Source organism: Periweissella fabaria, from assembly GCF_918814575.1.
In the GTDB taxonomy this organism is placed as follows: domain Bacteria; phylum Bacillota; class Bacilli; order Lactobacillales; family Lactobacillaceae; genus Periweissella; species Periweissella fabaria.
In genome coordinates this window covers 57,672-109,560 of sequence record NZ_CAKKNS010000008.1, presented here as the reverse complement: position 1 = coordinate 109,560, position 51,889 = coordinate 57,672, and the positions used below count along the sequence as shown (strand labels likewise).

49 protein-coding genes, 2 tRNA genes, 1 other RNA gene and 1 riboswitch (1 of these 53 running past the window's edge) are annotated in these 51,889 nt (G+C 38.1%); of the genes, 43 read left to right on the top strand and 9 right to left on the bottom strand.

Going from position 1 to position 51,889, the window contains the following annotated elements:
* Positions 1-26 precede the first annotated feature (26 nt).
* From LQZ75_RS08565 to LQZ75_RS08550, 4 genes are all read left to right on the top strand, one after another.
* Positions 27-110, top strand: a tRNA-Leu gene (locus LQZ75_RS08565).
* Positions 111-235: 125 nt separating this feature from the next.
* Positions 236-306, top strand: a tRNA-Cys gene (locus tag LQZ75_RS08560).
* 92 nt (positions 307-398) lie between these two features.
* Complete coding sequence (locus LQZ75_RS08555; RefSeq protein ID WP_230097407.1) at positions 399-1,214, top strand: Cof-type HAD-IIB family hydrolase; 816 nt, start codon at positions 399-401, stop codon at positions 1,212-1,214.
* Entirely contained in the window at positions 1,214-2,224 is a 1,011-nt protein-coding gene (locus tag LQZ75_RS08550; protein ID WP_230097406.1) for an LTA glycolipid anchor biosynthesis glycosyltransferase, IagA/BgsA family, read from the top strand. The genes LQZ75_RS08555 and LQZ75_RS08550 overlap by 1 nt, the downstream gene beginning before the upstream one ends.
* A gap of 61 nt (positions 2,225-2,285) precedes the next feature.
* On the opposite strand, the gene LQZ75_RS08545 is transcribed toward LQZ75_RS08550, so the two are convergent.
* Positions 2,286-3,077 (bottom strand): hypothetical protein, encoded by a 792-nt coding sequence (locus LQZ75_RS08545; RefSeq protein WP_230097405.1) that lies wholly within the window; start codon positions 3,075-3,077, stop codon positions 2,286-2,288.
* Positions 3,078-3,167: 90 nt separating this feature from the next.
* Positions 3,168-3,261: riboswitch (SAM riboswitch) on the top strand.
* Positions 3,262-3,335: 74 nt separating this feature from the next.
* Here LQZ75_RS08545 and metK point away from each other — a divergent pair.
* Positions 3,336-4,544, top strand: coding sequence for a methionine adenosyltransferase (gene metK, locus LQZ75_RS08540; protein ID WP_230097404.1), 1,209 nt, complete (start codon positions 3,336-3,338; stop codon positions 4,542-4,544).
* A gap of 103 nt (positions 4,545-4,647) precedes the next feature.
* On the opposite strand, the gene mnmM is transcribed toward metK, so the two are convergent.
* The gene (mnmM, locus tag LQZ75_RS08535; RefSeq protein ID WP_230097403.1) at positions 4,648-5,214 is read right to left on the bottom strand and encodes a tRNA 5-(aminomethyl)-2-thiouridylate-methyltransferase MnmM; all 567 of its coding nucleotides are present in this window, start codon (positions 5,212-5,214) and stop codon (positions 4,648-4,650) included.
* 361 nt (positions 5,215-5,575) lie between these two features.
* Here mnmM and leuS point away from each other — a divergent pair, with 361 nt between their 5' ends.
* The 4 genes from leuS to LQZ75_RS08515 all read left to right on the top strand — a co-directional run bounded on the left by leuS (position 5,576) and on the right by LQZ75_RS08515 (position 12,428).
* Positions 5,576-7,990: a leucine--tRNA ligase gene (leuS, locus tag LQZ75_RS08530; protein ID WP_230097402.1), complete on the top strand. Its 2,415-nt coding sequence runs from the start codon at positions 5,576-5,578 to the stop codon at positions 7,988-7,990.
* Positions 7,991-8,237: 247 nt separating this feature from the next.
* Positions 8,238-9,302, top strand: a complete 1,065-nt coding sequence (locus LQZ75_RS08525) for a lipid II:glycine glycyltransferase FemX (protein ID WP_230097401.1) — start codon at positions 8,238-8,240, stop codon at positions 9,300-9,302.
* A gap of 220 nt (positions 9,303-9,522) precedes the next feature.
* A complete protein-coding gene (locus LQZ75_RS08520; protein ID WP_230097400.1) occupies positions 9,523-11,181 on the top strand; it encodes a putative polysaccharide biosynthesis protein in 1,659 nt (552 codons plus the stop codon).
* 20 nt (positions 11,182-11,201) lie between these two features.
* Positions 11,202-12,428 carry a carboxylate--amine ligase gene (locus LQZ75_RS08515; RefSeq protein ID WP_230097399.1) on the top strand — a complete coding sequence of 409 codons (1,227 nt, stop codon included), beginning with the start codon at positions 11,202-11,204 and terminating at the stop codon, positions 12,426-12,428.
* Positions 12,429-12,466: 38 nt separating this feature from the next.
* On the opposite strand, the gene LQZ75_RS08510 is transcribed toward LQZ75_RS08515, so the two are convergent.
* Entirely contained in the window at positions 12,467-13,294 is an 828-nt protein-coding gene (locus tag LQZ75_RS08510) for an NAD(P)H-hydrate dehydratase (RefSeq protein ID WP_230097398.1), read from the bottom strand.
* A 109-nt stretch (positions 13,295-13,403) separates the two neighbouring features.
* On the opposite strand from LQZ75_RS08510, the gene pepV reads away from it, so the two are divergent.
* The 5 genes from pepV to LQZ75_RS08485 all read left to right on the top strand — a co-directional run bounded on the left by pepV (position 13,404) and on the right by LQZ75_RS08485 (position 19,992).
* On the top strand, positions 13,404-14,813 hold the full coding sequence (gene pepV / locus LQZ75_RS08505; protein WP_230097397.1) for a dipeptidase PepV: 1,410 nt from the start codon (positions 13,404-13,406) through the stop codon (positions 14,811-14,813).
* A gap of 371 nt (positions 14,814-15,184) precedes the next feature.
* Positions 15,185-15,922 carry an amino acid ABC transporter ATP-binding protein gene (locus tag LQZ75_RS08500; protein ID WP_230097396.1) on the top strand — a complete coding sequence of 246 codons (738 nt, stop codon included), beginning with the start codon at positions 15,185-15,187 and terminating at the stop codon, positions 15,920-15,922.
* A 20-nt stretch (positions 15,923-15,942) separates the two neighbouring features.
* On the top strand, positions 15,943-17,400 hold the full coding sequence (locus tag LQZ75_RS08495) for an ABC transporter substrate-binding protein/permease (RefSeq protein WP_432443451.1): 1,458 nt from the start codon (positions 15,943-15,945) through the stop codon (positions 17,398-17,400).
* A 376-nt stretch (positions 17,401-17,776) separates the two neighbouring features.
* A complete protein-coding gene (locus LQZ75_RS08490; protein ID WP_230097395.1) occupies positions 17,777-18,514 on the top strand; it encodes an amino acid ABC transporter ATP-binding protein in 738 nt (245 codons plus the stop codon).
* A 23-nt stretch (positions 18,515-18,537) separates the two neighbouring features.
* Positions 18,538-19,992 carry an ABC transporter substrate-binding protein/permease gene (locus tag LQZ75_RS08485; RefSeq protein WP_230097394.1) on the top strand — a complete coding sequence of 485 codons (1,455 nt, stop codon included), beginning with the start codon at positions 18,538-18,540 and terminating at the stop codon, positions 19,990-19,992.
* A gap of 118 nt (positions 19,993-20,110) precedes the next feature.
* Here the strand turns inward: LQZ75_RS08485 and LQZ75_RS08480 are convergent, their stop codons facing one another.
* Positions 20,111-20,662, bottom strand: a complete 552-nt coding sequence (locus LQZ75_RS08480) for an LURP-one-related/scramblase family protein (protein ID WP_230097393.1) — start codon at positions 20,660-20,662, stop codon at positions 20,111-20,113.
* 155 nt (positions 20,663-20,817) lie between these two features.
* Here LQZ75_RS08480 and LQZ75_RS08475 point away from each other — a divergent pair, with 155 nt between their 5' ends.
* From LQZ75_RS08475 to adhE, 3 genes are all read left to right on the top strand, one after another.
* Complete coding sequence (locus LQZ75_RS08475; RefSeq protein WP_230097392.1) at positions 20,818-21,492, top strand: uracil-DNA glycosylase; 675 nt, start codon at positions 20,818-20,820, stop codon at positions 21,490-21,492.
* Between the two features lie 34 nt (positions 21,493-21,526).
* Positions 21,527-22,501 (top strand): phosphate acetyltransferase, encoded by a 975-nt coding sequence (pta, locus tag LQZ75_RS08470; protein ID WP_230097391.1) that lies wholly within the window; start codon positions 21,527-21,529, stop codon positions 22,499-22,501.
* A gap of 269 nt (positions 22,502-22,770) precedes the next feature.
* A complete protein-coding gene (gene adhE, locus LQZ75_RS08465; RefSeq protein WP_230097390.1) occupies positions 22,771-25,461 on the top strand; it encodes a bifunctional acetaldehyde-CoA/alcohol dehydrogenase in 2,691 nt (896 codons plus the stop codon).
* 69 nt (positions 25,462-25,530) lie between these two features.
* On the opposite strand, the gene LQZ75_RS08460 is transcribed toward adhE, so the two are convergent.
* Positions 25,531-25,983 carry a GAF domain-containing protein gene (locus LQZ75_RS08460; RefSeq protein ID WP_432443450.1) on the bottom strand — a complete coding sequence of 151 codons (453 nt, stop codon included), beginning with the start codon at positions 25,981-25,983 and terminating at the stop codon, positions 25,531-25,533.
* Positions 25,984-26,157: 174 nt separating this feature from the next.
* On the opposite strand from LQZ75_RS08460, the gene LQZ75_RS08455 reads away from it, so the two are divergent.
* Genes LQZ75_RS08455 through htpX form a run of 4 tightly spaced genes read left to right on the top strand, consistent with a single transcriptional unit; the run spans position 26,158 to position 29,785 of the window.
* On the top strand, positions 26,158-27,516 hold the full coding sequence (locus LQZ75_RS08455; RefSeq protein WP_230097388.1) for a bifunctional folylpolyglutamate synthase/dihydrofolate synthase: 1,359 nt from the start codon (positions 26,158-26,160) through the stop codon (positions 27,514-27,516).
* Between the two features lie 44 nt (positions 27,517-27,560).
* Positions 27,561-28,253, top strand: a complete 693-nt coding sequence (locus LQZ75_RS08450) for a JAB domain-containing protein (RefSeq protein ID WP_230097387.1) — start codon at positions 27,561-27,563, stop codon at positions 28,251-28,253.
* 51 nt (positions 28,254-28,304) lie between these two features.
* Positions 28,305-28,874: a LemA family protein gene (locus LQZ75_RS08445; protein ID WP_230097386.1), complete on the top strand. Its 570-nt coding sequence runs from the start codon at positions 28,305-28,307 to the stop codon at positions 28,872-28,874.
* A 14-nt stretch (positions 28,875-28,888) separates the two neighbouring features.
* Positions 28,889-29,785: a zinc metalloprotease HtpX gene (gene htpX / locus LQZ75_RS08440; protein ID WP_230097385.1), complete on the top strand. Its 897-nt coding sequence runs from the start codon at positions 28,889-28,891 to the stop codon at positions 29,783-29,785.
* Positions 29,786-29,898: 113 nt separating this feature from the next.
* On the opposite strand, the gene LQZ75_RS08435 is transcribed toward htpX, so the two are convergent.
* A complete protein-coding gene (locus LQZ75_RS08435; RefSeq protein WP_230097384.1) occupies positions 29,899-30,612 on the bottom strand; it encodes a type 1 glutamine amidotransferase in 714 nt (237 codons plus the stop codon).
* Complete coding sequence (locus tag LQZ75_RS08430) at positions 30,612-31,961, bottom strand: Mur ligase family protein (protein ID WP_230097383.1); 1,350 nt, start codon at positions 31,959-31,961, stop codon at positions 30,612-30,614. The genes LQZ75_RS08435 and LQZ75_RS08430 overlap by 1 nt, the downstream gene beginning before the upstream one ends.
* 203 nt (positions 31,962-32,164) lie before the next feature.
* Between LQZ75_RS08430 and LQZ75_RS08425 the strand changes: the two genes are divergently transcribed.
* From LQZ75_RS08425 to LQZ75_RS08325, 21 genes are all read left to right on the top strand, one after another.
* Positions 32,165-32,755 carry a thymidine kinase gene (locus LQZ75_RS08425; protein ID WP_230097382.1) on the top strand — a complete coding sequence of 197 codons (591 nt, stop codon included), beginning with the start codon at positions 32,165-32,167 and terminating at the stop codon, positions 32,753-32,755.
* A gap of 57 nt (positions 32,756-32,812) precedes the next feature.
* Positions 32,813-33,898 (top strand): peptide chain release factor 1, encoded by a 1,086-nt coding sequence (gene prfA / locus LQZ75_RS08420; protein ID WP_230097381.1) that lies wholly within the window; start codon positions 32,813-32,815, stop codon positions 33,896-33,898.
* Positions 33,891-34,721 (top strand): peptide chain release factor N(5)-glutamine methyltransferase, encoded by an 831-nt coding sequence (gene prmC, locus LQZ75_RS08415; protein ID WP_230097380.1) that lies wholly within the window; start codon positions 33,891-33,893, stop codon positions 34,719-34,721. Before prfA ends, prmC begins: the two co-directional genes overlap by 8 nt.
* A gap of 2 nt (positions 34,722-34,723) precedes the next feature.
* Positions 34,724-35,749, top strand: a complete 1,026-nt coding sequence (locus tag LQZ75_RS08410) for an L-threonylcarbamoyladenylate synthase (protein WP_230097379.1) — start codon at positions 34,724-34,726, stop codon at positions 35,747-35,749.
* Between the two features lie 179 nt (positions 35,750-35,928).
* On the top strand, positions 35,929-37,161 hold the full coding sequence (gene glyA, locus LQZ75_RS08405; RefSeq protein ID WP_230097378.1) for a serine hydroxymethyltransferase: 1,233 nt from the start codon (positions 35,929-35,931) through the stop codon (positions 37,159-37,161).
* A gap of 120 nt (positions 37,162-37,281) precedes the next feature.
* Complete coding sequence (upp, locus tag LQZ75_RS08400) at positions 37,282-37,911, top strand: uracil phosphoribosyltransferase (protein ID WP_230097377.1); 630 nt, start codon at positions 37,282-37,284, stop codon at positions 37,909-37,911.
* A gap of 237 nt (positions 37,912-38,148) precedes the next feature.
* The gene (locus tag LQZ75_RS08395) at positions 38,149-39,426 is read left to right on the top strand and encodes a solute carrier family 23 protein (protein ID WP_230097409.1); all 1,278 of its coding nucleotides are present in this window, start codon (positions 38,149-38,151) and stop codon (positions 39,424-39,426) included.
* Between the two features lie 552 nt (positions 39,427-39,978).
* Positions 39,979-40,698, top strand: a complete 720-nt coding sequence (gene atpB / locus LQZ75_RS08390; RefSeq protein WP_230097376.1) for a F0F1 ATP synthase subunit A — start codon at positions 39,979-39,981, stop codon at positions 40,696-40,698.
* A 52-nt stretch (positions 40,699-40,750) separates the two neighbouring features.
* Positions 40,751-40,981, top strand: a complete 231-nt coding sequence (gene atpE, locus LQZ75_RS08385; protein ID WP_168722341.1) for a F0F1 ATP synthase subunit C — start codon at positions 40,751-40,753, stop codon at positions 40,979-40,981.
* 37 nt (positions 40,982-41,018) lie between these two features.
* The gene (gene atpF / locus LQZ75_RS08380; RefSeq protein ID WP_230097375.1) at positions 41,019-41,537 is read left to right on the top strand and encodes a F0F1 ATP synthase subunit B; all 519 of its coding nucleotides are present in this window, start codon (positions 41,019-41,021) and stop codon (positions 41,535-41,537) included.
* The gene (gene atpH / locus LQZ75_RS08375; RefSeq protein WP_230097374.1) at positions 41,527-42,069 is read left to right on the top strand and encodes an ATP synthase F1 subunit delta; all 543 of its coding nucleotides are present in this window, start codon (positions 41,527-41,529) and stop codon (positions 42,067-42,069) included. Before atpF ends, atpH begins: the two co-directional genes overlap by 11 nt.
* Before the next feature lie 21 nt (positions 42,070-42,090).
* Positions 42,091-43,605, top strand: coding sequence for a F0F1 ATP synthase subunit alpha (gene atpA, locus LQZ75_RS08370; RefSeq protein ID WP_230097373.1), 1,515 nt, complete (start codon positions 42,091-42,093; stop codon positions 43,603-43,605).
* A gap of 32 nt (positions 43,606-43,637) precedes the next feature.
* Positions 43,638-44,531: a F0F1 ATP synthase subunit gamma gene (locus LQZ75_RS08365; protein WP_230097372.1), complete on the top strand. Its 894-nt coding sequence runs from the start codon at positions 43,638-43,640 to the stop codon at positions 44,529-44,531.
* 36 nt (positions 44,532-44,567) lie between these two features.
* Positions 44,568-45,968 carry a F0F1 ATP synthase subunit beta gene (gene atpD / locus LQZ75_RS08360; RefSeq protein ID WP_230097371.1) on the top strand — a complete coding sequence of 467 codons (1,401 nt, stop codon included), beginning with the start codon at positions 44,568-44,570 and terminating at the stop codon, positions 45,966-45,968.
* A gap of 11 nt (positions 45,969-45,979) precedes the next feature.
* Positions 45,980-46,402, top strand: coding sequence for a F0F1 ATP synthase subunit epsilon (locus LQZ75_RS08355; protein ID WP_230097370.1), 423 nt, complete (start codon positions 45,980-45,982; stop codon positions 46,400-46,402).
* A 91-nt stretch (positions 46,403-46,493) separates the two neighbouring features.
* Complete coding sequence (locus tag LQZ75_RS08350; RefSeq protein WP_230097369.1) at positions 46,494-46,718, top strand: DUF1146 family protein; 225 nt, start codon at positions 46,494-46,496, stop codon at positions 46,716-46,718.
* 105 nt (positions 46,719-46,823) lie between these two features.
* Positions 46,824-47,819, top strand: coding sequence for a rod shape-determining protein (locus LQZ75_RS08345; protein ID WP_230097368.1), 996 nt, complete (start codon positions 46,824-46,826; stop codon positions 47,817-47,819).
* Complete coding sequence (yidD, locus tag LQZ75_RS08340; RefSeq protein ID WP_230097367.1) at positions 47,819-48,100, top strand: membrane protein insertion efficiency factor YidD; 282 nt, start codon at positions 47,819-47,821, stop codon at positions 48,098-48,100. Before LQZ75_RS08345 ends, yidD begins: the two co-directional genes overlap by 1 nt.
* A 20-nt stretch (positions 48,101-48,120) precedes the next feature.
* Positions 48,121-48,330: a DUF2969 family protein gene (locus tag LQZ75_RS08335; protein WP_230097366.1), complete on the top strand. Its 210-nt coding sequence runs from the start codon at positions 48,121-48,123 to the stop codon at positions 48,328-48,330.
* 50 nt (positions 48,331-48,380) lie between these two features.
* Positions 48,381-49,592, top strand: coding sequence for an FtsW/RodA/SpoVE family cell cycle protein (locus LQZ75_RS08330; protein ID WP_230097365.1), 1,212 nt, complete (start codon positions 48,381-48,383; stop codon positions 49,590-49,592).
* A gap of 9 nt (positions 49,593-49,601) precedes the next feature.
* Positions 49,602-49,898 (top strand): glycine cleavage system H family protein, encoded by a 297-nt coding sequence (locus LQZ75_RS08325; protein WP_230097364.1) that lies wholly within the window; start codon positions 49,602-49,604, stop codon positions 49,896-49,898.
* Positions 49,899-50,034: 136 nt separating this feature from the next.
* On the opposite strand, the gene ssrA is transcribed toward LQZ75_RS08325, so the two are convergent.
* Positions 50,035-50,399, bottom strand: a transfer-messenger RNA (tmRNA) gene (ssrA, locus tag LQZ75_RS08320).
* 402 nt (positions 50,400-50,801) lie between these two features.
* Between ssrA and LQZ75_RS08315 the strand changes: the two genes are divergently transcribed.
* The gene (locus LQZ75_RS08315; protein ID WP_230097363.1) at positions 50,802-51,740 is read left to right on the top strand and encodes a GRP family sugar transporter; all 939 of its coding nucleotides are present in this window, start codon (positions 50,802-50,804) and stop codon (positions 51,738-51,740) included.
* A 76-nt stretch (positions 51,741-51,816) separates the two neighbouring features.
* On the opposite strand, the gene LQZ75_RS08310 is transcribed toward LQZ75_RS08315, so the two are convergent.
* Positions 51,817-51,889: the 3' portion of an aminopeptidase gene (locus tag LQZ75_RS08310; protein ID WP_230097362.1), read on the bottom strand. The gene runs 1,163 nt beyond the window's last position; 73 of the gene's 1,236 nt are visible here — the last part of the coding sequence; the start codon falls outside the window, past its right edge; its stop codon occupies positions 51,817-51,819.

The window sequence follows — 51,889 nt, the reverse complement described above, 5'->3', positions numbered from 1 at the left end:
TTATTGCCGGATAGTTAAATAAGCATGCCGTTGTGGCGGAATTGGCAGACGCGCTGGACTCAAAATCCAGTTCCTTCACGGGAGTGTGGGTTCGACCCCCACCGACGGCATAATGTAAAAAAGATTGAAGCGCCCAAATGGATGGTTCAATCTTTTTTCTTTTAAAACTAGGTAATTGGTCAGTATTGACAGGCATAGAAGATGTGCTTTATAATAGTAAAGTTATTGATATTATGATGGTATAGCCAAGTGGTAAGGCATGGGTCTGCAACACCCTGATCGTCGGTTCGAATCCGATTACCATCTTTAAAATTGTTGAAAGGACTCAAGTTGATTAGTTAGATATACTAATCTATTGGGTCCTTTTTTAGTAAAATGAAATAAAAGGAGTGTAGCAAATGATTAAAATGATTGCAACAGATATGGATGGGACATTTTTACGTGATAACAAAGCATATGATGTCCAACGATTCCGGGAACAATTAAAATTCATGGAACAACAACAAATTCGATTTGTAGCGGCCAGTGGCAATCCATACCGACAACTAGCACGTTATTTCGAACCAGTCTTAGATGATTTTACAATTGATTTTGTCGCTGATAATGGTGCGCGAATCTATCAAGGTGAGTCAATGATTTTTGATGCGCCAATTAGCAATCAACAATTAGCGAAAGTTATTGATTGGAATGCTAATAATCCAGCAAGTATTGATAATATGATTATTCTATCAGGATTACGTGGTACTTACGTAAGTAATCACGCAACCGGGGCAACCTTAGCAGAGGTAAAAAGTTTTTATACTCCTTTATATCAAGTTGAAAAATTATTGGAAATTGATGATACTATTTTTAAAATTACGTTTGTTTGGCCAAGTAAGCAAGTTAGTCCTTACGTAGCTAGTTTACGCGCAATGTTTAGTGATGAACTACACGCAACCGGGTCTGGTTTTGGGAGTGTTGATATTTTAGCGCAAGGTGTTAACAAAGCGACCGGGTTACAAGTTTTACAGCGTAAATATAATATTGATCAAAGTGAAATTGTCGCATTTGGTGATAATGAAAATGATTTAGAGATGTTGAAATACGTTGGTAAAGGGATTTTAATGCCTAATGCGTATGATGCAATGCAACAGGAAATTTCATTAAAAGCAGTAACTGATAATAATCATGATGGAGTTTTGGCTACAATTGATAGTTTGTTGGAGAATTTATAATGAAAGTCTTATTGTACTTTGAAGGGCAAAAGTTAATTGCCAATTCTGGAATTGGTCATGCCATGCACCACCAAATGAAGGCATTAACAGCTAATAACGTTGAATATACTTTAGATCCTAACGATGATTATGATGTACTTCACATTAACACGTATGGAATCAAAAGTTGGCAGATTATTCGAGAAGCTAAGCGACACAATAAACCAGTCATCTATCATGCGCATTCAACAGAGGAAGATTTTCGAAACTCATTTATTGGATCAAATTTAATTGCACCGTTATATCGGCGTTACTTAATTAGTTTGTATCGACAAGCGGATGTTTTAATAACGCCAACACCATATTCTAAAAAATTAATTGCAGGATATGGATTAAAACAACCAATTTATCCAATTTCAAATGGAATTGAGTTAGCAAAATATGAGCCCAAACTTGATAAAGAACAAGCTTTTCGGACTCATTTTAAGTTAAATGATGATACTAAAGTTGTCATTAGTGTTGGATTGCTATTTGCTCGGAAAGGGATTGTTGATTTTGTTGAAATTGCCCGGTTAAATCCTGAAATTAAATTTATTTGGTTTGGGCATATTAACTTAGCAGCAATTCCAGCAAATATTCGCCGGATTGTCAAAGAAGAGCACCCTGATAACGTTATTTTTCCAGGATACATTACGGGTGATGTTATTGAAGGCGCTTATAGTGGTGCCAATGCCTTTTTATTTCCATCGTATGAAGAGACGGAAGGGATTGTCGTCCTTGAGGCACTTGCGTCACAACAAAATGTAATCGTGCGTGATATTCCGGTATATGATGGTTGGTTACATGATGGGCAAAATGTATTAAAGGCTAATGATGTTGCAAGCTTTAATCAGCAGCTCCACCATGCGTTAACGACTGATATGAGTGCAATTGTACATGCAGGCTATAAAACGGCCGTAGAGCGTGATTTAAAGGCTATCGGGGCACAATTAAAACAAGTCTATGAGCAAGTATTAAAACTGAATGCTTAATTAATCAATGCATGACTTTAGTAAAAAGGACCAAGAGAAAGTTCTCTTGGTCCTTTTTGAATTAATGTTGTTGTAAGAAAATAACCATCACAGTTAACGTTTGTAAGCAGAAATATAATGGTACTTGTAAACGAATATCCAGTTCAAGATTAAAAAGAATCAACCATGAACCAGCTACAATTACAATTGCCAGTAGTGTCCAAAAATTAAAGGGGAGTAACATAATATTAATTAAAAAAGCTAAGCCCAATATTAAACTACTAAGGGTGCGTAATTTCGAATACGGGATAAATAGGGGAATTAAGAAATATAAATAACTAAAAACGAGTGGAATTAGCGTGACAATAAATTTACTTGTTACATAGTTATTTTGTAAGTAAAAAATGGCTAGTGGAATTGTAAAGGCTGCTAGAATCGCTAAACCAACTAGGCCAATAATTGATTTCAAGCGAATCCATTTAATTTGTAAAATAATTAAATAACCTGTAAAGAGTAACAATAAGCAAAAAACTTCAAAGCTACCTTTAATTAAGCTTGAAAATGTGACGATACCACTTAATATGCACAATAGCATCGCCCAAAATGAATGAAAACGAGAGCTGAAAATAAAATGCATCGCCAAGGCTACTAATACCGAGTAGGCGACTAAAACAAAACTACCAGGTGGTAATTGACCATTAAGATGTTTGCTATAAATCAGTGGATAGGTCCACCAGATGATATTTTGACTTAGTACCGTAACTAAGGCTAAAAGTGAACTTTTTTGCCATGGTGATTGTTTAAATTTCTCGATGAGATTGACACCTTTTGGGGTACGTTGTAGTGGTTGTGAATTCAATGTAGGATTTTCCATTAATCAACCTCCAAAGTTAATACATTAAAGTTTATTCTATCAAGCATCTTTGCATTTAACAACATAAGTGATATACTGTTTAAGTATCATTCTTCATTGAGAGTGCGTGAGGGACTTGCCCGGTGATCGCACACCAACCTACAATTATCGTTGCAAGGTGGTAAAACAAGATTTCCGATGAAGATAGTTGATTATTGAATTCTTTCAATGCGGCTATCCGAATCAAGGATGGTCGCATTTTTTTTAAGGGAGAGAATCATGTCACAAGAATTGAACAAAGAACCACACTTATTTACATCAGAAGCCGTATCAGAAGGTCACCCAGATAAAATTGCAGATCAAATTAGTGATGCTATTTTGGATGCTGTTTTGACACAAGATAAAGATGCCCGTGTTGCTGTTGAAACCTCAGTAACAACTGGATTAGTATTAGTATTTGGTGAATTATCAACAACCGCATATGTCGATATTAACAAAGTTGTTCGTGATAAAATTAAAGAAATTGGTTACAACCATGCGGAATTTGGTTTCGATGGTGACAACACTGGGGTGATGATTGCTATTGATGAACAATCACCTGATATTGCTCAAGGGGTTGATACCGCTATTGAAAACCGTGAAGATGGTGGGGTTGATCCGCTCGATCAAATTGGTGCTGGGGATCAAGGTTTGATGTATGGTTATGCAACTAACGAAACGTCAACCTACATGCCATTAGCACACGCCCTTAGCCAACAATTAATGCTTAAACAAGCACAATTACGTAAATCAGAAGAATTGGCTTATCTCCGTCCAGATGCCAAGGCACAAGTAACGGTTGAATTAGACGATGCTGGTAAACCATTCCGAGTTGATGCAATTGTCCTTTCAACGCAACACGATGCGGATGTTTCGCTAGAACAAATTCGTAAAGACGTGAAGGAACAAATCATTGCTAAAGTTATCCCAGCTGAATTACTTGATGAACACACAAAATACTTCATTAACCCAACTGGTCGCTTTGTTATTGGTGGACCACAAGGAGATGCTGGTTTAACTGGTCGAAAAATTATTGTTGATACTTATGGTGGAGCTGCCCGCCACGGTGGTGGAGCCTTTTCTGGTAAGGATGCAACCAAAGTTGACCGTTCCGCATCTTATGCCGCTCGTTACATTGCTAAAAACATTGTTGCCGCTGGCTTAGCTGATAAGATTGAAATCCAATTAGCATATGCGATTGGGGTGGCGCAACCAGTTTCAATTGCGGTTGAAACTTTTGGGACTGGTAAGGTAGATGATCAATTACTAGTTGCCGCAATTCGTCAATTATTTGATTTACGTCCAGCCGGAATTATCCAAATGCTTGATTTACAACGCCCAATCTACGCTAAAACAGCCGCATATGGTCACTTTGGTCGGACTGATCTTGATTTACCATGGGAAAAATTGGATAAAGTTGACGCATTAAAAGCTTATTTTACTGAGTAATTTACTGTTAAAACGTGTTCGATATATTCGAAATATAATAATAACCGCCATGAAGAATTGCTTCGTGGCGGTTATTTAGTCTATTTTTTGATAGTGCTTGTATTTATACCCGTTTTTGAATGGCAATAATGTAAGGCGGTTGATTTACTTGATTAATAAATTGGTATTGTAAAACATGGTATTCTTTTTGGGGCAAGGCTTGAGCAAAGGTTAGCAACTGATTAACTTCATCTTGGCCACCAGGATGTCCGTAGTAGACCACAAGGACTAGTAAACCATTTCTTTTGAGGTGCGGTAAAATACCATTGATAGCAGCTAATGTTGTTGCCCCATGGGTAATCACATCTTTATCGGCACCAGGTAAATAACCAAGATTAAAAATTGCACCACCAACGGATTGATTTACTGGTAAATATTGCTCAACATTTTCATGCCCCGCTAAAATGAGTTCAGTATTATTAAGCTGCGCTTCGGCTAGTCGTTGGGCTGTTGCAGTAATTGCCGCTGCTTGTACGTCAAAGCCTAAAACATGACCTTTAGGTCCGACTAATTGGCTTAAAAATTCCGTATCATGACCATTACCGACGGTTGCATCAATCACATAGTTGCCACGTTCAACGGTTTGACTTAAAAGGGTATGACTATATGTTAGGGCATTTGCTAATTTCATGGTGTATTTTGATGATCTCCTTTAAGGGCATTGATTAATTTAATTGATGTTAATTATAGCACGGTAAAGACTTGTCCAAACGGTTATTAGTTGTTAAAATGAATTTATACAAATTTTGTACTTAGTTAAAGTAGTAGTTAAACAACATGCTCAGAGAGTGAATGGATGCTGTGAATTCACGTTATTGTTTAATGAACTTGTTAACATTATTAATAAGTACCGGTTTGTCCTCCGATATAGGACACACGAGATGCCAGTTTTGGCATGAATTTCGGGTGGTACCACGACTTTATCGTCCCGTAACGTAACTTAATGTTACGTTACGGGACTTTTTTATTTTATATATACGAAGGAGTACATTATGAGTTATCAACATAAAGATATCGAACAAAAATGGCAAGATTTCTGGGCCAAAAATGCCACTTTTAAAACCGGTGAAGATACTTCAAAGCCTAAGTTTTATGCTTTGGATATGTTCCCATTCCCATCTGGTCAAGGACTTCACGTTGGGCATCCCGAAGGGTATACTGCGACAGATATCGTTTCACGTATGAAGCGTTCACAAGGCTTTAATGTTTTACACCCAATGGGATTTGATGCTTTTGGTTTGCCAACTGAACAATATGCAATGAAGACAGGGCGTTTTCCAGCCGATATTACGAAAGAAAATGTTGCTAACTTCCGCAAGCAAATGCAAACCCTTGGGCTTTCATACGATTGGGATCGTGAAGTTAATACCACTGATCCTAAGTACTACAAGTGGACGCAATGGATCTTTGAACAACTCTACAAAAAAGGTTTAGCATACGAAGATAAGATTATGGTTAACTGGGCCCCTGATTTGATGGGCGGTACTGTAGTTGCTAACGAAGAAGTTATCGATGGTAAGACAGAACGGGGCGGTTTCCCTGTTTATCGTGTCCCAATGCGTCAATGGGTCCTTAAGATTACCGCTTATGCTGATCGTTTGATTGATGATTTAGAAGGATTAGATTGGCCAGAATCAATTAAAGAACAACAACGTAACTGGATTGGTCGTTCAATCGGAGCGAGTGTGTTCTTTGATGTTGAAAATGCTCAAGACAAGATTGAAGTCTTCACAACTCGTCCAGATACTTTATTTGGAGCAAGTTATGTCGTTCTTTCACCTGAACATGCATTAGTTGATCAAATTGCGACTGATGATAATAAAGATGCTATTGAAGCATATCGCAAAGAAATTGCATCTAAGTCTGATTTGGAACGGACAGATCTTAATAAAGATAAATCAGGAATCTTTACTGGTGCTTACGCAATCAATCCAGTTAATGGTGAAAAATTACCAATCTGGATTGCCGATTATGTCCTTGCTTCATATGGTACGGGTGCGATTATGGCTGTGCCAGCCCACGACACACGGGACTTTGAATTTGCTGAAAAATTTGATTTAACTATCAAACCAGTAATCGAAGGTGGTACTAATGAAGAAGCCTATACTGGTGATGGAACCCACATTAACTCAGGTTTCCTTGATGGTATGGATAAAGCAACGGCGATTGCCACAATGATTGATTGGTTAGAAGAACATGACCGTGGTCATAAGCAAGTTAACTTCCGACTACGTGACTGGATTTTCTCACGGCAACGTTACTGGGGTGAACCAATTCCCGTTATTCACTGGGAAGATGGCGAATCAACGCTAGTTCCTGAAGACCAATTGCCACTTGAACTACCATACATGGAAGATATTAAACCTTCTGGAAATGGTGAATCACCTTTAGCTAATGCAACGGAATGGCTTGCAGTTGAAGATGAAAATGGCCGTAAAGGGTTACGGGAAACAAATACGATGCCACAATGGGCTGGTTCATCATGGTATTTCTTACGTTACATTGACCCAACTAACGATGACGCCATCGCGGCACCAGAAAAATTAAACTACTGGGGCAATGTCGACTTATACATCGGTGGTCAAGAACACGCCGTCTTACACTTGTTGTACGCACGTTTCTGGCACAAGTTCTTGTATGATTTAGGTGTCGTACCAACTAGTGAACCATTCCAAAAGTTAGTTAACCAAGGGATGATTTTAGGTGAAAACCACGAAAAAATGTCTAAATCAAAGGGTAACGTGGTTAATCCTGATGATATCGTTAATGAATACGGGGCTGATACATTACGGATGTACGAAATGTTCATGGGACCATTGGAACAATCAATCGCGTGGTCTGAAGATGGCCTTTCAGGTTCACGGCGTTGGTTAGATCGTGTTTGGCGGATGATTGTTGACGAAGATGGTCACCTTAATGCTAATATCACGACTGAAAACGATGGCACGCTTACTAAGAGCTATCATCAAACAGTTAAGAAAGTGACTAATGATTTTGAAGGATTACGTTTTAACACGGCAATCTCACAATTAATGGTCTTTGTTAACGATGCTTATAAAGCCGAAAAATTACCACTTGAATATATTAAAGGCTTTGTCCAATTACTTGCACCCGTGGCACCACACATGGGAGAAGAATTGTGGCAAATCCTTGGTGGCACGGATACCATTGCCTTTGTTGCTTGGCCAACGTACGATGAAAGCCAATTAGTTGAAAATGAAGTTGAAGTAGTTCTTCAAGTTAACGGTAAGGTACGGAGTAAGATTACGGTTGCAGCTGATATTGCAGGGGATGAACTTGAAAAATTAGCTTTAGCTGATGAAGCTATTCAAAAGCAAGTAGCAGACTTAACAGTTCGCAAAGTAATTAACATTAAAGGCAAGCTTATTAACATTGTTGCCAATTAATGAAGTGACATTTTATCCAAAATAATAACAAATCAGTTATAATAAGGGCGACTAATTCATTAATTGAATTGGTCGCCCTTGCTAATTAAAAAAATATTTTAAGATGAATTTAATTTTTTATTATAATAAACTTAAATTCGATTAGCATTCTCGAAAAGTAGCAATTTTTTAGTAAAAAAGTTCACAGAATGCGGAGTTTAGGGCTTAAAAAGTGTATCATTAAAGAAGAAATTTAAAAGAAAGTTGGATGATAAAAGTGCCGATTTTAGATATTACCGATAAAAATGCAGTTTCACGGTTCCAAGATTTTGTACGTGGCTCAAAGTATGGTCAAATTACACAAGATTTAGGATGGGCAACCGTTAAAGATAATTGGGAACAATTCCATGCATATGTTGAGGAAGATGGCCAAATTATTGCGGCTATTTCAATTTTGATGACTAAGTTGGCTAATGGTTCACGCTTTGCCTATGCTTCAAAAGGACCAGTCATGGATCCTCATGATTTGGCATTGTTAGATCGACTCGTTGCGGAAGTTAAACCAACGTTGATTGAAAAAAATGTGTATGTGTTACGAATGGATCCCGAAGTAGCATACGATGAAGCTTTTGATGCCGAAATTAAGGAACATGGCTACGAAACACGTAATGTTAATGTAGAAGGCTTACATGGTACAATTCAACCCCGGATTAACGTCGTGGTTGATTTACAAGGGAAACAAACGCAAGATGAAATTTTAGCTGGCTTTTCAAGTAAAGTTCGTACTAAAATTCGTCGAGGTTGGCGTGATGGTGTAACGACACGGTACAGTAATGCCGAAGACGATTTAAAGATTTTCTACGGTATTTATGAAGAAATGGCACATCGTCACGACATCACATACCGCCCATATGATTACTTCCAACGGATGTTAACGACTTTTGGACCGGATGACATTATGCGGATTTACTTAGCGGAAAAAGATGGTGAAACTTTAGCGGTTGGTTTAGGCTTTGCCTTTGGGGATAAAGTCTGGTACATGTATGCTGGTTCAATTTCAGGACCAATCTTTGAAGCTCCACGGGTTATCCAAGTGGCAATGATGGAATGGGCAGTTGCTGCTGGTAAATCTGCTTATGATCTTGGTGGGGTTGGTGCTGCTGATGCTGAAGATAGCCTCTATCTTTTCAAGAGTGGCTTTTTAGGTAAAGAAGATGCCCCACGGGTCTACATTGGTGAAATTGATTGTGTCTTTGATGATGCCGTTTATGACCAGTTAGTCCGTCAAAAAGACGCTAAGCATTTAATTGATAGTGTTGGTAGTGCCGAGTAATCGGGTGATTGATTAATTTAAATAAAAACAGCTTGGAATTTTAAATTTCCAAGCTGTTTTTATTTTAGTTTTATTGAGTGACAATGCGTGCAGTTACTTTAAGCGCCCGAAAGTCCTTAATTTTGTGAAGCAAATAATTATTAATTAATGCTTTATTGTTATTCAGGCCAAAATTAGATAAAATGAAGGGATTGTATAGTAATGAAAGTAGGAAGTTAAAATGTCTGAAGAACCGCTTCAAGTGGAGCAAAAAAACATTCAAGATAATAAAAAGCAAATGCTACGAGGGTCATTTTGGTTAGTTGCCGGTACTATTATGTCGCGGATTATTGGGGCGTTGTATATTATTCCGTGGGCGGCCATGTTTGGCGAGATGCAATACCAAGGAAATGCGTTGTTCTCAAAAGGATATAATTTATATGCATTGGCGTTAATGGCTGCCACTGCAGGGGTACCATCAGCCGTGTCCAAGTTAGTGGCCCGCTATAATGCTGAAGGTGAATATAATTTAGCTTTAAAACTTTACCGAACATCGTTAGTTATTGGCTTAATTACAGGGTTAATTGCGGCCGGTGGAATATGGATTTTTGCCCCCGAATTATCAGGTGGGGATCCAAATGTAATTCCAGTCCTCCATTCGTTAGCCCCAGCAATTTTAATTATTCCAATTCTTAGTATGACACGTGGTTTTTTCCAAGGAAACAACCAAATGGCATCATCATCATTTTCTCAATTTATTGAACAAGTCTTACGTGTCATCTATATGCTGTTTATGACCTGGTTTATTTTAAGCGTTAACCATGGCAAGTGGCAAGATGCAGTCGTTCAATCAACCTTTGCCGCTTTTGTTGGTGCTTTAGGTGGAATCGCCGTACTTGTATGGGTCCTGTATCGGCAACGAACATATTTCCATGATTTAAGTTTACAAAGTAAAAATGAAACAACTATTTCTAATAAGCGAATTTTTGCGCAAGTTATTTTTCAAGCGATTCCGTTTGTTGTTGTTGGTTCAGCAATTCCAATTTTTCAAATTATTGATCAATATTCATATTTTGATATTATGCAACGCTTTACGAATTTTACGTATGCTGAGTTAAATAGCCAATATGCAATTTTTGATTTTAATGCCAATAAATTAATTATGATTGTTATTTCGTTAGCAGTTGCCATGGGAAGTACCGCCATTCCGTTATTAGCGGCTGCCCATACACGGAATGATAAAAAAGAAATCGCCTCACAAATTCGGTTTACCTTGGAATTGTTTGTGGTGGTGATGATTCCAGCTGCAATTGGAATGGCCGCGATTGCCCGGCCATTATATATTACCTTTTATGGTTTTGGTAATACTACAATTGCAACGATGGGAACTTTAATCTTACAATTCTCATCATATTTAGGAATTTTATTTGGGTTATTTACGATTTTATCAACCGTTACGCAAGGTTTATCAAATAATGCTCTTGCTTTAAAATCATTAGCAATTGGGATTATCATTAAATTGATTTTACAAGTACCAGCCACGGCTTCATTTGGAGCGATGGGGCCATTAGTAGCATCGTTTGTTGGCTTTGGGGTGGCTAGCATTGTTATTTTGCATAAGCTAAAATCAACTTATGAAATTAACTATAAAGCGATGATGCCCATGGTAATATACGTAATTATTAGTGCGATTATTATGGGACTAATTGCAAGTATTATGGTTAGTGGATTAGGAATTTTCTTGCCATCAACTGGCCGCCTAACACAATTTATTATTGCCATGTTTGGCATGATATTCGGTGGAGGGGTGTATACTTACCTTATCTTAAAATCTAAGTTTGCAGAACAACTATTTGGCCAACGTATTGTTCGGTTAAAACGAAAATTAAAAATTAAGTAACTAATTGTAGGGGGCATAATATGCAACACCAAGTTTTGTTTTTAGGTAGTGATGAAAGTATCTATGGCTCAGCTCGAGAAATTCATGAAGCCTATGGGGTTAAATCAACAATTTTGGCCGCCGCTAATCCAATGACGGCGACACGTAATAGTGAGATTATTGAGGTAAAATTAGTACCAGGTATTAATGACGATCCGATTTTTATTACTGAAATTACTAAGATTGGTCAACAATTTAAAGCGGCTGGTCAAGCAACTATTTTAGTTGGTTCAGGTGATAAATATGCCGCCCTCATTGCTAAACATAAAGCAGCGCTTAGTGAATATTTTGTGATTCCATATGTCGATTATGAACGTATGATCGAATTAAACCACAAAGAAACATTTGAACCTTTAGCAGCCGCATATGGTTTAGATATGCCGGCTACACAACGCATTTCAGCAGCTGATGTTGACCATGAAGTCATCTCGCCTTGGGGTTATCCAGTAATTTTAAAATCTGATAACTCGGTTGAATGGATGGATTTATATTTTCCAGGTCATAAGAAAATCTATTTTATTAACTCAACAGAAGAGTTAAATGAAGTTATCAAATTGGCTTATGAAAATGGTTATACAAGTACCTTTACAATGCAAGATATGATTCCGGGTGATGACTCCTATGAACGGAATTTGACGGCTTATATTGATCAAAATCATAAAGTCCGAGTTATCTCAATGGGGCATGCGTTGATTGAAGATCCTGGTCCACAAGGGCGGGGAAATCACATGGCCATTATGCCTGATTACAATGAAGACATTTATCGCCAATATGTTGGCTTTTTGGAGTCACTTAATATTACCGGCTTTGCCAACTTTGATTTGAAATATGATCAACGTGATCATAAGTTTAAGGTCTTTGAAATGAATGTTCGTTTAGGTCGTTCGAATTTCTGGGCGAGCCTAAATGGCGTTAATTGGATGGAATATTTAATTAGTGATTATGACGGTACTCTTGGTGAAAAGCCGGTGGTCTTTGCTAACGCTGATCAAAGTAAATGGCAGGTTTGGATGGCGATTAGTCCGCGTTTATTTAAAAAATATGCGCGTAACAATGCGGCAACTGATGTGGCCCTTAAATTATTAGCTGACGGTAAATATGGCTATACCTACAAATATGCTGCTGATTGGAACTATCAACGGTTTATGAATTACTGGCGAGCTAATCGTAATTTTGCCAAATACTATGCTAAATATTTTAAAGCTTAATAAAAAAGCCAACCATTAGGTTGGCTTTTTTATTGGGATTATTGTTGGGCAAAACGGGCCATAAAGAGCGGCAATTGCGCACTAATTTGACTTGGAAGAACAACGTATTGCTGTTGAGCTAGTTCATCTGCTATTGCACTATGTAAATAAAGGGCGGCGGCCACAGTTGTAGCATTAGGTTTAAATTGACCAAGGAAACTACCAACAAGACCAGCTAAAGTATCACCCATCCCGCCAGTCGCTTGATAAGGGCCACCAACGATTATTTTTTGGGCAGGAGCGTGCGGTGTATAGAGTTCCGAATGATGTTTTTTAACAATAACGATAGCCTGTAATTGATCAACAATTACTTGATTGTTAGTAGGCGTCTGGTTAATAATTTTGAGACCACTAACGCGTTGCCATTCCATTTGGTGTGGTGTTAAAACAGTTAGTTTCGTCGTTGGTAATTGCAGTTGATGACGAGCTAGTAACGTTAAAGCTGAGCCATCGACAATTAAAGTTTGGTTAGGGCTGATGCTTGTTAGGATTTCTTTTAAAATAGTTAAAGCATGGAGACTTGTACCTAATCCAGGGCCAATTACGATGACATCTTGTGTAGCAATAAAATCTTGATAACTATCATGGTAGCTAAGGGCCATGGCTTCGGGTAGCTCAGTATTAAGTGCGGTAATTGTTTCAGGAGCTGTCACGACAGTCACCAGGCCACTACCACCGTAGACGGCCGCTTTACTGGCTAATATGATTGCACCATGATAATGTTCAAAGCCCCCAATCAACATAATGCGTCCATAGGTGCCTTTATAGGAATCGATTGGTCGTGGTGTAATTACTTTTGCAACTAGATTTTGGTCAATAATGTTCATTTTACTAACGCTCCTCACCATGAATTTTAGGATTGTAATCAATTAACTACATTATATCAAACCAGATTGTGATAAAATAAATTTAACTTATTAAATGGAGGATTAATCGATGATTGACTGGAAAGCAGAGATTGCAACACGCCAAGAAGATTTTTTAAATGACTTACAAACTATGTTACGGATTGAAAGTGTCCGAGATGACGCCCTTGCGACTAAGGATGCCCCTGTGGGCCCTGGTCCTAAAGCTGCGTTAGAAAAGTTCTTGGAAATCGCTAAAGAAGCTGGTTTCCGGACAAAAAACATCGATAATATCGTTGGATATGCTGAAATTGGCCCAGAAGATGCTGAAGAATCAGTTGCTGTTTTGGCTCACGTTGATGTTATGCCAGCCGGTGAAGGTTGGGATAGTAACCCATTTGAACCAGTTATCAAAGATGGTAAATTGATTGCCCGCGGTGCTTCTGATGATAAAGGCCCTGGAATGGCCGCATTTTACGGTATGAAGATTCTTAAAGATTCTGGTGCACCATTGAAGCGTCGCGTACGTTTTATCGTTGGGACAGATGAAGAAAACGATTGGAAAGACATGGATCGTTACTTTGAAGTTGAACCACAACCAACCATGGGATTCTCACCAGATGCAGAATTCCCAGTGATTAATGGTGAAAAAGGAAACGTAACATATGAAGTTAAATTCAATGCTACCAATGAAGGTGACTTTGAATTAATTAAATTCGAATCAGGCTTACGTCCCAACATGGTGCCTGGTAAAGCAGTTGCCTTAGTTTCAGCACCAGATGCCAGTGCAGTTATTGATGCATTCAACAAGTTCTTAGCAGCAAACCCTAAGGTAACTGGATCTGTTGATCCATTACCAGAAGGAATTCAATTTACAGTTAACGGTAAGCAAGTTCACGGTGCTAGCCCAGAAATTGGTGAAAATGCCGGTACTTACTTAGCTAACTTCTTAGACCAATTTGCATTTGGTGGAACTGCTAAAGGGTATGTTCACTTCTTAGGTCAAGCGGTACATGATGATGCGCTTGCAACTAAGTTAGGAATTAACTTTACCGACGATATCATGGGACCACTTACAATGAACATCGGAATTCAACGTTTTGATGCTGGCCAACCAGGCTTCATCAACTTGAATTTCCGTTACCCTAAGGGTGTTGATTTTGAAAGTATTGGTCAAGGAATTGCCAATCATTTAGATGGTTTTGAAGCCGAAGTTGAGATTCAAGGACACCACATGGCACCTCACTTTGTACCAGAGGACGATGAAATTGTGAAGACTTTGATTGATGTCTACAACCACCAAACTGGTTTAGATGGTAAGCCAGAAGTTGTCGGTGGTGGTACTTATGGTCGTCTAATGGATCGTGGAGTTGCCTTTGGAGCTTTGTTCCCAGGGGATGAAGACACCATGCACCAAGTTAATGAATTTATGACCATTGAATCATTGACTAAGGCTGCTGCCATCTATGGTGAAGCGATTGAACGTTTAGCCACAAAATAAAAAATAATGACAATTTGCTTAAAAACTGGTAAACTTCTGTTAATGAAAGTTTTGGGGTAAATTAATCATGAAGTTTCGATTGCAGAATCACGAAAGTAATAATCAAGAGACCACGAGTAATTGTGTTTATTTTGCATTAGTTATTTTCAGTGATTGAAACTCATGTAGTTATGAATCTTTGGAGTAGACTTATGTGAAAACACGTAAGTCTATTTTTTTATATAAATTACTAAAACGAATATTATTATTTAGTATTCCATTATTGTTCATAATTATTCTTAAAATTTGAAAATTGAAAACTAATGATTGGTTTAAACCTAATAAAACCAAACTTTGATTAAAATAAATGGCTTGGAGCCGGAGGAACTAACATGACAGCAAAGGTAACCGTAAAAGATTTACATAAAGCATATGGTGATAATGAAGTGCTTAAAGGGATTAATCTTGAGGTCCAGGAAAATGAAGTCGTCGTAATGATTGGTCCATCTGGATCAGGAAAAAGTACTTTTTTACGGACATTGAATAAATTAGAAGACCCAACAAGTGGTGAAATTTTAATTAATGGCTATAACTTGGTTGATAAAAAAACAGATATTAATAAAGTTCGTGAAAATGTCGGAATGGTTTTCCAACACTTTAACCTTTTTCCACATTTATCAGTTTTAGAAAATGTTATTTTAGCGCCGGTTGAATTAGGAAAAATGTCAAAAGAAGACGCTAAGGCATTGGGGATGCAATTGCTAACCCAAGTTGGCTTAGCAGAAAAAGCAGATGCTAAACCAACCCAATTGTCTGGTGGTCAAAAACAACGGGTGGCGATTGCTCGGGCGCTTGCAATGAAGCCAAGCATCATGTTATTTGATGAACCTACCTCAGCGTTGGATCCTGAAATGGTGGGGGATGTATTACAAGTTATGCGGGATTTAGCCGAAGATGGGATGACGATGATTGTGGTAACACATGAAATGGGTTTTGCTAAGCAAGTTGCCGACCGTGTGGTTTTCTTCGCTGATGGATACATTCGTGAGCAAGGGACACCGGAAGAAGTGTTCAATAACCCTCAAGATCCACGAGCACAAGACTTCTTGAATAAAGTTCTAAACGTCTAGGCAGGAAAGAGAGAAATATGATGAAAAAACATACATGGCTTAAGGCTAGTTGGTTAATGGTAACCATGTTACTAGGATTAATCGTCTTTAATACCACAACGGCGCATGCTGATACAAAAGAACCGCACTATGTTATTACAACAGATACAACCTTTGCACCATTTGAATTTCAAGGGCAAAATGGCAAGTATGTTGGTATCGATATGGATATGTTAAGTGCGATTGCCAAAAAAGAACACTTTACGTATAAGTTAGTACCAATTGCCTTTAACTCTGGGGCACAAGGCGTCCTCTCAGGGCAATTTGATGCCATTATTGCAGGGATGACAATTACGCCTGAACGCCAACAAGTTTATGATTTTGGAACACCATATTACAAGACCGGAATTATTGCTGCAGTTAGTCCTAAGAGCGGAATTACTGATTTGAACCAATTACGGGGAAAAACAGTTGCCTTAAAAACAGGAACTGGTTCAGCGCAATATGCGGTATCAATTCAAAAGAAATATGGCTTTAAAGTAACGTACTTTAATGATTCAAATACAATGTATAATGCTGTTGCTTTAGGTAACGCCGCTGCAGCTTTTGAAGATGATCCTGTCATGAAATACGCCATTAAAAATGGGGTTAAGTTAAAGATTATTACGCAACCAGCTAATGGTGGTGAGTACGGATTTGCCGTTAAAAAGGGTCAAAATAAAGAATTACTTGCTAAGTTTAATGCTGGTTATGCAGCTATCAAAAAAGATGGTACGTACGATAAAATTGTTGCAAAATATCTTGGATCAAATGAAGCTAAATTTTCTGGTGATGCCAAAGAAAATAATTCAATTATTGGTTTATTGAAACAAAATAAAAATCAATTCATTAGTGGGATGATTAAAACTCTTCAATTAACCATTTTCGGGATTGTTTTTGCCACCATTTTTGGGGTTTTAATTGGGGTCTTGGCAGTCGTACCAAATAAATTTGCCCATGGATTCTCAAGTACAGTTATCTATATTTTCCGTGGATTACCACTGCTAGTGTTAGCATTCTTTATTTACATTGGTTTACCATCATTAACGGGTACAAAGATTCCCGCTATTGCTGCTGGATTAATAACTTTGACATTGAATGAAGGAGCTTATATTGCAGCCTTTGTAGCCGGTGGTTTGAAACACGTTGACGCTGGTCAAATGGAAGCAGCCCGTTCACTAGGATTACCTTACTGGAAAGCAATGCGGAAAGTTATCATGCCACAAGGGATTAAACTTATGATTCCATCGTTTGTTAACCAATTCATTATTACATTGAAAGATACTTCGATTTTATCGGCAATTGGAATTATCGAATTAACGCAAACAGGAACGGTAATTATTTCACGTAATATGCAAGGTTTCCGCGTATGGTTCATTGTAGCAATGATGTACTTAATTATCATTACGTTATTGACGTTCCTTGCCAAATGGGCGGATAAAAAATTCGCTTCAAAATAAATAATTAACAATTTGAAAAGAAAACTAATGACAAGATTGTTTAAAAATGATAGAATTTTAATAATCAAGAAATTAGGAAGTACTTATCAATGACTAAGAGCTCAAAAAATAATAATAGCGCGCGAAATTTACCTAATCAATTAGGCTTTTTGCGACGATTATTTTCTGGGACTGGTTTAGCAGTTTAGTATTTTAGAAAGTAGACGACGCGTTAGTCAGTCTACTTTTTTTATGTTCAGAAACTAAACGAACATTGCTTTAGTAAATGATGGTATTGTTCCTAATATTTTGAATTTTAGCAGTAAACAAGTAATTTAGTTTGGGTTCCATGGGTAAGTTAGAGAAATTATTGAGTTAATTATATGGAGGTATCAAGATGGTTGCAAAAGTTAGCGTTACTGATTTACATAAGTCCTATGGGGATAATGAAGTTCTAAAAGGAATAAACTTAGCTGTTGAAGCAAATGAAGTAGTGGTGATGATTGGACCATCTGGTTCTGGTAAGAGTACGTTTTTACGGACTTTAAATAAATTAGAAGAACCAACGACCGGTAGTATTGCAATTGACGGGATTGATTTAACCGCTAAAGATACGAACTTAAATAAAGTTCGCGAAAATATTGGCATGGTATTTCAACATTTTAATCTTTTTCCACACTTGACGGTCTTAGAAAATATTACGTTAGCGCCAATTGAATTAGGAAAATTATCAAAGGCCGAAGCCCAAGAACTCGGCTTGAAATTATTGGATCGAGTTGGCCTAGCTGATAAAGCAACGGCCAAGCCAACTCAACTATCAGGAGGCCAAAAACAACGCGTTGCGATTGCACGAGCATTAGCAATGCAACCAAGTATTATGCTATTTGATGAACCTACGTCGGCTTTGGATCCAGAAATGGTTGGTGAAGTTTTAAAAGTAATGCGTGATTTGGCTGAAGATGGGATGACGATGATTGTCGTAACACACGAAATGGGATTCGCTAAACAAGTTGCCGATCGGGTGGTTTTCTTTGCGGATGGCTATATTCGTGAAGAAGGAACGCCTGAGCAAGTTTTCAATAATCCTCAAGATCCACGGGCACAAGATTTCTTGAACAAAGTATTGAACGTTTAGAAAAGAGAGTAGGGGAGAAAAAGATGCATAGCAAAACTTGGATGAAGTACTTCATGTTAACCATCGCATTGATGGTTGGAATTATTACAACAGGAACTGATATAGCACATGCTAGTAAGGAACCACATTATGTTATTACCACAGATACCACTTATCCACCGTTTGAATTACAAGATAAAAATGGTAAGTATGTTGGGATTGATATTGATATTTTAAAAGAAATTGCCAAGCGGGAACATTTCACATATAAACTGGTACCAATTTCATTTAATTCGGGAGCACAAGCAGTTTTATCAGGGCAATTTGATGCAATTATGGCTGGGATGGCAATTACACCGGCCCGTAAAGAAGTTTATGATTTTGGGACACCATACTACAAAACTGGGGTAATTGCCGCAATTAGTAAAAATAGTAATATTAAATCCCTTGATGATTTACGCGGTAAGACAGTGGCTCTTAAAACCGGGACAGGGGCGGCTGCGTATGCTTTATCAATTCAAAAACAGTATGGATTTAAAGTAACGTATTTTAATGATTCAAACACAATGTATAATGATGTGGCGTTAGGAAATACAGTAGCAACCTTTGAAGATGAACCCGTAATGAAATATGCGATTCAAAACGGCGTTAAATTAAAAATATTAACTAAGCCAGCTAATTCTGGGTATTACGGTTTTGGGGTAAAAAAAGGTCACAATCAAGCATTAATTAAAAAATTCAATGCCGGTTTTGCTTCAATTAAAGAAGATGGGACGTATGATAAAATTGTTGCTAAGTACATCGGCGCAAAAGAATCAAATTTTGCCGGTAGTGCCAAAGTGAATAATTCAATTTGGGGCCTATTAAAGCAAAATAAAAGCCAATTCTTAGCGGGAATCGGTCAAACGCTAATGTTAACGATTTTAGGGATTATTTTAGCTACAATTTTTGGGGTTGCTATCGGTATTTTAGCAATTATTCCTAATAAATTTAGCCATGGTTTTGCAAGTACGATTATTTATATTTTCCGTGGCTTACCACTTTTGGTACTAGCATTCTTCATCTATATTGGGATTCCATCATTGACAGGGCATAAGTTATCAGCACTCTTTTCGGGGTTAATTACGTTAATGCTAAATGAAGGGGCCTATATTGCAGCTTTTGTTGCCGGCGGGCTTAAAGCGGTTGATAATGGTCAAATGGAAGCCGCTCGGTCACTTGGGTTAAGTTATGGGAAGGCAATGCTTAAAGTTGTTATGCCGCAAGGAATTAAATTGATGGTGCCATCATTTGTGAACCAATTCATCATTACATTAAAAGATACTTCAATTTTATCAGCAATTGGGATTATTGAATTAACACAGACCGGAACAGTAATTATTTCACGTAATTCACAAGGTTTCCGCGTGTGGTTCTTAGTTGCCTTAATGTATTTAATTATGATCACTTTATTAACATTTTTAGCTAAATGGGCCGATAAAAAATTTGGTGGTAACTAGTTAAAAGTGGGACATTTTTAGTTTGATAAACAAAAACAGCTTGGAAAAGTATTCCAAGCTGCTTTTTGTTTATTTATAATAATAAGCATATAGTTTCAAATGAATGTTAACGCTAAAACTAATGATTTTTAAGGGTAATTTTATCTGAATAAGCTAAAGTGATCGGCTGGCGTAAAAGATTTTTAAGTGGCGAGGGCTTAGTATTAAACAGCCACCGACTTAGAATAACGGCAATACCAATTAAAATGGGTTCTTGAGCTTTATTTTTAATGGTTAATTCATTGAATAAACCATTCGGTCGTTTAACTGGTTTGACAGTCATCAAACGGGTTTGTTTATGGTAAGCGTGATAAGTACCGGAAGTTAGGCTACCCCGAATGAACCAATTTAAGTCACGGACATAGATGACATCTAGTAATGTTCCAAGGGAAACCCCGATGGAACCGACTTCTTCATCTTGAAATGTAATTGTAAAACGTGGCAAGAGACCAAAGGAGGTCTGTTTAAGTTCAACAACAAGTTGGCCGAGGTTATTGTAAACATGAATGAATGCATCTTCACGGCCAAAGCTGCCAGTGACTAAGTATTCGGCTTTCCCATTAATATCACGCACGGTTGTAGCGGTTTGTGAACTATGCGTATTAATTTGTTTTAAATACAATTTTCGCATTTCGCTCCCCCTTAAAATGCCCTCATATCTTTACTATATTTTAGCATGTCAGGACGCAATGTGTGTAATTGGTTTCTAAATAAATGTAGAACAGTTATAATAAGCTTGTGGCGGATTACCCGTCCCGCACTACAAAGAAATGAGTATTTAAATTAATGGAATCACTACTACATAATGATTGGCAATCGATTTTAGCACCGGAATTAAATTCACCAGAATTTAAGACGCTAATTAATTTTTTGCATCAGGAACGTGAGAGTTTTAATATTTTTCCACCACAAGCGGAAGTATTTAATGCTTTTAATTTCACTAATTTTAAGCAAACCCGTGTCGTTATTTTGGGGCAAGATCCGTATCATGAACGAAATCAAGCGCAAGGATTAAGCTTTTCAGTGGCACGAGGCGTTAAAATTCCACCAAGTTTACGTAATATCTATCAAGAGTTAGCAAATGATTTAGCTATTGAGCCCGTCAAACATGGTGATTTAAGTGCGTGGGCCCAGCAAGGTGTCTTATTGTTAAACTCGGTACTAACCGTCCGTGAAGGCCAAGCCAACTCACATCGCCAACGTGGCTGGGAAATGCTAACGGATGCCGCTATTCAGGCGTTATCTGCTAAACCAGAGCCTGTCGTCTTTATTTTATGGGGTAAACCTGCGCAAATGAAGCAAAAATTAATTGATGAAACGCATAATTTGGTGCTCACAAGTCCCCACCCATCACCATTGTCAGCATATCGTGGTTTCTTTGGTTCCAAACCATTTTCAAAGACTAATGCTTATTTAAATACGCACGGTCAACAACCTATTAATTGGCATTTGCCAGCATAAATACAATAACTTATTTTTTGGAGGAAGTAATCTCATGGGATTATTTGAAGAATTAGCAACGAAGGTTCAAGGCGCCAACAAACGAATTGTCTTTCCAGAGGGGGAAGATGCCCGTATTCAAGGAGCTGTGATTCGGTTAGCACAAGAAAAGTTGCTTAAACCAATTTTACTTGGCGACACGCAAGCCATTGCTAAGACCGCTACTGAAAATCATTTTGACTTAACCGATATTGAAATTATTGATCCAAAAACGTACCCTAAAGCACAGTTAGAAGCGATGATTCAAGTGCTTGTTGAACGCCGTAACGGTAAGACTGATTTTGAAACTGCTGAAAAGTGGCTTACAAATGTAAACTATTTTGGCACAATGATGGTTTATATGGAATTAGCCGATGGAATGGTATCCGGTGCGAAGCATCCAACTGGTGATACTGTCCGGCCAGCATTGCAAATTGTCAAAACAGCACCTGGTTCAACTCGAATTTCTGGTGCGTTCATTATGCAAAAAGATGACCAACGCTATGTCTTTTCAGATGCAGCCATCAATATTGATATTGATGCCCAAACAATGGCTGAAATTGCCATTCAATCTGCTCGCACGGCACAAGTATTTGGCATCGATCCTAAAGTAGCCATGCTATCATTTTCAACGAAAGGTTCAGCTAAAGCAGATCAAGTAACTAAAGTTGTTGAGGCAACTAAGTTAGCTCAAGCGATGGATCCAAAGTTAGCCATTGACGGCGAACTTCAATTTGATGCGGCTTTTGTACCAACAGTTGCCGCTGCCAAGGCTCCAGGGTCAAATGTTGCTGGGCATGCCAATGTCTTTATTTTCCCAGATCTACAATCAGGTAATATTGGTTACAAGATTGCTCAACGGTTTGGTGGTTTTGAAGCAATTGGCCCAATTTTACAAGGTCTTGCAAAGCCAATTTCCGATTTATCACGTGGTTGTAATACAGATGACGTCTACAAAGTTGCGTTAATTACTGCCGCTCAAGCATTATAAAAGTAAAAAACAGCTAATTAACGTTTTTAATTGGCTGTTTTTTGATACATAGTGATATTTTTAACAATCGAAAAAATTTATTTTTTTGAAAAACACATATGCTTTTAGTTCTTTTTTTATCTTGTAAATGTTGTTTTATAAGGTTTTTTAGATGGGGGATAAAAGATTGGAAATTGTAAAACAAAATTCTTGCTAATTTTATAAGGTTCGTGTATTATAAAGTTTGTTAATAGATGCACAAAGTATTTTATACAACGAGGATTGAAAAAATGGTAGAAGCTATTAAAAAAGCACCTAAAAAAGTTCTAACTGATGAAGAAAAAGCTCAATTAACACTTCAAGCGGAAATTTTAACGACTGATTTAGTTCGCAAAGCTGAAAAGGCACTTATTGAATTTTCAAGTTTTACGCAAGCTCAAGTCGATAAAATCGTGGCTGCAATGGCCTTAGCTGGAAGTGAAAATTCATTGTTATTAGCTCACGAAGCCCATGATGAAACTGGTCGGGGTGTTGTCGAAGATAAGGATACCAAAAATCGTTTTGCATCAGAATCTGTTTTTAATGCCATTAAAAATGATAAAACGGTTGGTGTTATTAATGAAGATCCTGTTACAGGAAAAGTTGAAATTGCTGCACCATTAGGGGTTCTTGCAGGAATTGTACCAACAACTAACCCAACCTCAACCACTATTTTTAAATCAATGTTAAGTGCTAAGACGCGAAATGCAATTATCTTTGCCTTTCACCCACAAGCACAAAAGTCATCAATGCATGCAGCAAAAATTGTTTACGATGCGGCTGTTGCTGCCGGTGCACCAGAAAACTTTATTCAATGGATTGAAAAACCATCAATCTATAACACTTCTGCTTTAATTCAAAGTCCCGGAATCGCCTCAATTTTAGCAACGGGTGGTCCAGCAATGGTTAATGCAGCATTACGTTCAGGTAACCCATCTATGGGGGTTGGTGCTGGTAACGGAGCTGTATACGTGGATTATACTGCTAATATTGATCGTGCTGCTGAAGATTTATTATTATCAAAACGATTTGATAACGGGATGATTTGTGCAACTGAAAATTCTGTTGTGATTGATCAAAAAGTTTATAAGGAATTCCTTAAAAAATTAGATCAACAAGGTGCATATTTATTACCTAAGGCTGATTACAAAAAGTTAGAAGATTTTGTTTTCAACGATAAACATGGTGTGAATGGTCAAGTTGCTGGTATGAGTGGTCGCTGGATTGCTGAACAAGCCGGTATCGAATTACCAGAGGGTAAGGATGTTATTTTAGTCGAATTAGATGAAAAAAATATTGGTGAAAAGTTATCTTCTGAAAAACTTTGCCCAATTCTTTCAGTCTACAAGTCAAAAGACCGTCAAAATGCAATTGCGATTGTTCGTGCCTTACTTAATTACCAAGGTGCCGGTCACAATGCGGCCATTCAAATTGGTGCCCAAGATGATCCATTTGTTAAAGAATATGCAGATGCCGTTGAAGCTTCACGTATTTTAGTTAACCAACCAGATTCAATTGGTGGAGTTGGTGATATTTATACTGATGCACTACGTCCAAGTATGACACTTGGAACGGGAACTTGGGGGAAGAACTCATTGTCACATAACTTATCAACTTACGATTTATTGAATATTAAAACAGTTGCTCGTCGTCGGAATCGTCCACAATGGATTCGGTTACCTAAAGACATCTACTATGAAAATAATTCAATTACGTATTTACAAGAACTTGCCAATGTAGATCGGGCCTTTATCGTAGCAGACCCTGGAATGGTCCAATTTGGCTTTGTTGATAAAATTTTAGATCAATTTACATTGCGTCAAAATCATGTTAAAACGTCAATCTACGGTGCTGTTAAGCCCGATCCAACGATTAACCAAGCAATTGAAATTGCTAAACAAATGGCTGATTTCCAACCAGATACAGTGATTGCTATTGGTGGTGGTTCAGCACTGGATGCGGCTAAAATTGCGCGGTTGCTTTACGAATACTCTGCAACCCACCCAGGTGCACTAGATGATGAAGTTGTCATGGCTGATTTGTTCCGTCAATTAAAACAAAAATTTATGGATATCCGTAAACGAATCGTTAAATTTGAACACCAAAGTTTAACTCAAATGGTTGCGATTCCAACGACTTCAGGTACTGGTTCAGAAGTGACACCATTTGCTGTTATTACTGATGATGCGACACACGTTAAGTACCCATTAGCCGATTATGAATTAACACCACAAGTTGCGATTGTTGATGAATCATTTGTAATGACAGTACCTAAGCGCACGGTTGCTTTCTCTGGATTGGATTCATTGTCACACGCCCTTGAATCATATGTTTCTGTAATGGCATCAGATTTTACTCGCCCATGGGCCTTACAAGCAATCAAATTAATTTTTGAAAACTTAACTGCTTCATATAACTATGATCCAACACACCCAAACAAAGAAGGCCAAGCAGCCCGTGCTAACATGCATACTGCGGCAACCTTAGCTGGGATGTCATTTGCCAATGCATTCTTAGGAATTAACCACTCATTGGCTCACAAGACTGGTGGTGAATTTGATTTACCTCACGGTTTAGCAATTGCGATTGCGATGCCACACGTTGTTCGTTTCAATGCAGTTAGTGGCAATGTAAAACGCACACCATTCCCACGTTACGAAACATATACTGCGCAAAAAGATTATGCTGATATCGCCCGATACCTTGGTCTTAGTGGTAAAACGGATGCGGAATTAGTTGATGCTTTACTTAAAGAAATTGCTAAGTTAGTTAAGAGTGTTGAGATTAATCCAACTTTATCAGGCAACGGTGTTGATAAAAAACATTTTGATGATGCACTTGATAAGTTAGTTGACTTAGTCTACAACGACCAATGCACACCTGGTAATCCTCGCCAACCATCTTTAGATGAAATCAAACAATTATTACGTGATCAATTCTAAGCTAGTTTGGTGAATTCACTAAATATTACGCAACTAAAAAAGCCTTCCCACATGGGAGGGCTTTTTTAATTAAAAATGTTTTGCAACGATGGCCGCAAATTCGGTAATTGCAACAGCATCAGCATCACTAAAACGATCTAGCTTAGGTGAGTCAATATCTAAAATGGCAACAATTTTATCGTTGACGATGATGGGTGCTACGATTTCAGAATTTGAGGCACTATCACAAGCAATATGGCCGGCAAATTCATGGACATTAGGAACGACTAAGACTTCTTTTTGAGTGAAGCTTGTACCAACAACTCCGTTACCGGGAGTGATGTGCATGCACGCAACTTTTCCTTGGAAAGGTCCAAGTACCAAATCATTGTTGGCTTCATCAAAGAGATAAAAACCAGCCCAATTAAGATCAGGCAAAGTTTGCATCAATAAAGCTGATGCATTTGATAGGTTGGCAACAGTGTTCGTTTCACCAGTTAAAAGGGCATCTAATTGAGCAGGTAATAACTTTAAATCTTCCATAGCATTCATCTCACTTCTTTTTAATAAGTTAAAAATATTGTATCAAGTGAATAATAAAACGCAAGCTTTAAGTTGAGAATCTATTTAAATTTAGCATATTCGTAAAATTAGGATAGCTTTTTAGGGAAAATTTAACTAAGATTATCATTAAAATATAGTTAGTGAGGCATTGAGATGGTTACAACATATGAAGAAGCAATTGATTTTATTCATGGCCGCATGGTCTGGAAAAAGACACCAACTTTTGACCGCATGGATGCATTATTGCAAGCGTTAGGTAATCCCCAAAATACGATTAAAGGGATTCATATTACTGGTACCAATGGTAAAGGTTCAACAACTGCTTATTTACGGGACATGTTAGTTGCAAGCGGCTTGACTGTTGGGACATATACTTCACCATTTATTACTAAATTTAATGAACGTATTTCAGTTAACGGTGTAATGATTAGCGATGACGAATTAGTTACACTTGTACAACAGATTGAACCATTGGTGTTAGCAATGGATGTTAGTGAAATTGAAGGCGGTCCAACTGAATTTGAAGTTATTACAGCAATGATGTTTTTATATTTTGCCACCCACCCAGTGGATGTTGTAATCATTGAAGTAGGGATTGGGGGTCTTTTTGATTCGACAAATGTTTTTACACCAATTTTAAGTATTGTCACGTCAGTAGGCTTTGACCATATGCATGTTTTGGGGAATACCTTGACGGCCATTGCCCAACAAAAAGCTGCAATTATTAAACCCGGTGTCCCCGTAATTTATGGTGGTCATGCCAACGAGGAGGCGGGAACGGTTATTAAAGCAACAGCGCACCAATTACGCGTCCCATTTTGGTCGTTTGATGATATGGATATCACCTTGGTGCCGACCACGAATCCTTGGCAAGAGAAATTTAGTTGGACTTTACACGACTGTATTTTACCAACGATGGCGGTTCGCCAGTTGCCAAATGTCGAGTTGGGGATGTTGGGCAAATTTCAAGTTGAAAATGCTAGTTTAGCAATTTTGGCTTATTATTATTTAGCAAATATGAAAATTGTAACATTTAATGATTCAATTATTTTAAGTTCGCTTAAAAATACTAAATGGCCCGGAAGATTCGAGACTTTACAAAATAACCCTCGTGTGGTGATTGATGGCGCACATAATGTTGCAGCAATTCATGGGTTACATGAACTATTTAATCGTAAATTTGATAAAGTTGCTAAAATAACAATTATTTTTGCGGCACTTGCTGATAAAGAATTTGCTAAGATGGCCAATGAATTAGCAAGTATTCCCAACGTGGAATTAATTGCAACCGAATTTGCTGGACCTGGAAAACGGCATGTCGTGAATGAAGCTGAGGTTGCTAAGCAAGTTAATCAACAAATCAAGACGGCTTCAGATTGGCAAAGTGCCTTGGCCATGGCTGAAAGTAATGCACCAGAAAATAGTTTTATTCTGCTAACCGGATCATTGTACTTTGTTAGTGAAGTTCGGGCGTATTTTGATGAGAAAAAATTAAACGCTTTGGTTAATTAATAACTTTTCCCGTACCTTATTTGCATCAATTCAAAGGAGAATTAATGATGGTGCAAACAAATCGAGCTTTAGTAAGTCAGCTACAGGATTATGAATTATTACAACGGTATTTTCAAGCACATGAATTAAGCAAAGTTGATCAAGCAAGTGAACTGAAAGCATTTTTGGATGAATTCAATAGTTTAGAAGGGTTTAAGCATGCAGCGACTGATCGGATGAATGTATATGTAAATGGGCATGTGCGTGTGCGGCAAGGATTATTAGCTGCGATTGAATTTGGTGAACGAGTTGCACGAACAGTCCCTAAAATTCAAGGGCGGGTGATAGGAAGTCAAAATTTTGGTAATGAATTAATAAAAGCCATGCGCGGCCTTGAACAAGAACAGTTATGGTTGTTTTCATTAGATACGCGCCATCAAATTATTGCCACTGATGTAATTCACATTGGTTCATTACGGACATGTCCTTTTCATATCCGAGATGTCATTCGTAAGGCGCTTAAGTACAATGCGCAAAGTATCATTTTGGCGCATAATCACCCAAGTGGCCAATCAGAACCATCAGAAAAAGATTTAAGGTTATCAAAGGAAATGGCCAAAGCGGCCGATTTATTTGAGATTGCATTACTTGATTCCTTTATTGTTGGTGCAGACGACTACACAAGTTTGCGAGAAGAAGGAGCGTTTTCGGTTTTTGATGAACTAAAGGAGCTTGAGACAAATATGAAGCTGAAATAAATTATGTTTATATGGTAGAATATACTTATATGAGAAACGGAGGAGTATTTCATGGGAATTATTATCGCAATTGTTGTGATTGTTGTCTTAGCATTTATCTGGATTTCAATTTACAACAGATTAGTTCGTTCACGAATGAACACACAAGAAACATGGAGTCAAATCGATGTGCAATTAAAACGTCGGAATGATTTGATTCCAAATTTAGTAGAAACTGTTAAGGGTTACGCTAACTTTGAACAAGGTACTTTGGAAAAAGTAATTGGCTTGCGTAACCAAATTGCCCAAACACCATCTGAAAATCATGCTGAAACAATGGCATTATCAGATCAAATGACTTCATCATTGAAGGGGATTTTTGCGGTTGCTGAAGCATATCCAGATTTGAAAGCGAATGTGCAATACAGCCAGTTGATGGAAGAACTTTCAAATACTGAAAATAAAATTGCTTATTCACGGCAACTATTTAACTCAAGCACGGCTGCTTACAACGGTAAGTTACAAACTTTTCCAACTAACATGATTGCTAAAATGCATCATTTCCAACCAAGTCAATTCTTGGAAACACCTGAAGAAGAAAAAGCTGCTCCAAAGGTATCATTTGGACCAGACGGTAAGTAATAGCGAGGCTCAGCATGTTATTTGAACAAATTGCCCAAAATAAACGGCGGACTGTTTATTTATTAGTCGGGTTTATGTTCTTGGTCGTTCTAGTTGGAGCGGCCATTGGATATATGTTTTTCCGTTCAGCAATGATGGGCGCTATTTTAGCGATTATTGCAGGTGGAATATACGCTTGGTTAATGATTGAACAATCGACTGAAATTGTCATGAGCATGAATAACGCTCAAGAAGTAACTGCCAAAGAGCAAGCACCACAATTATGGAATATTGTTGAAGATATGGCCTTGGTCGCTCAAGTACCGATGCCACGGGTATTCATTATCGATGATCCAAGTCCAAATGCCTTTGCAACTGGGAGTGATCCCAAACATGCAGCAGTGGCTGCCACAAGTGGTATTTTGGAACGACTAACACGTGACGAATTAGAAGGGGTGATGGCCCACGAAATGGCGCATGTGCGTAATTATGATATTCGAATTTCAACAATTGCGATTGCTTTGACGGCAATTATTTCAATGTTAGCCAACTTTGGAAGTAATTTTATGTTCTTTGGTGGTGTACGTGAAGATGAAGATGAGCGTGATAACAATGGTGGTATGCAGATTTTTGGGATTATCTTTTCAATTTTATTGATAATCTTTGGACCAATTGCAGCCACAATTGTCCAAATGGCTATCTCACGAAATCGGGAATATTTAGCGGATGCAACGGCCGTTGAATTAACGCGTAATCCACAAGGGCTTATTAATGCCCTTAAGAAGATTGCGATGTCTGAACCAATGGAAAGCGCAGATCCAAGTTCGGCTGCACTTTACATTGAAAACCCGCTCAAGGGAAAATCAGCAGCTAATTTATTTTCAACGCACCCAGCGACTGAAGATCGAATTGATAGGCTTGAACATATGTAATAAAAAGGGTGCTAGTTTAAATTTAACTAGTACAAGAAAAAGGCGTAGGAAATTTAATTCCTACGCCTTTTTTTGAATTTATGATAAATCATGTAGCATGTTAGGTTAATAGCTTAGAAAAATTCAGGGGTCACATTGGCCAATTTACTGTGCCAATCAACGGTTGGATACTTCCGCACCAACGCTAATTCTAACATCCGTAATGCTAAGTTACCGTTACGCGTTAAGATTGGTCCGTGGAAATAGGTACCAAAGACATTTCGGTAGATAACGCCTTCGTTACCATCTTCACCATTGTTTCCGTTACCGATAACAACCTTACCTAAAGGTCGTTCTTGATTACTTAAGTAGGTACGTCCTTGGTGATTTTCAAAGCCGTGGTATTCTTCACCAGTTTCGGGATTTTTGATGGTAACATTACCGATAAATCGGGTTGTAGCCTGGTTTTCAGTGTAAATATTCATGGCACCAATTCCTTCTACACGGGTGCCATCAGCCATAATAAAGTAATTACCGAGTAATTGATAACCACCACAAACGGCAATGATTGGACCATCGTTTTCAATGAAGCGCCGGACTTCACTACCAATCCGTTGTAAGTCAGGGGCAACAATTGATTGTTCATAGTCTTGACCACCACCAAAGAGGGCAAAGTCAAAATTATCAGCATTGAAATCATCACCAAGTGACACCAATTGATCACTCACTTCGACACCAATCTGTTGGGCATAGTAGCGTAAAGCAATAATATTACCGTAGTCCCCATATGTGTTCATTAAGTCCCCATATAAATGAGCGACGCGTACGTTGTATTGTTGTTCAGTCATTATTCTGTCACCCGTCCTTTAATGTATCCTTGTTCCAATAAGTGAGTCCGTAATTGTAGCATTGCTGTGTAAGTTGCCATGACATAGACTTTTTTGGTTGGAACCGCCTTGATAGCGTCAATTGCATCGTTTAAATCAGGATAAACCGCTTGATCAGTGAAGCCGGCCATCTTTAGGCGGACATTAAAGTCTTTGTAACGTTCACCACCTGTAATTACATTTTTAATGTTAGTTTGGTGGAGCTTTTCAAAGTTTGCATCCCAAATCCATGACGTATCGATTCCATCAGCATAGTTAGCGTTGAGTAAGGCCATCAATGAATAATCATCAGCTTCCGTTGCAATCATATCAATAATTTGATTGGCACCAACCGGATTTTTAACTAAGACAATCGTGACATCTTTACCATCAACATTAATTGATTCTTGGCGACCAAAAATTTGCGCATTTGATTCAAAAGCATGGTGAATTTGATCAGGCGTAACCTCAAAAAAGCGTCCAACAGCATAAGCGGTTAAAGCATTATAAATATTGTATAAACCACCAACTTCGATTTGGAAAGTAGTCCCATCAATATCAAAATTAGAGAACTTAGGATGTAATTGGTTAATTTTAGTAACGGCATGCGCTAATTGTGGCCGTTTAAAATCATCGGTTGTTGAAAAGTAGTCTCCAAGGTTAGCGTACGTAATTGAGTGGTAATGTAAAATGGAATTGTCGGTTGGTGATAAAACACCATCTGTGTTAGCAGGTGCTTTAAAATCAGCGCTTTGATCCATATGATTAAAGCCATAAAAGAATTTTTTATTAGGTAAATCATCCCGCATAAAAATTGGTGAATCCCCATTAGCAATAATCGTAGCATTAGGCGCTAATTTAATACCATCGACAATTTTTTGATAAGTGCTATAAATTTCACCATAACGATCAAGTTGATCACGGAAAATGTTTGTTAAAACAAAAACCTTTGGTTTGATATATTTAGTAATTAATACGACATTGGCTTCGTCAACTTCAAGGACTGCTAGCGGACGTTGATTGTGCGCTGTTTTAGCAGTTAACAATGTCCCAGTAATTCCTTGAATCATATTTGACCCAGATGGATTGGTGATAATATCAGGATATTTCTCACGTAACACGCGGGTAATCAAAGCGGTGGTCAACGTTTTACCATTTGTACCAGTAACCAAGACGACATCAAAGTCTTGAGCGAGATTTTTTAAAATATCGGGATCGATATTAGTAGCGATTTTCCCAGGTAATGAAGTACCACCACGATGTAAGACATCATGGAGTAGCCAGTACGTTGATTTACCAGCGAAACTTGCAAATGAACTGCGAATTGTCATGTTGAGACTCCTTTATATTTCCATGTATGGCTATTATTATACATGTTTAAAAATCTTGATGATACCCAGAGAAACATGATTTGTAAAAAAAGCAAAAGTTTTCGCAAGCTTTTCATTACCTTTCAGTCTAATTTCCGCTATAATGGTAAATAGTATTGTATTAAATTCGAACGATATAATTTTCTATTTGAAAGGAACTAACGATGGCACAGTTATTTTTCCGTTATGGCGCAATGAATAGTGGTAAGACAATTGAAATCTTGAAAGTTGCCCACAACTATGAAGAACAAGGTAAATCAGTCATTATTCTAACAAGTGGCTTAGATAATCGCTATGGTGAAGGTTTAGTTGCTTCACGGATTGGAATGTCACGTCCAGCTCATCCAATTTTTGCTGATACCGATGTCTTTGATTTGGTCAACGAGTTAAATGAAGATGCATTTGCCGTCTTAGTTGACGAAGCCCAATTCTTAACGCGTGAAAATGTTTTACAATTGACACGAGTTGTTGACGAATTGCATATTCCGGTTTTAGCATTTGGCTTGAAAAACGATTTTCAAAATCATCTTTTTGAAGGTTCAGAAGCGTTATTAATTTTTGCTGATAAAATTGAGGAAATTAAAACTATTTGCTGGTTCTGTGGTCGGAAAGCAAGTATGAATTTACGTGTTAATGATGGCAAACCGGTCTACGAAGGCGAACAAGTCCAAATTGGTGGTAATGAAAGTTACTATCCAGTATGTCGTGAACACTACTTCCACCCATCACTTGATAATATCGTGATAGAAGATTAATGAACGTAGGCTAAATATTCAAAATAAATAAAGACACTATTATAGGAGACAATTTTAATGGATGAAATTTTTCAAAAACTACAATCAGTAGCTGATCGTTATGATGAAGTTGCTGAAATGCTTAGTGATCCAGCCGTAATTGCAGACACTAATCGTTTTATGGACCTTTCAAAAGAAGAGGGTTCATTACGTGAAACAAATGAAGTCTACAAACACTACAAGACAGTCGTTGAAACGATTGCTGAAGATGAAGAAATGTTATCAGAAGGTCTGGATGCTGAATTAGCTGAAATGACTAAAGAAGAATTAAGTGAATTAAAGACTGAAAAAGGTCAACTTGAAGAACAACTTAAAATCTTGCTATTACCCAAAGACCCTAATGATGATAAAAACATCATCATGGAAATTCATGGGGCCGCTGGTGGGGATGAAGCCTCATTGTTTGCCGGTGACTTATTAAACATGTATATGCGTTATGCTGAAAGCCAAGGCTGGAAAACTGAAATCATTGATGAAACAATGACTGAAGTTGGTGGATACAAGTTGGTTGTAGTCATGATTTCAGGAACTAATGTTTATTCTAAGTTGAAGTATGAAAGTGGTGCTCACCGTGTTCAACGGGTACCATCAACTGAATCAGCTGGGCGAGTACACACTTCAACTGCCACAGTTGGGGTAATGCCTGAATTTGAAGATGTTGAAATTGAAATTGAAGATAAAGATTTACGGGTTGATGTGTTCCGTGCCTCAGGAGCCGGTGGACAACACATTAATAAGACTAGTTCAGCTGTGCGGATGACGCACTTGCCAACGGGGATTGTTGTTTCAATGCAAGATCAACGTTCACAACAACAAAACCGTGCCAAAGCCTTACAAATTATGAAGGCGCGGGTTTATGATCACTTTGCCCAACAAAATGAATCAGCTTATGCAGAAGAACGTAAATCAGCGGTTGGTACTGGGGACCGTTCAGAACGGATTCGGACTTACAATTACCCTCAAAACCGGGTAACTGATCACCGTATCGGTTTAACGTTAAATAAACTTGATCGAATTGTGAATGGTGAACTTGGAGATGTGATTGATGCACTTGTGATTGCTGATCAAACTGCCAAAATGGAAGCGTTGAAAAACAATGCCTAATACTTATTTTGAAGCCCGTCAATGGGCTTTTTCTTATTTGTCTGAAGCAGATGTAAATTTAATTTTGATGACGCAGCATAAATGGAGTTATTCACAATTAATTTTACATTTACGTGATACAATGCCTGATTTTGAAGATTTTAAGACAGCCGTACTACGTGTTAGGGCCGGTGAGCCAGTACAATATGTCTTAGGTGAGGCGCAATTTTTTGGGCGCACATTTATGGTTGATGAGCGGGTTTTAATACCCCGACTTGAGACGGAAGAATTAATTGAATTGATTTTAAATGATAGTCCGATTACTATACAAAATGTTTTGGATATTGGTACTGGTTCGGGTGCTATTGCCGTGACTTTAAAAAGTGAACGGCCAGCATGGGAAATAACGGCTAGTGATATTTCAGCAGCTGCTTTAGCGGTGGCGCAACAGAATGCGGCCAATAACGATGTTAAATTAGAATTTATAGCCAGTGACGTTTTTACTAATATCACTGAAAGTTATGATATTATCGTCTCAAATCCACCATATATTGCTGCTTCTGAGACTGACATTATGGACCAAAATGTGCTTGATTATGAACCACATTTAGCGTTGTTTGCTGATAATGATGGTTTGGCAATTTATCAAGCAATTGCGCGCCAATTAGCAAGTTATTTAGCACCAAATGGGCGCGCATATTTTGAAATCGGATTACATCAGGGTCCGGCTGTTGCTGAATTGATGCAACAAAGTTTACCACAGGCACAAGTTGATATTATTAAAGATTTAAGTAACCACGATCGTATGATACGGGTATTTAACAAACAAGAGAAGGAGTTATAATTTTGGAAACCAAAATGTTTAAAACCGCTACAACTGATTTAGCTGCGGCGGCCGAATTAATTAAAAAAGGTCAAGTCATCGCTTTTCCAACGGAAACAGTGTATGGTCTTGGTGCTGATGCGACTAAGGAAAGTGCAGTTAAAAAAGTATTTGCCGCTAAAAATCGGCCATCTGATAATCCATTGATTGTCACGGTTGCTAATGTAGAGATGGTTAAACGCTTTGTATCCGAAATTCCAGCAATTGCTGAAAAATTAATCGCAAACTTCTGGCCAGGATCTTTAACGATTATTATGCGTTATAATGAAGGCGCATTATCACCAATTGTGACCGGTGGGTTACCAACTGTCGCCTTTCGATTACCTGAAAATGAAGTTACCCGCCAGTTAATAACGTTAGCAGATACGCCAATTGTTGGGCCAAGTGCGAACACTTCAGGGAAGCCATCACCAACAACTGCGCAACATGTTTGGCATGATATGCATGGTAAAATTGCGGGAATTATTGACGATGGTGCAACTGCGGTAGGTGTTGAATCAACCGTAATTGATATTACAACTGATGTACCAACAATTTTGCGTCCCGGTGCCGTAACTCAAGAAGCTTTAGAAGCGGTAATTGGAGCGGTTAATTCTGAACATCGTAAAGTTGGTGCTGATGAAACACCTAAGGCACCCGGCATGAAATATCGCCACTACGCACCAGATGTACCGGTTTACATGGTGACTCCTGACCAATGGCCAGCAGCCATTATTTGGGCCCAACAACAACTTGAACCAGTTGGAATTATGGCTACCGATGAAATTATCGAAGCTAATCATTTAGCAGGCATGGATTTTGTCTGGTCATTGGGGACAGATGTTACAACAGCGAACGCTAAGTTGTTTGCTGGTTTACGGTACTTTGATGAACGAGATGATGTTGAGACGATTTTAGTGCATCATTTTGCGGATGAAGGGGTTGGTTTAGCCTACAATAACCGCCTTGGTAAAGCTTCAAGTGGTCAGTATTTTGATGTTGAAATGTAAGTATCTTGATAAATGACGGGTTAACAAATTATGAGCGTCTTGTTTGTTCGCTATACTTAAGATAATTATTGTGACACTAACTAAAAGTTCACTGAAAAAATTTTTTCAGTGAACTTTTTTTATACACATTAATGCTGTAAATTTGCTAAAATGATAAAAAATAATGAGGTAGCTAACATATGACATATCAAGACCAAGATCCAATTTTATGGGCACTAATTAAGCAAGAAGAAGAGCGCCAAGCAAATAATATTGAATTAATTGCATCTGAAAATATTGTTTCTAAAGGTGTTCGGATGGCCCAAGGTTCTGTTTTAACTAATAAATACTCAGAAGGGCTACCTGGTGCACGATACTATGGTGGTAATGAAGTTATTGATGAGATTGAAACATTAGCCATTGAACGGGCTAAAAAGTTATTTGGAGCTGAATTTGCGAATGTCCAACCATATTCTGGTTCTCAAGCCAATGCAGCTGTATATCAAGCTTTTTTACAGCCTGGTGACACGGTACTTTCAATGAGCTTAGCTGCTGGTGGGCATGTAACCCATGGTGGTGATACAAGTTTTTCGGGTAAATTATATAATTTTGTTCACTATGGCGTGGATCAAAAAACAGAACGGCTTGATTATGATGCTGTTTTAGCGCAAGCGCGTAAATATCAACCTAAATTAATTATTGCAGGGGCATCAGCATATAGTCGGGTGATTGATTTTAAACGTTTTCGGACAATTGCCGATGAAGTTGGGGCTTTGTTAATGGTTGATATGGCACATATTGCAGGCTTGGTAGCAACAGGAGCACATCCTAGTCCAATTCCATATGCTGATGTGGTTACTTCAACAACGCACAAAACATTACGGGGGCCACGAGCGGGTTTGATTTTGGCTAAGGCCCAATATGCTGATATATTAAATGCAGCCGTCTTTCCAGGAACTCAAGGTGGTCCGCACGAACATGTAATTGCGGGGAAAGCAGTCGCTTTTGGTGAAGAGTTACAGCCAGAATTTAAGCACTATATTGAGCAAGTATTAAAAAACGCTGCGGCAATGGCAGATGAATTTACTATTGATGGTACTTTTCGGGTAATTACTGGTGGAACTGATAACCACTTATTAAATATTGATATCACAGCATCGGGTTTAAACGGACAACAAGCAGAAGTATTGCTAGATTCAGTAGGGATTACGACAAATAAAGAACCAATTCCTAACGAAACATTAGCAGCGACTTCAGGTATTCGGATTGGAAGCCCAGCCATTACGACTCGTGGTTTTGATGAACAAGCGGCCCGTCAAGTTGTACGATTAATCATTGATATCCTTATGCATCATGAGCAAGTAGCGACTAATAAAATTAATTACCAAAAGGCAGTTCGTGAATTGACAGCTAAATATCCTATCGAAAGTTAAAATTGTTGATAATAAGTAAAAAATAATAAACATCGGCTAGTTATTAGTTAATTTAAGTTTAAACCATCTCATCAGTTTGCTATACTTAATACTGATAAAATAAATAGTGAGGTACATACAATGGGTAAGCTTGAGGTTTTAGATCATCCTTTGATTCAACACAAAATGTCAATTATTCGCGATAAAAAAGTTGGGACAAAAGTCTTTCGCGAAATGGTCAATGAAATTGCGATGTTAATGGCATATGACGTAACTCGCGACATGCCATTGGAAGATGTGGAAATCGAAACACCAATCACAACTACTGTGAAAAAACGTTTGGCAGGTAAAAAATTAGCAGTTGTGCCAATTTTGCGAGCTGGCCTTGGAATGGTAGATGGGGTTGTTAGTATGATTCCGGCTGCACGGATTGGTCACATCGGAATGTACCGTGATGAAGAAACATTACAACCAGTTGAATACTTTGTTAAATTACCAGAAGATATTGATCAACGGGAAGTATTAATTGTTGATCCAATGTTGGCAACTGGTGGTTCTGCGAACATGGCAATTGAAGCTTTAAAGAAGCGTGGTGCTAAAATTATTAAATTGGTGGTGCTTGTTTCTGCACCTGAAGGGGTTAAAGCCGTTCAAGAAGAACACCCTGATGTTGATATTTACACAGCTGCCCTCGATGATGGCTTGAACGAACATGGATATATCGTTCCGGGTCTTGGAGATGCTGGTGACCGTTTATTTGGAACAAAATAATTCTGAAAAAAGTTATCTAATAACAAATTAGATAACTTTTTTTATTGCTTTTTGATAAGATATTTAGTATTATATTTAATAACAATTTTATTACCCTTTAACATTGTCCTGTGAGACACAGAAGGTTCGTTATTAATTGATTAATTGTAATTATTTGATTAGCATGATACGGCTGTGTTCTAGTATAAACTAGGGCACAGTCTTTTTTATTTTTTTGGAGGAATACAAATGGAACAAATGGAGCGCAATGTCGTCTTAGATATTAGTGATCGACCAAAACTAGGATTATGGTTTGGGTTATCACTCCAACACATGTTTTCAATGTTTGGATCAACCGTTTTAGTACCTTTACTAGTTGGTTTAAACCCTGGAGTGGCCTTATTTAGTTCAGGGGTTGGAACACTATTATATATCTTAATTACTAAGGCTAAAATTCCAGCATATATGGGATCAAGTTTTGCATTCATTACACCAATGTTAGCCTTGATGCACGGAGCGGGTTATCCAGCGATTGCCCAAGGGATTTGGTCTGTTGGGGCCGTTTACTTGATTGTGGCCTTATTGGTGACAATTGTTGGTTCTGATTGGATTAACAAAATTTTACCACCTGTTGTCGTTGGTCCAATCGTCATGGTTATTGGGCTTTCATTAGCAGGTTCTGCAGCAACTAATGCAACTATGCGTCACATTAGTGCAACGAAGAGTGTTTACGATATTCGGGTCTTCATTGTTGCGATTGCAACGTTATTGATTACCATTGCATACAATATGTTTTTACGTAAGTTCCTTGGTTTAATTCCAATTCTTTTGGGAATTGTGACAGGTTATGTAATTGCATGTTTTGCGGGCTTAGTTGATTTTGCGCCGGTCATGGCCGCTCACTGGTTTGCTTTACCAGCATTTGATATTCCATTTGTTAATTACAAGCCAACGTTCCAACTAGGAGCAATTCTTGCGATGGCACCATTGGCGTTAGTTACTATGACTGAGCACATGGGTCACATTATGGTTCTTAACAAATTAACCAATCGTGATTTCTTCCAAGATCCTGGTCTTAAGCGCACTTTAGCTGGTGATGGGACAGCCTCAATTGTTGCCGGTATCTTTGGGGGACCAGCTGTAACTTCATATGGTGAAAATATTGGGGTTCTTGCAATAACTCGTGTGCACTCTGTTTGGGTGCTTGGTGGAGCTGCAACATTTGCCATTTTATTTGCCTTCGTTGGTAAACTATCTGCATTAATCCAATCAATTCCAGGTGCGGTTATTGGTGGAATTAGCTTCTTACTTTTTGGGGTTATTGCATCATCAGGTTTACGTATTATTGTCGATAATCAAATTGATTTTAACGTTAAGCGCAATTTGATGATTGCCTCAACGATTTTAGTTATCGGAATTGGTAATGCTTATCTTCAACTTGGGCAAACGCAATTTTCTGGATTGGCGGTTGCAACCATTTTAGGGATTGTACTTAACTTAATTCTACCAAAGCAAGCTGCATCAGAAAAAGAATAAATTACCGCTACTAATTAGAAAAATTTAATTAAAAAGCATTCTATTTTATTTAAAAATAGAATGCTTTTTTTGATGAAATTTACAATTTTGATAATATATTCAAGAAAAAATATGATGATAGGAAAATTATCACAATGCTTAAAGTTTACGATGAAGTAGAAAGTAATAGGATGAATGTTCGGATTAGGCCTAATGATTTAATAGGCCAGAGTAATATAATTAAAACCCAATGGCAATTACTATAAGATTATTGCGATATAATATATAATAAAAATAAGGAAATGTTGATGATTTGTGAAAGAAATAATTTAGTTTTGTAAATTTAAAAAAAACTGAAAACCTAATGAAAACGCTTACTCTCTTAAATATGTTGCTATATAGGCATTTTTAAGTAAATTTTATTAAAAAAATATGATTGTATTTTTTATAGCAAAGGAGTAGTATTTGGGGTGTATTTTGAGTAATGATTATCACAAGTAACAAAAAACGATAATTTATTTATTACAAAGTATCGGTAGATTAAATTTTGAAGGAGAAAAGAGGTGAATTAGTGTGGGTAAAAAAGCTCCGACGTTTAGCTGGTTAGGGCTAACATTTAACATTACCAATCTGATTTCAATAACGGTTGTTATGTTAATTACGTTTTTCCTAATTTTATGGTTGTCACGGCGGCCGCAAATTCGTCCAAGCGGTAAGCAAAATGTGCTTGAATGGATTATCGATTTTACAAATAAAATTGTCGAATCGTCATTGCCAAACCGCACGGGGCAAAATATGCGCGTATTAGCATTTGTTCTCTTTATATTCATATTTATTGCCAACCAACTTGGTTTGATTTTTCAAGTTAAAATTGGTGATTTTACTTATCTAAAGAGTCCAACGGCTGATCCGATTCTTACCATGACCTTAGCAATGATTATGATTGTTATGGCTCACTATCTTGGGGTAGCCACGCTTGGATTTAAGAAGTATTTCAAAAATAACTACTTAAGTCCATACGTATTCTTATTCCCGGTTAACCTTATCGAAGAATTTACAAGCTTCCTGACTTTAGGGTTGCGGTTGTTCGGTAACATTATGGCTGGTGAAATGTTGCTTAATTTGATTACTAGTTTTGCATTCTCACATGGAGTATTAACATTTATTCCGGGAATCATTCTTGAAGTCGTTTGGCAAGGTTTCTCAGTCTTCATCGGTAGTGTGCAAGCATATGTTTTTGTTACACTAGCAATGGTTTATATCTCTGAGAAAACAATAGTTGAAGAACTATAAGCTTATTTAATTAAAAAATTTGGAATATACAATATTCGGAGGATTTATCAAAATGGAAAACATTGGTCACTTAGCTCAAATTGGTGCCGGTATTGCAGCCGGTGGTGCCGCTATTGGTGCTGGTATTGGTAATGGTCACGTTATCGCAGCGATGATTGAAGGAACTGCCCGTCAACCTGAATTAGAAGGTAAGTTACGTGGTGCGATGTTCCTCGGGGTTGGACTTGTTGAAGCTGTGCCAATCTTAGGTTTCGTTATTTCACTTCTTTTACTTTTCAAGTAAACTGCTTTAAAAATTTAGAAGAAAGTGAGGTGGCATAATGTTTTCAGTTGATATTTTAGCAAGTAATCAATTATATTTCGGTGATATGCTCTTTATCTTAGGTTCATTTGCACTTTTACTCGTCCTAGTAAGAATATTTGCTTGGGGTCCAGTAACTAAAATGATGCAAGAACGGGCTGATAAAATCGCTGCAGATATTGATTCGGCTGAAGATGCCCGTAAAGAAGCTGAAGAGTTGGCAGCTAAGCGTCAAGAACAATTAAAAGCTTCCCGTCAAGAAGCAACCACAATTGTATCTGACGCCAAGAACCAAGGTAATGAACAACGGCAAGCAATTATTGATAAAGCACAAACGGATGCAAGTTCACTTAAAGTTTCAGCACAAGCCGAAATTGAACAAGCTCGCCGTGATGCGTTAGCCAGTGTGCAAAATGAAGTTGCTGATTTATCTGTTCAAATCGCAACCAAGATTATTCAAAAGGAATTGAAGTTGGATGATCAAAAAGCGTTAATCGACTCTTATATTGAAGGGTTAGGTGCGCATCATGAAGCTTAATTCAATAACGTTAGCTAAACGTTACTCACGGGCACTTTTTGAGTTAGCTAGTGAAAATAATGAATTAGAAGTAGTAACAAATGATTTGAAGGCTATTCACAAAATTTTTATATCGAATCCTGAATATATTGAACAATTATCTAGTCCAAGCCTACCTAGTACGGCAAAGCAAACAATTGTTGATTTACTCAAACAAGATGCACATCCATTGGTAGCTAAATTCATCCAAATGATTTTTGAATATCAACATTTGGATGCAGTGGTTTTGATTATTGAATATTTCAATCGATTAGTGAATGATAAAAACAAAATTGTGCATGCTAATGCAACTACGGCTGTTGAACTTTCAACGAGCCAAAAAGAACAATTAGCAACACGCTTAGCCCAACATCTTGGCGCAAACGAAGTAATTTTAGCTACAACAATTGATCCCGATATTATCGGTGGTGTTGTTGTCCAAGCTGACGGCAAAATTATTGACGGTAGCTTAGCAACTAAAATTGCTAAAATTCGTCGGATGTTGGTTAAATAAACATGAAGAGGTGAAACCGGTATGAGCATTAAGGCTGAGGAAATCAGTGCTCTCATCAAGCAACAATTAGCTAGTTACCAAGATGAGCTTACAGTTGAAGAAACTGGGACCGTTACCTACGTTGGGGATGGAGTTGCCCGCGTGCACGGTCTTGACAATGCTATGGCTGGTGAATTGGTTGAGTTTTCAAACGGTGTCTTTGGGATGGCACAAAATCTTGAATCAAACGATGTTGGTATCGTTATTCTTGGTAAATTTGATGACATCCGTGAAGGCGATACGGTTAAACGAACTGGACGGATTATGGAAGTTCCAGTTGGGGAAGCGATGATTGGACGCGTTGTTAACGCGCTTGGTCAACCAATTGATGGTCTTGGCGAAATTGCAACAACTAAAACACGACCAGTTGAACATAAAGCACCTGGCGTTATGGAACGTAAATCAGTTTTCGAACCACTTCAAACGGGGATTAAAGCGATTGATGCCTTAGTTCCAATTGGTCGTGGTCAACGTGAATTGATTATCGGTGATCGTAAAACTGGTAAAACATCATTGGCCATTGATACAATCTTGAATCAAAAAGATCAAAATATGATCGTTATCTATGTTGCCATTGGTCAAAAAGATTCAACCGTACGGACACAAGTTGAAACTTTACGCCGTTTAGGTGCCTTAGACTACACCATCGTTGTGACAGCTGGTCCTTCTGAGCCAGCACCAATGTTGTTCCTTGCACCTTATGCTGGGGCAGCCATTGGGGAAGAATTCATGGCTAATGGTAAACACGTTTTGATTATCTATGATGATTTATCAAAACAAGCGACGGCTTATCGTGAACTTTCATTGATTCTTCGTCGGCCACCTGGTCGTGAAGCATACCCTGGGGATGTGTTCTACCTCCACTCACGTTTGCTTGAACGGGCAGCGAAGTTAAGCGATGAATTAGGTGGTGGCTCAATGACAGCCTTACCATTTATCGAAACTCAAGCGGGTGATGTTTCTGCTTATATCCCAACCAATGTTATCTCAATTACCGATGGTCAAATTTTCTTGGATTCAGATTCATTCTATTCAGGGGTTCGACCAGCGATTGATGCTGGTACTTCTGTATCACGGGTTGGTGGGGATGCCCAAATTAAAGCGATGAAGAAAGTTGCCGGAACACTTCGGCTTGACTTGGCTTCATATCACGAACTTGAATCATTTGCGCAATTTGGTTCAGATCTTGATGCAGCTACCCAAGCTAAATTAGCACGTGGTCGTCGGACAGTTGAAGTATTAAAACAACCATTGCACAAACCAATGCCAGTTGAACAACAAGTGTTGGTACTGTATGCTTTAACGCACGGATTTATTGATGATGTTGCAATTGAAGATATTCAACGTTACCAAGATGAATTAATCGAGTATGTTCAAGCATCACATAAAGCAATTTTTGATGAAATTCTTGAAACACATAACTTACCAGCTGAAGACAAGATGGATGCAGCAATTGCTGATTTCAAGAAAACCTTCCAAGCTTCGGATGCTCAATAAAGCAAGTTGAATTTTGAGGAAGGAGAAATAGTATGCCAGCATCTTTACAAGATATTCAACGACGAATTTCGTCGACTAAAAAAACTGGTCAAATTACTAGTGCCATGCAAATGGTTTCGACAGCTAAGTTGAGTCAAATTCAACGGCATACAGCTGGTTATCAAGCTTACGTTACACATGTCAAAGCTGTTGTTGCGCATTTAGCACAAGCTCATGTGTTAGCGAATGCTCAAGGTGAATTACTTGAAGTTCGCCCGGTTAATAAGACAGGTATCTTAGTAGTTACTTCTGATCGTGGGTTAGTAGGGAGCTATAATAGTAACGTATTAAAGCAAACTTTAGACTTACTTGCTAAAAAGAATTTAACACCGGCTAATACTGAAATTTTGGCCATAGGTGGTGTTGGAGCTGATTTCTTTAAGAAACGGGGCTTCAATGTTACCTATGAATATCGAGGTGTCAGTGATGTGCCACAATTCATGGAAATTCGTGAAATTGTGAAAGCAGTCACGGCGATGTTTGCAAGTGATGTTTTTGATGAATTAACGATTGCTTATAATCATTTCGTTAATCGGATTTCTAATGAGTATCGAGTGATGCCAATGTTGCCGATTACAGAAACAACATTACAAAACCACGCTGAACAAACGGGTGAAACTGATACACTTGCAAGTTATGAAATGGATCCATCACCTGAGGCAATCTTAAAAGCCGTATTACCTCAATATGTTGAGGCAATGCTCTATGGGGCTATTTTAGATGCTAAAACAGCTGAACACGCCGCAAGTGCTAATGCGATGCGTTCAGCTTCCGACAATGCTAAGGATGTTATTAGTAGTCTTGAATTACAATTCAACCGAGCACGTCAAGCAGCAATTACTACCGAAATTACTGAAATTACTGGTGGGATGGCTGCACTAGATTAATAAATTTATTTATTTGCGAAAGGAATTAACATAATTATGAGTACTGGTAAAGTTTTACAAGTTATCGGGCCAGTTGTCGATGTTGAATTCCCGCTTGATGGCAAATTGCCAGACATTAACAATGCGTTAGTTATTGACAAAGGTGAGGGTATAACCTTAACGGTTGAAGTCTCACTTGCCCTTGGAGATGGGGTCGTTCGGACTATCGCGATGGATTCAACCGACGGATTGCAACGTGGCATGAACGTTACAGATACAGGTGAATCAATCTCGGTTCCTGTTGGTGAAGCAACGCTTGGTCGGGTGTTTAATGTCTTAGGGGAAACAATCGATAATGGTGAAGAATTTGGTCCTGATGCACCACGTGATCCCATTCACCGTGAAGCACCAGCCTATGATCAATTAGCAAATTCAACTGAAATTTTGGAAACAGGAATTAAAGTTATCGATTTGCTAGCTCCATACGTTCGTGGTGGTAAAATTGGATTGTTTGGTGGTGCCGGAGTTGGTAAAACCGTTTTAATTCAAGAATTGATTCACAATATCGCTTCAGGTCACGCCGGAATCTCAGTGTTTACTGGGGTTGGTGAACGGACTCGTGAAGGTAACGATATGTATCACGAAATGAAAGAATCCGGTGTTTTGGAAAAAACGGCCATGGTTTATGGTCAAATGAACGAACCACCTGGTGCCCGGATGCGGGTTGCCTTGACTGGTTTAACCATTGCTGAACACTTCCGTGATGTTAATGGTCAAGACGTACTCTTGTTCATCGATAACATTTTCCGTTTCACGCAAGCCGGTTCTGAAGTTTCTGCCCTTTTGGGACGGATTCCTTCAGCCGTTGGTTACCAACCAACTTTGGCAACTGAAATGGGACAATTGCAAGAACGAATCACTTCAACTAAGAAGGGTTCAGTTACTTCAATTCAAGCCGTTTATGTGCCGGCCGATGATTACACCGACCCAGCACCTGCAACTACTTTTGCGCACTTGGATGCGACTACTAACTTGGAACGTGCTTTAACGCAACAAGGTATTTATCCAGCAGTTGATCCACTTGCATCAACATCATCAGCGCTTGATCCTCAAGTTGTTGGTCAAGAGCACTATGATGTTGCAACAGAAGTGCAACACGTCTTACAACGGTACCGTGAATTACAAGATATTATCTCAATTCTTGGGATGGATGAATTGTCAGATGAAGAAAAGACAGTTGTTAACCGTGCTCGTCGGATTCAATTCTTCTTGTCACAACCATTCTCAGTTGCTGAAACATTTACTGGTTTAAAAGGTGAATATGTACCAGTTGCTGAAACCGTTCGTTCATTTAAGGAAATCTTGGAAGGTAAGCACGATGACTTACCAGAAGATGCTTTCCGTAACGTTGGGGTAATTGAACAAGCAGTTGAAAAGGCCAAAACATTGGTTAAATAAGGAGGCTTTCAATGGCTGAACATACATTAGCAGTCAACATTGTGACTCCCGATGGCGTGGTTTTCGCACGTGATGCCGTAAAATTAGCCGTTATTAATACAATTAGTGGTGCAATTGGAGTGATGGCAAATCACCAACCAATTGTATCTGCTCTGAAGATTGATGCAATTAAAGTGACGTTTGCTGATAGTGATGATGAATTCATTGCCGTCAACGGTGGATTTGCCGAATTTTCAAACAACACGTTAACTGTCGTGGCTGAAAGTGCTGAAACAGCTCAAGCAATTGATGTGCAACGAGCTGAATCAGCTAAGCAACGTGCCGAAGAACATATTAGTCATGCCAATGAGGTGCATGATCCAAATGAACTTGCTCGCGCAGAAGTTGCATTAGCACGAGCTGTCAACCGGATTAAGATTGTTACCAGTAAGTAATAAAAAAGATTGGAAAGCATTTTGCTTCCCAATCTTTTTTATTTGTGCTGATATGGTATGATTAGCAAGTAGCTTTACAGGAGGGATTTAAATGACATCAGGAATTGTGGCGTTACTACAAATATGCTTAGAGATTATTTTAATTTATGTAGCATTTTTAATTATGAATGCTATTCCGTTTGAACGAGTAATTGCTAAGGCGAATTATGCCCAAATTTTAAAAATTTTTTTAGCGATTATTATCGGTTATTTAGTTAGTTTGTTCTTTATCAATTTTGTTGAACAAGTTCAGGCATTACGCGGTTTAGTTAATTAACTATAAAAGTAATAAAAAACGTTGATACCGTTTGGAAGCCCACCGTTGGTAATGGTATAATTATAATAATTTTGTAAAACAGTTAGGAATTAAGGAGAAAAGAGCATGGCAAAAGATATCGGGATTGACTTAGGGACAGCAAACGTGCTGATCTATGTTGAAGGTAAGGGTATCGTATTAAATGAACCATCTGTTGTAGCGGTTGATGCAAAATCTGACCGCATTTTAGCAGTTGGATTAGAAGCATACCAAATGGTAGGTCGGACACCTGGTAATATTCGTGCAATTCGTCCATTACGTGATGGTGTTATTTCAGATTTTGATGTAACTGAAGCAATGTTGACATACTTTATTAACAAATTAAATGTTAAAGGCTTCTTGTCAAAACCAAATATCATGATTTGTGCGCCAACTAACATTACTGAAATTGAACGTAAGGCCATTATTCAAGCTGCTGAAAAATCAGGTGGTGCTAAAGTGTTCCTTGAGTATGAACCAAAAGTTGCAGCAGTCGGTGCTGGTTTAGACATCTTTAAAGCAACCGGTAACATGGTTATTGATATGGGTGGTGGTACATCTGATATTGCTGTACTCTCACTTGGTGATATTGTGGCATCTGATTCAATCCGCGTGGCTGGGGATAAAATGAACTCAGAAATCGTGGGTTACATTAAGCGTCATCACAGTCTTGTTATTGGTGAACGGACTGCTGAAACAATCAAAATCCAAATTGGAACAGCTATTCAACAAGCTAATCCAGCTACAATGGAAGTTCGTGGACGGGATGCCTACGATGGAATGCCACGTTCAATTGAAATTAATGCCAATGAGGTTGAAGAAGCGTTACACGACACTTTGGCCCAAATCGTTAGCGCCGCACATGGTGTCTTAGCACAATTACCACCTGAATTAGCATCTGATATTGTTGATCGTGGTATTATGTTAACTGGTGGTGGTTCATTACTTAAAGGAATGGATGAATTAGTATCAGAAGCTTTACAAGTACCAGTTGTAATTTCAGAAGCCCCACTTGATAATGTTGCTCAAGGGGCCGGTGAATTACTCGAACACATGAATAGTAAGAAAAAACACCTCAATTAATGAATAAAGCATTCATTAAGTTTGTGCGTTTATATCAGAAACTTATTTCACCGCTATTTCCGCCTTCATGTCGATACTATCCGACATGTTCTAATTACGCCTTAGTTGCGCTTGAAAAACACGGAGCAATGCGGGGTACATTAATGGCTGTGGCACGTATTTTACGTTGTCATCCATTTGTACCAGGAGGCTATGATCCAGTACCAGATAAATTTACCCTCCAGCGAAATACGAACGCTGCCGATATAACGAAAGCACAACAAGAACATAAATTAGATTAGGATTTTGTAAAGGAAATATTATGGGAAAAAAAGATCGGACAGTTCCTGTTACACTTGAAGAGCAAAAAAATGGCGCTCTAGATGTAATGATTGGAAAACAAAAAGTTGGCCAAATTACCGTAAATGAAAATTTAGTAACGGCTAAGTTTGAAGATGGAAGCCAGTTGGAAGGCAAAAACTTTGATGAAGTATTAGGTCGAGTGATTGCTGAGTACAACTTGCACAGCTAGCGAGTACTTTGCGTTTCAACAGTTGAATTTGAGATGGAGGCTTGAGATTAATGCAAGCACGGATTAAGAAGACGACAAAAATTGATGAGTCCCGAATTGACTGGGGAATTGTTTTTGTTGTAATGATGTTGGCCATCATTGGTTTAATATCAATTTATGTTGCTGCCACACATGATCCGAATATTGTCAATGTGATGGGAATGATTAAGCCACAAGCGATTTGGTACTTTATTGGGGTTGTAATTGTGGTGGTAATCATGCAATTTGACGCCGAACAGTTATGGAAAATTGCACCACTTGCCTATGGATTAGGAGTATTTTTACTCTTTGCGGTGTTATTCCTCTATTCACGGGCATATGAGGCGAAAACTGGGGCTAAAAGTTGGTTTGCGTTAGGACCATTGACCTTCCAACCATCAGAAGTTATGAAGCCAGCATTTATTTTAATGATGGCGCGGGTCATAACTTTATATAATTCAAAACATCCGGATCGTGATTTACGATCAGATTTTAAATTATTTGGTGTCATGGTCCTCTGGCTTTTACCGGTTGTTGTGTTATTAAAGGCACAAAATGATTTTGGAACAATGTTAGTATTTATTGCCATTTTTGGTGGAATGTTAATTGTTTCAGGGATTTCGTGGCGTATTTTAGGACCAATGATTGGTTCATTTGCTGTAATTGGTGCAACCGCGTTAGCCTTTGTGACTACTGATTGGGGCCGCCAAGTCTTGTATCACATTGGATTTCAACAATATCAATTCCAACGAGTTGATGTGTGGTTAAATCCATCCGGTGATACATCTAATTCAGGATATCAATTGTGGCAATCTATGAAAGCAATTGGATCTGGCCAACTTACTGGGAACGGCTTTAACGTGATGCATGTCCACGTTCCGGTGCAAGAATCAGATATGATTTTTTCAGTAATAGGTTCAAACTTTGGATTCATTGGTGGTTTATTATTGATTCTCTTGTACTTTTTACTCATTTATCAAATGATTCGGGTGACTTTTGATACGCGTAATGAATTTTATGCTAATATTGCTACTGGAGTCGTGATGATGATCCTTTTCCACGTTTTTGAAAATGTAGGGATGAGTATTGGATTACTTCCATTGACTGGGATTCCATTACCATTTATTTCTCAAGGTGGTTCTGCGCTATTGGGTAACTTGATTGGTGTTGGTTTAATTATGTCAATGCGTTATCATTACAAGAGTTACATGTTTACAAATCGAAGTTCATTTAGTAATAAATAGGAGATTATGATGAGTGAAAAGTGGTATTGGACTGTTGAAAGCACTAACGAAACAGTTCGGATAGGGTTAACAGCGAAGACGCTAGAAGAATTAGGTGAGATTTCATTTGTTGATTTACCCAAAGTTGGAACTATTTTGGCTGATGGTGACTCGCTTGCTAGTGTTGAAGCTACGAAAGCTGTTCTAGACTTTGATACTCCGTTTGCGGGCACGGTTATTGCGATAAACACAGCCGCAATTGACACGCCAACAACATTAAATCAAGCTAGTCATGACAATAATTGGTTAGTTGATTTAAAGAAGTAAGGTTATCCGCATCATAAAACTATAAAATAAACACCGCGTAAAATTTATATTTTACGCGGTGTTTTTTAGTACAAAAAAGCTAGTATGAAGTTAATTCATACTAGCTTTGAGTTGATGGTCGATTAGACAATCAATAAAATGGAGCCGGCGGGGTTCGAACCCGCGTCCGAATATCTCACTACTACAACATCTACATTCATAGTAATTCTATTTAAATTTCACCAATCCGCACACGGAATTGACTTCGTGATCAGAACGGCTAATCCAATTAATTTCCGCTTTAGCACTCTGGATTAAAGTTTAAAAGCGTAGTCCACTATTAGTGGTCTAAAACATATCATGGACGAACATGCCTTAGACTACGCTAACTGGTTATTAAGCAGCTAATGCGTAAGTTTTGTTTGAATTGTTTGCAGTTATTCTGACTGAGTGGATTATAGGGCCACAACCCCTAAATGCAGTCATAGCGCGACCAATACCCGTCGAATCCAAAACGGCCCCGAAAAGTAACACATATTATTGTATCATAAATTGAAGTGAAATGCTTTTTATTATGATAAGCACGGCGATATTTTAGACATTAACTGACAAGAAACTAATAATTTTGTAAATTGATACTGTGTATATTATCACAAAGTAGTTTACACGAACCATCTAAGTTGGAAAATTAAGCAGATACTAGTAATTTTTACGAAAAAAGGGCGACGAAAGTGAGAAGGCTTATATGAAATTAGCTTAACTACCAGCATTGATGTGCTATTAAATTACGCGAAGGCTATTAAGGATTAAATTTGAAAAAATTGTAAAATAATTGTACATAGCCACTTGTGTAAACGTTTACAATGGTATAAAATATCATAGTTGATATTATTCGTTGACTTTTAGAGAGAAGAGAGAAGAATTATGTTTATACTTATTGCGTTAATTCCAGCATTAGCATGGGGTTCAACTGGATTATTTTCTACCAAGTTAGGTGGCTCAGCTGGACAACAAACTTTAGGAATGACTTTTGGAGCTATGGTATTTGGATTACTCACTTACCTATGCTTTGTTTTACCAAATCACATTAATATGGCATCTAATATTTGGGTAGTTGGATTACTATCTGGTTTATTATGGGCTGTTGGTCAAGCTGGTCAATTTACGGCAATTAAGGCAATGGGCGTGTCAAATGCGATTCCTTGGTCAAATGCTGGCCAAATCGTAAGTAACGCAGCTTTGGCAGCAACAATTCTTGGTGAATGGCAAACTGGTAAAGCATGGTTGTTTGGTTCATTAGCGGTATTGTTAGTTGTGATTGGAGCAATTTTGACTGCTAAACGTGATGCAGCAATTGCCGCTGGCGACACTGCTAAATCAACTGAAACAACACGTGGTATTGTGGCCTTAGTTATTTCAACCATTGGTTATGCAGGTTACTTTATTGTGCCTAACATGATGCGTAAATTTGGTTACATTTCAAATGCTGTTGCTAACCGTAATCACGGTGTTGACTACTTAACCGCAACTATCTTCCCCCAATCAATTGGGATGGTTGTAGGAGCCTTTATCATCGTATTATTCTTTATGCGTGAAAGTAAAATTATGTTCCAAGCTCCAACTTGGCGTAACATCTTAACTGGTGGTGTTTGGGGAATTGGTAACTTAGCAATGTTTATCTCAACAGCAACCATTGGTCAAGCTGTTGCGGTAACAATTGCCCAAATGGGAATTATCGTTGGTACATTTGGTGGGATTTTCATTTTGAAAGAACGTAAAACTTCAACGCAAATGAAATTCATTATTGCAGGTTCAATTTTGATTGTTATTGGTGGTATTTTAATCAGTAACTTACCAAAGTAAGTAGCAACTAGTACATTGATATCAAAAAAGCGAATGCTCTTAATTGAGCATTCGCTTTTTATTTTTGTAAATCGGATTAGGCCCAGTCACCATTACGGAAGACGGGCACAACTTGACCATCGTACGTAATACCGTCAATATTCATGTCT

Coding starts and splice junctions, on each gene's coding strand:
- LQZ75_RS08555 (WP_230097407.1), top strand. CDS start 399: ATGATTAAAATGATTGCAACAGATATGGATGGGACATTTTTACGTGAT.
- LQZ75_RS08550 (WP_230097406.1), top strand. CDS start 1,214: ATGAAAGTCTTATTGTACTTTGAAGGGCAAAAGTTAATTGCCAATTCT.
- LQZ75_RS08545 (WP_230097405.1), bottom strand. CDS start 3,077: ATGGAAAATCCTACATTGAATTCACAACCACTACAACGTACCCCAAAA.
- metK (WP_230097404.1), top strand. CDS start 3,336: ATGTCACAAGAATTGAACAAAGAACCACACTTATTTACATCAGAAGCC.
- mnmM (WP_230097403.1), bottom strand. CDS start 5,214: ATGAAATTAGCAAATGCCCTAACATATAGTCATACCCTTTTAAGTCAA.
- leuS (WP_230097402.1), top strand. CDS start 5,576: ATGAGTTATCAACATAAAGATATCGAACAAAAATGGCAAGATTTCTGG.
- LQZ75_RS08525 (WP_230097401.1), top strand. CDS start 8,238: ATGATAAAAGTGCCGATTTTAGATATTACCGATAAAAATGCAGTTTCA.
- LQZ75_RS08520 (WP_230097400.1), top strand. CDS start 9,523: ATGTCTGAAGAACCGCTTCAAGTGGAGCAAAAAAACATTCAAGATAAT.
- LQZ75_RS08515 (WP_230097399.1), top strand. CDS start 11,202: ATGCAACACCAAGTTTTGTTTTTAGGTAGTGATGAAAGTATCTATGGC.
- LQZ75_RS08510 (WP_230097398.1), bottom strand. CDS start 13,294: ATGAACATTATTGACCAAAATCTAGTTGCAAAAGTAATTACACCACGA.
- pepV (WP_230097397.1), top strand. CDS start 13,404: ATGATTGACTGGAAAGCAGAGATTGCAACACGCCAAGAAGATTTTTTA.
- LQZ75_RS08500 (WP_230097396.1), top strand. CDS start 15,185: ATGACAGCAAAGGTAACCGTAAAAGATTTACATAAAGCATATGGTGAT.
- LQZ75_RS08495 (WP_432443451.1), top strand. CDS start 15,943: ATGAAAAAACATACATGGCTTAAGGCTAGTTGGTTAATGGTAACCATG.
- LQZ75_RS08490 (WP_230097395.1), top strand. CDS start 17,777: ATGGTTGCAAAAGTTAGCGTTACTGATTTACATAAGTCCTATGGGGAT.
- LQZ75_RS08485 (WP_230097394.1), top strand. CDS start 18,538: ATGCATAGCAAAACTTGGATGAAGTACTTCATGTTAACCATCGCATTG.
- LQZ75_RS08480 (WP_230097393.1), bottom strand. CDS start 20,662: ATGCGAAAATTGTATTTAAAACAAATTAATACGCATAGTTCACAAACC.
- LQZ75_RS08475 (WP_230097392.1), top strand. CDS start 20,818: ATGGAATCACTACTACATAATGATTGGCAATCGATTTTAGCACCGGAA.
- pta (WP_230097391.1), top strand. CDS start 21,527: ATGGGATTATTTGAAGAATTAGCAACGAAGGTTCAAGGCGCCAACAAA.
- adhE (WP_230097390.1), top strand. CDS start 22,771: ATGGTAGAAGCTATTAAAAAAGCACCTAAAAAAGTTCTAACTGATGAA.
- LQZ75_RS08460 (WP_432443450.1), bottom strand. CDS start 25,983: ATGGAAGATTTAAAGTTATTACCTGCTCAATTAGATGCCCTTTTAACT.
- LQZ75_RS08455 (WP_230097388.1), top strand. CDS start 26,158: ATGGTTACAACATATGAAGAAGCAATTGATTTTATTCATGGCCGCATG.
- LQZ75_RS08450 (WP_230097387.1), top strand. CDS start 27,561: ATGATGGTGCAAACAAATCGAGCTTTAGTAAGTCAGCTACAGGATTAT.
- LQZ75_RS08445 (WP_230097386.1), top strand. CDS start 28,305: ATGGGAATTATTATCGCAATTGTTGTGATTGTTGTCTTAGCATTTATC.
- htpX (WP_230097385.1), top strand. CDS start 28,889: ATGTTATTTGAACAAATTGCCCAAAATAAACGGCGGACTGTTTATTTA.
- LQZ75_RS08435 (WP_230097384.1), bottom strand. CDS start 30,612: ATGACTGAACAACAATACAACGTACGCGTCGCTCATTTATATGGGGAC.
- LQZ75_RS08430 (WP_230097383.1), bottom strand. CDS start 31,961: ATGACAATTCGCAGTTCATTTGCAAGTTTCGCTGGTAAATCAACGTAC.
- LQZ75_RS08425 (WP_230097382.1), top strand. CDS start 32,165: ATGGCACAGTTATTTTTCCGTTATGGCGCAATGAATAGTGGTAAGACA.
- prfA (WP_230097381.1), top strand. CDS start 32,813: ATGGATGAAATTTTTCAAAAACTACAATCAGTAGCTGATCGTTATGAT.
- prmC (WP_230097380.1), top strand. CDS start 33,891: ATGCCTAATACTTATTTTGAAGCCCGTCAATGGGCTTTTTCTTATTTG.
- glyA (WP_230097378.1), top strand. CDS start 35,929: ATGACATATCAAGACCAAGATCCAATTTTATGGGCACTAATTAAGCAA.
- upp (WP_230097377.1), top strand. CDS start 37,282: ATGGGTAAGCTTGAGGTTTTAGATCATCCTTTGATTCAACACAAAATG.
- LQZ75_RS08395 (WP_230097409.1), top strand. CDS start 38,149: ATGGAGCGCAATGTCGTCTTAGATATTAGTGATCGACCAAAACTAGGA.
- atpE (WP_168722341.1), top strand. CDS start 40,751: ATGGAAAACATTGGTCACTTAGCTCAAATTGGTGCCGGTATTGCAGCC.
- atpF (WP_230097375.1), top strand. CDS start 41,019: ATGTTTTCAGTTGATATTTTAGCAAGTAATCAATTATATTTCGGTGAT.
- atpH (WP_230097374.1), top strand. CDS start 41,527: ATGAAGCTTAATTCAATAACGTTAGCTAAACGTTACTCACGGGCACTT.
- atpA (WP_230097373.1), top strand. CDS start 42,091: ATGAGCATTAAGGCTGAGGAAATCAGTGCTCTCATCAAGCAACAATTA.
- LQZ75_RS08365 (WP_230097372.1), top strand. CDS start 43,638: ATGCCAGCATCTTTACAAGATATTCAACGACGAATTTCGTCGACTAAA.
- atpD (WP_230097371.1), top strand. CDS start 44,568: ATGAGTACTGGTAAAGTTTTACAAGTTATCGGGCCAGTTGTCGATGTT.
- LQZ75_RS08355 (WP_230097370.1), top strand. CDS start 45,980: ATGGCTGAACATACATTAGCAGTCAACATTGTGACTCCCGATGGCGTG.
- LQZ75_RS08350 (WP_230097369.1), top strand. CDS start 46,494: ATGACATCAGGAATTGTGGCGTTACTACAAATATGCTTAGAGATTATT.
- LQZ75_RS08345 (WP_230097368.1), top strand. CDS start 46,824: ATGGCAAAAGATATCGGGATTGACTTAGGGACAGCAAACGTGCTGATC.
- yidD (WP_230097367.1), top strand. CDS start 47,819: ATGAATAAAGCATTCATTAAGTTTGTGCGTTTATATCAGAAACTTATT.
- LQZ75_RS08335 (WP_230097366.1), top strand. CDS start 48,121: ATGGGAAAAAAAGATCGGACAGTTCCTGTTACACTTGAAGAGCAAAAA.
- LQZ75_RS08330 (WP_230097365.1), top strand. CDS start 48,381: ATGCAAGCACGGATTAAGAAGACGACAAAAATTGATGAGTCCCGAATT.
- LQZ75_RS08325 (WP_230097364.1), top strand. CDS start 49,602: ATGAGTGAAAAGTGGTATTGGACTGTTGAAAGCACTAACGAAACAGTT.
- LQZ75_RS08315 (WP_230097363.1), top strand. CDS start 50,802: ATGTTTATACTTATTGCGTTAATTCCAGCATTAGCATGGGGTTCAACT.